Source organism: Candidatus Pelagibacter sp. PS_23 (genome assembly GCF_059417905.1).
Genome location: NZ_CM182071.1, coordinates 685,603 through 743,273, shown reverse-complemented (window position 1 = coordinate 743,273; position 57,671 = coordinate 685,603). Strand labels below are relative to the sequence as shown.

The window sequence follows — 57,671 nt, the reverse complement described above, 5'->3', positions numbered from 1 at the left end:
GTTTGTCATCTTCTATCACCCATAATTTTGCATTAATATCTTTCAGGGATTGAAAAAGTGTATTAAGTTTTTCATCAGATTTAACATTGCTATCTAATTGATTTTTTAAAATACTGTGCTCATCATTAATAAATTTTAATTTTTCAGGATCTTTAATTTTTTCTTGTTTAATCTCTAAAATAGAAATTTTATCTAAAAGTTCACCAACTGATACTTCAACTAGAATTTTATTCATAAAAATTTATACTATGTTAAGTTGTTAGAAATATGTCTAATATTTTAGTTATCAAACATGGTTCTTTAGGAGATATAGCCCAAGCTTGTGGGGCAATTCAAGATATTTCTGAAAACCACCCTGAAGATCAAATACATATCTTAACAACAAAACCTTATTTTGAATTATTTAGGAAAAACCCATTCGTACACAATGTTATTTTAGACAAACGTAAATCAAGATTTAATTTAATTTATCTATATATGTTAATGAGAAACTTGAAAAAGAAGAATTTTAGAAAAGTTTATGATTTACAAAACTCATCTAGAACAAAATTTTATAAAAATATTTTATTTCCAAAAGCAAATTTTAATACTTGGTCTAGCTCAGAAACAACTTTGCCAAGTAATATTTCAAAAGATGAATTTGATAAAGACCCCGTTTTAAATAGATTTGATCATCAACTTAAAACCTCTGGAATTAAAACTGAGCACACCATGAAACCAAATTTTAGCTGGGCTGTGACTAACATCGATAATATTAAACAAGAATTTAAGTTAGACAAATACTTTGTCTTATTTCCATTTTGTTCAGCGCATTTAACTCATAAAAAGTGGCCCCATTATAATGAGCTAATAGAATTAATTAAAAATAAATATAAAGATCAAATTAAAGTTATTGTAGCACCTGGACCCTCTGAAATCGATGATGCAAAAAACATTAATGCCATTTCAATTTTAGATAAAGGTAAAGCTTTAGATATTTCTCAACTTTCAAGCTTGATTAAAGAAAGCTCATTTGTTATTGCAAATGATACAGGCCCAGCTCATATGACTGCTCATCTTGGTGTAAAAGGCTTGACTTTATTTGGTAAACACACCACAGCTTTTAAAGTTAGTATTGAGCGAGAAAACTTTAAAGCAATACAAGTTGATGATTTAGAAAAATTAAGTGCAGCTAAAGTTTTAGAAAAAATATTAATTTAATTTCTTACCAATAATTTTCAATATTACAGGAACAGTGAAGAGTATCATCAGTAATCTAATAATATGATGAAATGCTACAAAGTTAGGGTCTAAATCAAAAGCAATTGCTATAACTGCTACTTCATAAATTCCCCCAGGAGAAAAAGATAAAAGTAGAGTTAAGAAATTGGTATCAACAAAATATGTTGCAACAATTGCAGCTAATAATCCAAGAGCTACAAGTATTACAGTTGCAACTAAACTATGAAATGAATTACCCGCAACTTCTTTTAATGATTTATCTGCAAAACGACAACCCACAGAGGCACCTAAAATAAGCAAACAAAAATTTATACTTTCATCCGGCAGTTTGTAGGAGGCAACTTCCGTTATTTGTAAAATTCCACTTGCAACTAATGTCCCAGATAATAATGCAGCAGGCACACCAATTTTATCAAATAAGAAAATTAATAAAATCGAACCTATTAAGAGAATTAAAAGATGAAAATGGTTTTGATCAAGATAATTAAATTTTTCAATTGTTAGGACTTCATTTGTTGAGTAATTAACAACAAAAAAGGGAATGACAGTTATTATTATAATTAATCTAATTAAATGTGATGTAGCAACTTGCGATAAGTCAGATTTTTCATGCTCTGCTAATATCATTAAAGGTCCTAAAGCGCCTGGTGCTGCTGAAAAAATAGAAGTTTTGACATTATAGCCTGAAAATTTTTGTAAATATTTTGAAACAATTAAAATACTTATTAAAATATAGACAAACATTATTATTGAAGTCCACACCCATTCAGTCATCTGATTGATTAAATTTTGATCGATATAATTTCCAATATGAAGACCAAGAACTATTAAAATTGAACTTAAAGCTAGTTTTGGCATTTTAATTTTTAATCCACTTAATGCTGCAACTGAAACTGCAAGCATAGGACCAAGCATCCACGCTAATGGGATATTAAAATAGTCAGCTACAATTGCACTTGGGATAGAAATTAAAATAACTAATAGAAATTTTTTAGAAAATAATTGTTTTAAAGTATTTTTGTTTAAGTCAAGAGAAGCGTTCATATTATGAAATTTTTTTAAGTTTTTTTTCAATCTTAATTCTTGATAATCTTAAAATATTTAAAAATGATAAACAATTTTTTTTACTAAAATTACTAATGTGTCCTGTAATTGTTAGTGATCCTAAAATTTTGTTTTTAGTTGGTATTACTGGAACAGAAACAGAAGCGATCTCTCTATCTCTTTCACCAAAAGACATCGAATATTGGTTTTTAAGAATAGTTTCTTTATTTTTAATTGGTAAATTATGAAATGATGAAAGAACATGTCCGCTTGAACCTTTGTCTAGAGGTCTTTTTAATCCAGTTTGGATTGTGTGTTTTATGGGTTTATTGGGTTCACTAGTTATCAAACAAGTTCTATAATTTTTTTGTTTTACAAAAAAACTAGCTGTTTCATTTGATTTTGTCATTATGAAATCTAATTCATCTTTTATAAGTTTTTTAAAATTGAAACTATCATCATAAACTTCTATTAGCCTACCAATTGAACTTCCAAGTTTAAATGTACCGTTATCAATTCTTCTTAAAAACCCATAATTTTCTAATGATCTTGATATTCTAGAAACTCTACTTTTATAATCACCTGTAATTTTTGAAATTTCAGTTATGCTTAATGTTTCTTTCTTTAGTGTGAAACAATTTATAATCTCTAGTGCTTTGTTTACCGCCTCAACGCCATCAATTTTTTTTTTTATTTTAATCATATTCTACTAGGTAGAATAGCATGTTCTAACTAATAGAACAACATGCCAGAGTAGTATTGACTATTGATAAAGATTTCAAGTAAATGTCTTATTAACTAATAATAAAGAGGAAATAATGAAAAACATTAAAAAAATAGTTTCAGTACTATTTTCAGCAATTGTATTATTCTCTGCAACAGCAACAAATTCAATCGCAATGGATAAAATCCATTTCGTAATTGGTGGTGGTGCTGGTGGTGGATGGGATGGAACTGCTAGAGGTACTGGAGAAGCTTTAACAAAATCAGGAATGTTAAAAAGTGCATCATTTGAAAATATGTCAGGTGGTGGTGGAGGAAAAGCTTTAGCTTTCATGATTAATACTCAACCTAAAAATACAATTTTAGTACAATCTACGCCGCTAGTTTTAAGATCTATTACTAGACACGAAGGTTATGTTACAGGATCTGGAGTTTTATCTTATAAAGATGTTACACCGATCGCTGGTGTAATTGGTGACTACGGTGCGATTGCAGTTGCAAAAGACTCACCTTACAAAAACTTTAAAGATGTAGTTGATGCATATAAAAAGAATCCAAGCTCTATTAAGATGGCTGGTGGATCAGTAAGAGGAAGTATGGATCATTTAATTGGTGCTTTAGCTTTCCAAGCTGCTGGTGCTAATCCAAATGATGTTGCTTACATTCCTTATGATGCTGGTGGAAAAGCGTTAGCTGGACTTTTATCTGGAGAAACTCAAATTATCTCTACAGGTTTAGGTGAACTTATGGGTGCAAGAGACCAAGTAAGAATTATTGGTATCACTGCTCCTTCAAGAGTAGCTGATGCACCGGATGCACCAACTCTAAAAGAACAAGGATATGATGTTCAGTTCGTAAACTGGAGAGGATTTTTTGGACCTCCAAATATGAGCAATAAAGATAAAAAAGCCTTATCTACAATGTTAGGTAAAGTTATGGAAACTCCTGAATGGGAAGCTGTTAGAAAAAGAAATGCTTGGGTTAATATTTATAACTCAGATAAGGATTTTGTTAAATTCTTAGAAAAGCAAACTGTAGAAATGACAGCTCTTATGAAGAAATTAGGAGTTATATAATCCTTTAGGATTATTTAAAAATTAGAGCAGTGAATATAAATACTACTAAAATTATATCACTGCTCTTTTTTATTTTCTCAGCATTCTATTTATATATTGCGTATCAAATTCAGGTTTTTTCATTTGATGAAAATGCACCTTTTAATGCCAGAACATTTCCAATTTACTTAGGTTATGCAGGTTTATTCTTTTCTGGTTTAAAAATTATTTTACCAGAGCCCAATACCATTAAAGTTAATCATAATAATTTAGAATATAAAAAAACAGCTATACTTGTGCTCATAGCAATTATTTATGGAGTAACTATATTAAAAGTAGGTTATTTTTTAACGACCTCTCTATTTCTAGCGTCTTCTTATTATGCGTTAGGTGAGAGAAGGTGGAAGTTAATATTTTTACTCTCTTTCCCTTTTGTGGGTGCTTTTATGTATCTTTTGCATGGAGTGCTTGAAATTTATTTAAGAGATCCATTTTTAAAAATAATTGGAGTTATGGGATGATTGAAGGCATTTTAATTGGTTTAAAAACAGCTCTTACATTTCAAAACATATTTATGGTTATGATTGGTTGTTTTTTTGGAACCATCATTGGAATGCTACCCGGTCTTGGACCAATGACAGCGATTGCATTAATGATACCTATTACTTATGGTTTTGATCCAGCTACTGGATTAATTTTAATGGCAGGTGTTTATTATGGTGCAGTGTTTGGTGGATCAACTTCATCAATTTTATTAAATGCTCCGGGTGTTCCTGGAACTGTTGCAACATCATTTGATGGATATCCAATGGCTCAACAAGGTAAAGCTGGAAAAGCGTTAGCGATTGCTGCTTGGAGTTCTTTTGCAGGTGGAACCCTTGCTTCAATTTATTTATTATTTCTTGCACCAAGCTTATCTAAAGTAAGTTTATCTTTTAGATCACCAGATTATTTTGCTTTAATGATTTTAGGTTTAACAGCCATTGCAGCTTTTTCATCAAAGGGACAATTTTTAAAAGCAATGATGATGGTTGTTTTAGGTTTAATGTTAGCGTCAGTCGGTCAAGATTCTTTATCTGATATTTCAAGATTTACATTTAATAATATGAATTTATCTGATGGGATAAGTTTCGTTTTAGTTGTAATGGCAACTTTTGCTATGAGTGAAGCCTTAACAATTATTTTAAAACGAAATGATCCATCTGCTGTCGCTAAACAAGTTTCATTAACAGAGCTTGGTTCAATTAAAATTAATAAGGAAGAGAGAACCAAAATGTTAAAAGCTATTCCTCGAAACTCAGTTATTGGTTTTTTAATTGGTGTTTTACCAGGTGCGGGTGCAACTATTGCATCATTTCTAGCCTATGGAATGGAAAGAAATTTTGTTAGTGATGAAGAAAAAGAAAAATTTGGTAAAGGTAGTGTTCATGGTTTAACTGCACCAGAAACTGCAAATAATGCAGCATGCTCTGGAGCTTTTGTGCCTTTATTAACTTTAGGAATACCCGGAAGTGGAACTACTGCGGTAATGCTTGGTGCTTTATTAGGATTTGGAATTCAACCAGGGCCTAGACTTTATATAACAAATCCTGAAATCTTTTGGTCAGTTATTATGTCTATGTATATTGGAATGGTAGTATTGCTTATTCTAAACCTGCCCTTAATACCTTACATAGCAAGAATACTTGCTGTACCTAAAAATTATTTAATTCCACTTATTTTATTTTTTTCAATTACGGGAATTTACGTAATGTCCTTTAATAATTTTGACATTTATTTAATGATTGGAATTGCAGTTGTTGCAACTTTTATGCGCTTATATGATTTTCCAATGCCACCACTCATATTAGCCTTTGTCCTTGGCGGATTAATGGAAGAAAATTTAAGAAGATCTTTATTAATAAGTGATGGTTCTTGGACTTTTTTATGGGACAGACCTCTTACTGCTGCAATAATAGGAATAACAATTCTAATTGTTGGGTGGCAAATTTATAAAACAATTAAGAGTAAAAAGATTTAGTTTAGAATTTTTTTATATTCTTCAATAATAGTACTCCACTTAAATTTAGCAGAATTTTCTTTGGCAGCTTTTCCATACTCTTGGAATTTATTATTTTCTAACATTAAATTAATTGCTGAATAGACTTCATCTAATTCATTACCATCACAAATTAAACCTGTTTTCTCATGTTCTATTGCATCAGCAGCACCTCCATCTTTTCCACCAAGAGAGGGCAATCCATATTGAGCAGCTTCAACATAAGCTATCCCAAATCCTTCAACAGATTTTTTATGAACAATAGATGGCATGACAAAAATATTAGATTTAGCAACTAGTGCATTTTTTAATTCGTTAGAAATATCTTTAAAAAACATCACTTGTGGCTGAAGGCTCAATTCTGCTACTAATTTTTTAATATTTTCCTCTTCATCACCGTAACCAACACAAATATAGACAATACCTGGATAGATTTGTTTTAAATTTCGAAGCGCCATGATTACTTTTTCATGGCTTTTTCTTTTATCAAATCTAGAGACAGTAATTAATCTGGGAGATTTATGTTTTAATAAATTCTCTACTTTATCTAAAGTTTTTTTATCTAATTCTTCAACAGGATCAACACCTGGATTTATAACTACAATTTTATCTTGCTGAACCCCCAATGAAATAGCTAAATTTTTAGTGTACTCAGAATTAGCAACGATGGTTTCAACACTATCTAAAACCTCCAATACTCTTTTATTAAGAGAGGTACCTTTTTCATGATTAATTTCTTTACCATGGATTAAACATATCTTTTTTTTATTAGTTTTAAGAAGTTCTAAACTTTTCCAATGATCAGCAATAATGCCATCAATCTTATTTTCTTTAATAAATTCATTAATCAATTGAGCTTTTCTATATTTTCTAAGAAGTTTTATGCCACCTACACGCTCTATAGAAAAAGAAACTTGCTCATCAAATAATTTATGATTTTCATGATAATCAGCGTATACTTTTATCATGTAGTGTTTTGAAAGTTCGTTTGCTAATCCCCACATTAAATTCTGCATACCTCCAACTTCTGGAGGGAACGTTTTTGTAACTATTAGGTACATTAATTATCTAACCATTTGATACTGCAGCCAACACTTGGAATTTGCGTTTCAGGACCTTTACCGGTCTCAGCTATTTGTTTCATTGCAGTAAATAAATCACTATCTCCAGCTCTTACTGGTTTTAAATTGTCTAACTCTCTTATTCGACCTCTGTATTGTAATTCTAAGTTATTATTGTATCCAAAAAAATCAGGAGTGCATACTGCATCATAACTTTTTGCAACATTTTGAGTTTCATCAAATAAATAAGGGAAACTAAACTGATGTTTTTTTGAAAATTCAATCATATTTTCAAAACTATCTTCAGGATAATTTACTGGATCATTTGCTGAAATAGCCACAGCTTTTACCCCATGTTTTTCTAAATTTTTGCAATCTTCAACAATGTCTTTAATAACTGCTTTTACATAAGGACAGTGGTTACAAATAAACATAACCAAAGTTCCATTTGTCCCTTTAACATCATTTAATTTAATAATTTCGTTATTAGTGGACTTTAATTCAAAGCTTTTAGCTGCTTGTCCGAAATCACATATTGGAGTTTTTAACGGCATGTTATAATAATATATAAGTTATGTTTTATGATTTGGAAGATAAAAAAGTTAAAAATTTAGGTGATAATTGGTCTGCATCTAATGCATCTATTATTGGTGATGTCACGCTAGAAAAAAATACCAGCATTTGGTTTAATGTAACTTTAAGAGGAGATGTTGAAAATATTCATATCGGTGAAGGCTCCAATATTCAAGATGGCAGTGTATTGCATACCGATCCAGGTTACCCATTAAAAATTGGAAAAGATGTAACTATTGGTCATTTGGTTATGCTGCATGGCTGCACGATTGAAGACAATTCTTTAATTGGAATTGGTGCTGTAATTTTAAATGGTGCAAAAATTGGAAAAAATTGCATCATAGGAGCTAATGCATTGATCACAGAAAACAAAGTCATTCCTGACAATTCTTTAGTGGTTGGATCCCCTGGCAAAATTGTAAGACAAGTCTCAACAGAAGAGGCAAAGTCAATTACTGAAAATGCAATTCATTACCAAGATAATTGGAAAAAATATTCTAAATCAGTTTTTTAAGGAATTAACCAGGTATCTTTGTTATTTTCTAAATCGAATTTAGCACGACGGTGACCTTTGGCTGCTAAATAAAGCCATTCCATACTTTTAATTTTACATTGAATAACAGTAAAATTTTTATATCCCACTTCACTTTGCTCCATTGTAAATTCAAAATTATCTAGTTCAGGCTTTAGTCCTGAAGTAGGGGTTTCAGATAATGTTCCTGGTCCGTTATCAACTAAATAACATTTTCTACTCATGTGTCCTGTTTTTAACCAGGACTGTTTTGTAATATCATTTTCATGATTAACGGTGCATTCAACTTTAAGTCTAATTTGGATTTTCTCTTCCTTGTCATAAAATAACATTGCTGCGTTCTTATTTGCTTTTAATTTAGCAATTTTATTAGATCTGATATCGCTATGGTATTGGATAATATTGTTTTCTCTATCTGATTTTCTAAGGACTACAATTCTTCCATCAAAGTCATCTTGACCACCACAAATAAATACAGGAATTCTAAATTGAGACCCTCTATCTTTGATAGCATTATCCAGCATATACCAGATTTTATTTTTGATCTCTTCAAAATCTTCGTAGTACGCTGGTTGCATACGAGATTATTTACTTAGTCTTCTAATTAAACTGGAAGTATCCCAACGGTTTCCACCCATCTCTTGAACTTCACCGTAATATTTATCAACGATTTCAGTTACAGGAAGTTGAGAGCCATTATTTTTAGCTTCATCCATAGCAATTTTTAAATCTTTTCTCATCCAATCAACTGCAAAACCAAATTCAAACTGATCATCAATCATCGTTTTATATCTGTTTTCCATTTGCCAAGATTGAGCAGCACCTTTAGATATAACTTCAATTACATCTTCCATATTTAAACCTGCTTTTTTTCCAAAGTTAATTGCTTCTGATAAACCTTGAACAAGACCTGCAATACAAATTTGATTAACCATTTTTGCTAATTGACCATTACCAGCACCACCTAATAATTTCATCTTTTTGCTGTAACAATCAATAATGTCTTTTGCTTTATCAAAGTTTGCTTGATCTCCACCAATCATAACAGTTAGAGCACCATTTTCAGCACCAGCTTGTCCACCTGATACCGGTGCATCTAAGAAACCAAATTCACTTTTTAATGAATGCTCATAAATTTCTCTAGCAATCGTTGCAGAAGCGGTTGTGTTATCAATGTAAACTGAGCCTTTTTTAATTGTTTTAAAGATACCGTTGTCACCAAAAGTTACTTCTCGTAAATCGTTATCATTACCAACACAGGTAAACACAAAGTCAGCATCCTCAGCAGCTTTTGCAGGAGTATCTGCTTTTGACCCTTTATATTCAGCAACCCATTTATCAGCTTTTGCAGCAGTTCTATTATAAACAGTTACATTGTGACCTGCTTTTGATATATATCCTGCCATTGGATAACCCATGACACCTAAACCTATAAATGCAACATTGCTCATAATTTCTATTTCCTATGTTTAAAAGTTTGAATTTTAAAGTAATTTTATTTGGATTTATATTTACATTTTTTTCAAGCTTTGGACAGAGTTTTTTTCTAGGACTGTTTAATTCAAGCATAAGAGACGCGCTTTCTATCACGCATGGTCAGTTTGGATCAATTTATGCATCTGCTACTCTATTAAGTAGTTTTGTACTTGTTTGGGTTGGTAAAAAAATAGATGACTTTAATATTTTAAAATTTGCATCTTATGTCATTGCGTTACTAGCGATCTCTTGTTTTTTATTTTCTAAAATTTCATCAGTCGCTTTCTTATTTTTATCAATTTTCTTAATGAGATTATCAGGTCAAGGACTAATGTCTCACACTGCAACCACAACAATATCAAGATTTTTTGAAAAGACTAGGGGACGTGCATTAAGCACAACTTGGCTTGGTTTATCGTTAGCTGAATTTATTTTACCCTTATTAATTATTTTTTTATTAACTTTTATTGATTGGAGAAATATTTGGATAGCCATATCAATTTCAGTTATTATCATTTTACCTATTGTCATTGTTACATTAGTTAAAAACGTTAAATTAGATTCAAGAGAAGCATCTAGTGCCACAAATATTAAAACTAAAGATATAAAACAATGGACGAGAGGTGAAGTTTTAAAAGATTATCGCTTTTATATTATATGTTTAAGCATGTTAGCGATGCCTTGGATTGCAACGGGTACATTTGTTTATCAATCTTTTATAGTGTCATCTAAAGGTTGGGGACCTTATGTTATTGCCCAATCCTTTATGGTGTATTCAATTTTATCAGTGATTACTTTATTTTTAACAGGCTTTTTAATTGATAAGTTTAGTAGTCGAAAATTAATAATTTATATGAACATTCCTTTATTAGTTGCAACGTTTGTGCTTTATTATTTTAACTCACCAATTTCATCATTTGTATTTTTAGGTTTAATTGGAATTTCAAATGGACTAGCAAATGTTCTAGGTTCTGCTACTTGGGCTGAGATTTATGGAGTAAGATATATTGGTTCCATTAAAGCATTAACCACAGCGTTAATGGTATTTTCAACTGCATTTGGTACAGCACTCTTTGGAATTTTGATTGATAATAGTCTTTCTATTGAGCAAATTGCTCTTGTTTCAGGATCTTATATTTTAATAGCAATATTGTTGTTATTCCTTGTAAAGAACAAGCTTAATCCTGATTATTTATAGAATTATCCTTGATTTTTTTTTAACTACTGTATAGATACTGCGCATGGCTAGAGTAACAGTAGAAGATTGCATAGATAAAGTAGAAAGTCCTTACGAATTAGTTTTAGTTGCTAAAGAAAGAGCAGTTCAATTAAATTCTGGTTTAGAACCAACTTTAGATAGAGATAATGACAAAAACACAGTTATATCTTTAAGAGAAATTGCAGCAGACACTATTAAAGTTTCAGACTTAACAGATAGCGCTATTCACAAACTTAGAAAACACGTTGAGCAAGTTGACGATGGCACTGATGATGATGAAATTATTGGTGATGATTTTGAAAGTATGTACAAAGGTGAAATTTCTAAAAGTGGAACTCCTATTTTACCATCTAAAAGAGCTAGAAAAATTCCTGAAAAAATTCAAGTATCCTCTGATGATTTAGAAGAATTAACTGCAAAGGCAGAGCCAGAAGTTGACGTTGATGCAGAGTTAGAAGTGGGAGATGAAGAGACAGCAGTTTCTTTAGATCAAATAGCTGAAGCCGAAACAGAAGCTGAAACAACTGAAGAAAACTCTGACGATTCAGAGACTACAAATAGCTAAAAAAATAATATAAAAGTTTAGTATGAACAGGAAAGTATCCGTTGCACCTATGATGGATTGCACTGATCGTCATGAACGTTTTTTTTTAAGACTGATTAGTAAAAATACATTGCTCTATAGTGAGATGGTTGTCTCTGAAGCTATTCATCGAGGGGATAAAAAAAAACTATTAGAATTTAATATAAATGAAAAACCAATAGCCCTTCAAATTGGTGGATCATCTCCAACTTTACTTGCAGAGGCTACTAAAGCAGGTGAAGACTTTGGTTATGATGAGATAAATTTAAACCTTGGTTGCCCTTCAAAAAAAGTTGAGAAAAATAAATTTGGGGCATGCTTGATGAAAGAACCAAATTTAGTTGCAGACTGCTTAAGTAAAATGCAATCGGTTACAAAGTTGCCGGTCACGATTAAAACAAGAATTGGTTACGATGACACTGAGGATTATGAAAATTTACATCATTTTATTTCAACTTTAAAAAGCACTGGTGTTAAAACTTTTATCATTCATGCAAGAAAAGCTATTCTTGGAAAATTTACTCCTAAACAAAATCTAAACATCCCTCCTTTAAAGTATGATTTTGTCTACAGATTAAAAAAAGATTTCCCTAATGAAGAAATTATTATCAACGGTGGAATTACCACAACTGATCAAATGAAAGATCACTTAGATAAAGTTGATGGAGTTATGATTGGACGTGCTGCTTACCATACTCCTTATTTATTAGCTGATATTGAAAGAGATATATTTAATAATGAAAATGTACCAAGTCGACAAGATGTAATTGAACAGTTGCTACCGTACGTTAGAGAAGAAATTAAAAAAGGAACACGTTTAAATCAAATTATGAGACATACGTTAGGATTATTTCATGGTCAAACAGGATCTAGCTTTTGGAAAAGGTATTTAAGCGAAAATATGTGTGTTAGAGATGCCGATGTTAAAAAGATTGATCACATCATGGATAAGATTAAATATAACAATGTCGACACGTCGGTAAGTCAATCTGCTTAGTTCTCTTTTATCTAACGAGTACATATACTTTAGCCTACTAATGGCCTTAACCGCTATTCCTGTGGGATTTGTTGCAGGTTTATTTGGTATTGGCGGTGGATTAATTACAGTTCCATTTTTGTTTTATATTTTTAATTCTTTAGGGATTGATCAACAATATGTCATGCACCTTGCAGTTGGAACATCATTTGCAATCATAATACCAACCTCAACTGTCTCAGTTTTAACTCATCATAAATTTAAAGCAGTGGATTTTGATATAGTTAAAAGTTATGGAATATTTGTAGTACTTGGTGTTATTTTTGGAGCAATTTTTGCAGCAACTCTTAAAACTAAAACCTTAGTTCTTTTCTTTGCAATCGTAATATTTTTATTAAGTATTTATCTTTTATTATTAAAAGAAAAGGAAAAAAATATAACTCTTAAAATTAAGCTTCATTTGAAAATTATTTTAGGATTTTTAGTAGGTTTTATCTCGGCACCCATGGGTATTGGAGGGGCTGTTATGAATGTTCCAATTCTAAAGTTTTTTGGTTACTCAATTAATAGAGCTATAGGTAGCGCTGCAGCTATTGGTTTTTTAATAGCATTATTTGGCGCAATCGGATTTTTGATAACTGGCAGTTATTTAAAAACAAATATTCCATTAAGTATTGGTTTTTTAAATATTCCTGCTTTTTTAATTTTTATACCGATTACAACCTTTATGGCTAGAATTGGTGCAAGAACAGTTCATACAATTGATAAGAATAGAATTAGTAAATATTTTGGAATATTTTTACTTATCATTGCTGCAAAATTTTTATATGAATATTTCAAACTGTAGTTATGGCAAATAAAGTAAGTAAAAGTTTTCTAAAAGATTCTCATTTAATAACTGAATTAAAATTATGCAGTATTCGTTTAATTGATAATGCTAAATTTCCTTGGATCATTTTAATTCCAAAGCGAAAAAATATAACCGATATCTCAGAACTTAATTCAAAAGATCAAATGTTATTAATGAAAGAAATTGTTCATTGCAGCAAGTTAATGAAAAAAATTTTTAAAACAAAAAAACTTAATGTTGAAAAAATTGGCAATATTGTTCCTCAATTACATATTCATATTATTGCAAGATCTACTAAAGACAGTACGTGGCCACTATCGGTTTGGGTTATTAAAGGAAAACCTTATTCAAAAGTTCTATTAACGAAAACTATTTCAAAAATTAAAAAGTATCTTAAGGGTTAAGGACAGAGGTAGTTTTAGTCTCCCGCCACTACCTCTTAATCATTATGTATATGATTCGTCGCAAATTTGTTAACACGTATTAATTGAAACTAGACTTTATCAACTGCTTGCTTTACTAAATAGATAACACACCGACTCATAAATAATTAAAATTTAAATACATTGATTAAAACCACACTCTCATCATTTGCAAAATCTATTGGCTTTAACTCACAAAACTATATTCCAAAAGAAGGGGCATCTTTTTCTTTATTTAGAATTGAAGTTTTATCAGGTTTAACAGTTGCTTTAGCGTTAGTTCCTGAAGCTATTGCCTTTGCTTTTGTTGCAGGTGTTGCACCTTTATCAGGACTTTATGCAGCTTTTATTGTTGGGTTGATTACAGCAGTTTTTGGTGGAAGACCTGGAATGATTTCAGGAGCAACGGGTGCTTTAGCTGTTGTAATGGTGTCCCTTGTTATGGATCACGGTGCGGAATATTTATTTGCAACTGTAGTTTTGATGGGGATTTTACAATTACTAGCGGGTGTCTTTAAACTTGGAAAATTTATTAGAATGGTACCCCAACCGGTAATGCTTGGTTTTGTTAATGGTCTTGCAATCGTTATTGGTATCTCTCAGCTTAGTCAGTTTAAAACCCTTAATGCAATGGGGCAATCAGTATGGATTTCAGGAAATACTTTATATTATTCAATCGGGTTCGTTATTTTAACGATGTTAATTATTTGGTTACTACCAAAGATTACTAAAGCAGTACCAGCAACACTTGCTGCAATTTTAGTTACATCTGTATTAGTTTTAGCATTAAAGATTGATATTCCAAGTGTTGGAGATCTTGCAAGTGTTAAAGGAGGATTACCAATATTTTCAATTCCAAGTGTTCCTTTAAACTTTGAAACTTTAAAAATTATCTTCCCTTATGCATTTATATTGTCAGCCATTGGCTTAATTGAAAGCCTGTTAACCCTTAACTTAGTTGGTGAAATTACTAATAAAAGAGGTGGGGCTAGTCAGGAATGTTTAGCGCAAGGTTTTGCAAATACAGTCACTGGTTTTTTTGGTGGTATGGGTGGATGTGCGATGATTGGTCAATCTATGATTAATGTAAAATCAGGTGGTAGAACAAGAATTGCAGGAATAGCTGCCGCATTATTCTTATTAATTTTTATTTTATATACATCAAACTATATAGAGATGATCCCAATTGCAGCACTTGTTGGTGTAATGTTTATGGTAGTGATTGGAACCTTTGCGTGGAACTCATTAAAGATATTATTTTTTGTACCAAAGAGTGATGCATTAGTTATTGTTCTTGTAACTGTTGTAACTGTTTTGGAAGATTTAGCTGTTGCCGTAATTGTTGGAGTGATTGTATCTGCATTAGTTTTTGCTTGGAAATCTGCATCAAGAATTAGAGCAGTTGAGAGACCATCTATTAGAGAACAAGGTGCTAAAGTTTATGAAATAGAAGGACCACTTTTCTTTAGTTCAACGGATAGTTTTTTAGAATTATTTAAACCAGAAGAAGATCCTGAAGTAATCATTATAGATTTTGCAGGATCAAAAGTAATTGATCAATCAGCATTAAAAGCAATTGAAGACATTGCTGATAAATATAATAGTTTTGGAAAAAAAGTTAAACTTAGACATCTAACTAAAGATTGTCATAGATTATTAAGTAGAGCAGGCCAATTAGTAGTTGATAGTGATGATGATCCTGATTACGGAATTGCAGTTGATTATGATGTTAAATTAGGTATTTTTGGCAGATAACATGAGCAAAGAGATTAAAACAGATGATGTTATTTTCAATTTCTTTAAGCAAGTTTGTGATGAAAAAGATGATGTTAAATGTGTTGAACTTGGTAATGGTTGGATTAGTGCTATGGAAACCAATCTTACTAATATGGAAAAAAATTTAGAAGAAACAGATAAAGTTAAATACCAAGAAAGTATTAATAGTAATAAACAACAGCTTGATAGTCTTAAAGGCAAAACTGCTAGTGAATGGCGTGAATATGCAACCCAGTGTATGATCGAGATCTTAGATCATAAAACTAAATCGTGAATTTCTTTAAAAGATTATTTTCAAGTAGCAATTTAGAACTAGAAATCAATGATGGAGGCAGAGCTGCTGCTGGATATAAAGGTAAAGCTGGAGACTGTGTAGTTAGATCTATAGCAATTGTATCAGGCCTTCCTTATCAAAAAATTTATGATGATCTTTATAAGGCAAATGAAGAATTTAGAACTACATCAAGAACAAGGCTTGCAAGAAGTTTAAAACAAAAAAATGACAGCCCAAGATCAGGTACCCATAGAGTGGTGGTTAAGAAATACCTTGAAAAACTAGGTTGGCAGTGGACGCCGACTATGTTTATTGGTCAAGGCTGTAAAGTTCACTTAAAAAAAGATGAACTTCCAAGTGGGACGTTAATTGTATCTTGCTCAAAGCACATAACGGTTGTTAAAGATGGTATCTTGCATGATACTTATGATTGTTCAAGACGGGGCACACGTTGTGTTTATGGTTATTGGAAAAAAATAAATTAAAGATATAATAATTATTAATGAGCTTTAAAGATAACGTTAATTTACATGTAGATAAATCAGCTAAATTACTAAACTTTAGTGATGACTTACTTGAGCATTTAAAATCTACTCACTCATTAATTAAAGTAAATGTGGGTGTTGTCTTAGATGGCAAAATTAATAACTTTACTGGATGGAGAGCGGTTCATTCAGAACATATTCTTCCAACTAAAGGTGGGCTAAGATATTCAGAAACGGTTGATCAAGACGACACAGAAGCTTTGGCATCTTTAATGACTTACAAATGTGCAATAGTTAATATTCCTTTTGGAGGTGCTAAAGGCGGTTTAAAGATTAGCCCTAAGAATTACACCATGCCCCAACTTAGAGAAATTACTAAAGCCTTTGCTAGTAAACTAATTAATAAAGGTTTTATTTCTCCAGCATTAAATGTACCAGCTCCAGATGTTGGAACTTCTCAACGAGAAATGGAATGGATTTTAGAGACTTATAAAACACTTAAACCAGATGATATAAATTATAGAGGTTGTGTAACAGGTAAACCCTTACACAGAGGAGGTATTGCTGGCAGAACTGAGGCTACCGGTAGAGGTATTGAAGAAGTAGTTAGAGAAATATTTAGACACGAAGACGTCGTTAAAGAAGCTGGTTTAAAAAATGAATTAAAAGATAATGAAATTATAGTTCAAGGCTTTGGTAATGTTGGAAGTAATTTAGTCAAACATTTATATAATAGAGATAATGCAAAGATTATAGCCATAGGTGAGTTTGATGGTTATTTATATAATAAAAAAGGCATTGATATAAATGCACTAATTGAATTTTATAAAACAAATAAAAGTATCAATAATCCTAAACTTGGAGAATTTAAAGATAATCCAAGTGAACTTTTAGAATTAGATTGTGATATTTTAATTCCAGCTGCATTAGAAAATGCAATCACCATTGATAATGTAGATAAAATTAAAACAAAATTAATAATTGAGGCTGCAAATGGACCCATTTCATTTGAGGCGGATCAAAAATTATTTGAAAAAGGCGTTATGATTATTCCTGATATCTATGTCAATGCAGGGGGTGTTGTAGTTTCTTATTTTGAGTGGGTAAAAGATATTTCTCATATACGTTTTGGTAGAGTTGAAAAAAGATTTCAAGAACAAAAAATATTAGACATTATTGATTTGATAGATAAAAAAACTAATACTAAAACAGATTTTGACACCATTAAAAAAATTATTCATGGTGCTGATGAAGAAGACTTGGCTTTTTCAGGCTTAGAAGACAGTATGAGAAATGCATTTATTGAAATTTATAATGCTAAAAAACAAATAAAAAAATCCTTTAGAGAAAGTGCTTATTACGTGTCTCTAAAAAAGATAAGAAACTTCTATACCGTAGAAGGCTTCCCTAAACGATAAATAGTGGCTTAATTTTACCTATAATTAAATTAATAGAAGACTCTCGATCTATGATTTGTTAGCATTTGATATGTTAAAATTAATAAGAGCAGGCTTTATGAGCAAGCTTTTTGCTATTTTAGTTTTAAGCTTATTATTAACTAGTGGTGCTAAAGCTGGTTGTGATGATGCTCCAACTGATGGAGTGGATTATTCTAATTGTCAATTCTCAGAAGGCCAAGATTTAAGTAGAGCCTATATACCAAATTCTAATCTTTCTTTTATTAGCTTTATTAAAGTGACCTTTGATAAAGGGGTGATGATGAATGCAACATTATCTAATGGCAATTTTGTAGAATCTTCTTTTATTAGAACTAATTTATATGAAGCAAATCTTGAAGGGGGCATCTTTGAAAAAGCCAACTTTTCAAGTGCCAATTTAACAAGAGTAAATTTCAAAGGTTCATCATTAATTGAGACCAATTTTACTAACAGCAATCTTTTTGAAGCAGATTTAACGGGTGCTAATATTTTAAATGCTACCTTTGAAGGTGCCAATTTAAATAATGCAACTTGGATTGATGGAACTAAATGTTTACTAGGTTCTATTGGTAAATGTAATAAATAAAGAAATCTTAGAAATTATTTTATTGGTTTAATTTTTTGATTAATAACGAGTACTGCACCAATTATTAAAATAGGTAAACCTATTATTAAATCTTGTTGCCATTCTAAGTTTTCAAATATTGTTGAGATTAATAAAGCAAGTACAGGCATCACAACCCCAACATAACCCGCTCGGCCAGCTCCAACTTTTTCTAATAATCTTAAATAAAATATAAAAGCAAATATCGAGCCAATTATTGATAGATAAGCAAGGGACGCAATATAACTGAAGCTATACTCGAATAATAATTCAGTACCTTTTATTTGAGTGATTAATAGTGTGACCAGTGAACCATAAAGCATTGAATACGCAAGTGTTGGTATTAAGGAAAAGTTATTATTTAAGTTTCTTTGGTGAACCATATTTCCTGTTGATGCAGAAAATGTACCAAGTAAGGCTAAAAATAATCCAACATGGGTTCCATTCGCAAAGCTAAAATTGAAAATTTCATCATTAAAGATGATTATAATTCCAATCATCCCAATACTTGCTCCAAGTAAAGTTTTTAAAGAAGGTTTCTTTTTAAAGTAAAAGCCTTCTCCTAAAATATTCATAATAACTACCGTTGAAAAGACAACTGCTGGAAATGCGCTTATTAAATAAGTGTTTGATAGATAAAAGAAAACATAGTTTAGTGAGTAGAGACAAACACCAAAGAGTAAAAACCAAAGATGCTGATTTAAAGAAAACTTAAGATTTTTCTTCTTATAAATTAGATAAACAAAAATAACTATTGCAGCTATCAAAAATCTATAAAACACCGATACTAATGGATCAACGTAACCTAATTGAAACTTGATGACATACCAAGTAGGGGACCAGCAAAAAAGTGTGACAATAAATAAGAAAAAATTGTTCATTATTAAGGACTATAATCAATCAATCTTAAAAAAATATAAGATTAATCTAACAATTTTTAATATATAAAATTATAAGTTATGAAAAAAATACTTCTAATTTCAACTCTACTTATATCATTAAGTAGCATTTCTTATTCTGATAATCATTATCCAATCACAAGAGATTCTCAATTAATGATTGCTAGAGGTAAAATTGCCTACCAAAATAATTGTGTAAGCTGTCATCAAGTTAATTTGTCAGGTGCTGAAAATTGGAAGGGTGTTGATGAAGACGGCCATAGAAAAGCGCCGCCTTTAAATGGTACAGGTCACACTTGGCACCATGATGATGAGACATTACATAAAATTATTAAATATGGTTTAGTTGGAATAATTAGTGACTATGAAGGAAAAATGGGTGCCTTTGGAGATAAATTAAATGACAAAGATATAGATTCAGTTTTAGCCTACATTAAAAGTTTTTGGCCAGATGATTATTACAAACATCAAATAAATTTAAGTAAATAAATTAAATGGCAACAGACACATTTCATTGGTCGTGTAAACACACGTGGAGAAAAAGTGCTAAGAATACGATGTGGTGTGTTATCGGCTGTGCAATTGGTGACTTTGGAACCATACTATTTTTTCAATTAAGTAAAATTCCTTTTCCAGTATTGGGCATTATGACTTTAGCAATCATAAATGGTTTATTAACCAGCATTATGCTTGAAACTTTTATTTTAATGAGACAAAATTTTAAATTAATTAATGCTTTAAAGACTGCCTGTGGAATGAGTTTCATCTCAATGGTTAGTATGGAAATTTCTATGAACGCTACAGATTATTTTTTAACTGGTGGAGCGATGCTAACTTGGTGGGTGGTACCTATTATGTTAACTGTGGGATTTTTAACACCTTGGCCTTATAATTACTGGAGACTTAAAAAATTCAATCAAGCCTGTCATTAAATATTAAATGGTTACAACTTCTGAAATCATATTAGCAATTATTATCGTTGCCTTATCTGTTGTTATGCCTATCTATTATTATTACCAAAGGAAGAAAAACCCCAAACAAGATAATAAAGCTCAAGATAAACCTGAGATAAAAAATTATATTGATAGAATTAATCAAATTACCCGTAATAAACATAAATGAAGAAACGTTTATCAGGGTGCAGTGAGTGTGGAGATGATACAGCCATCTTAACACAAGTAAGCTCAGGACCAGAGGTGATCCTACTTTGCACAGATTGTTATAATCTGAAACATTCAAACGAAACACAAAACCAAATCAGTTATGAAGAAGAAAAAAGCTAAAAAATTAAAGACTAAAAAATCTGCACCTAATTTCTATGGTCTTGGTAAATTTAACTATTTGATCTTTAAGTTTCTCTGTTCACGGTTTAAGCTTAAATAATTAATACTTGAAACTATTTTGCTTAAATTGTTAAGCCCTAAGCAATAAATTAAATGCTTAGAGCTAATAATTAAATGTTAATTGTCTTAAAACTTAAAACCAATTATTTGGAATTATGATGTAGTGAATTGCAAGTACAATTCCAACTGACACACTTAATCCGAATATCATTTTAAGAAAGTCTTTACCAATTAGTGGAAACACATATTTGAACTTATAGTCTTTATTCATTGATGCGATTGCTAACTCTCTTCCACATAATAGACCAACAAATACCCAAGTTGTTGACATCGGTAAATCATTAAGCTCTTTAAAGTAGTAAAGTACAGCTGCATAAATAATATTGATTATAGTTGCTGATCTTGCATATCTTGTTCCAGTTTTCTCTAAGACAACCTTTTGAATAGTTCCACCATGAATGTAGAAGATATAAAAAAGTAGCGCTGTAAAGTAACCCAGAACAATTAATAAAAGAGAAACATCTAATTGTCTTGGAAGGTATACAGCAATGTTTGCTACATCATGAGATAACCAAACCCACCATAACCAGCCTGAAGTTATCCAAACCGAGTTACGCCAAAAGGAAATCCATTTGTCATTAACTTCATCTAATTTTTCATTAATAAATTTAGAGATAACGATCCAGCAAATATAAGCAGCAGCTGCAGCTAAACCATAGCCGACAACACTTTTCATAAGCATCTTTTCAAGTACTACCGTTGATGCAAAAGCTGATAAAACTAAGAAGGTTGTTGAAACAGGTATACCTACTCTTGTTAATACTAGAAGTATTCCTGGTGCCACTGCGTGATACCATTGTATTTCTTGGAAAGGTATTCTTGTTAGTCTGCCGTAAGAGATATCTCCATCATTACTGTACCAGCCCCAAGTAATAGCAAGTATCATTACAAATGATGCTGCACTAGCAAGAGTGTACCATTTAAACCATTTTTGTTTTGACGCGATAAAAGTTCCCAATGTTTGAATTGAGTCATTTGCAATAACACTGTACCCCGCTAAAGCAAAGCCTACTATCGTATATATTAAGGTCATTTCCATTTTTCTATTTTCCTATTTTATGTTTTTTTTATTGTTTTTCATTTCGAACGATTCTTAGTCTTAAGGTCGATTTAATAGGTTGGTAAAAATATATCTATAGATAAGTTTATTAGTTTACTTTGAGGAGAGTTGATTCATCAATTTTTATATTATTCGAAGTTAAAATCTAGCTAGAGAATTTAATAATAAGTTTTAAGAGGAGTTGATTCATCATCATTTATATTAATTAATGATTTTGTCTAGTTGAATAATGACTTAAATTTCATTTAATACAGGATTATAATTAACATAAGTATAACACTTAATGAGTTATATGAATTTATTGATAAAAGTATTTAAAAGATTCTCTATTACAAAAATTCTTAACCAATCTTATTATTTCATTAAGTAATAATCGTCCTAGATATAGACACCCGATTTAGGACTTGTTAAGGTCTGATTATGAAAGGTTATAGATTTATTACAAGTGACGACACTTCAGAATTTTGCCATCGTGTAACGGAGGCCATATCCAATGGATGGAAATTGTATGGTGAACCCAAAATGACTTTTGATAAAAAAAGAAGTGTCATGCGTTGTGCTCAAGCTGTTATAAAAAATTCACCTCAGAAAAAGTATTCCAAAAAGATGAAGCTATCATCGATATAAATGGCAGATCAGATAATACCCTTTGTTTATATGCTAGGGATACTCTTATTAGTACTCCCAGCTTTTCTACAATCTAATTCTAAATTAAAGCAGTTTTTAACTAATCTTAGTATTTGGATTGTTATTATTCTCATAATTTTAACTATTATTTATATATTTAGATAATAATGAAAAATATTTATCATTCAGATATTTATCAATTTAACACCCCAGTTAGTAGTTATTGGGAAGATCAATCAAATGAAAATTTAAATCTAGAAAAACTTAATAAAGATGTCAGCTCAGAAATTGTTGTAATAGGTGGAGGGTACACTGGTTTATCCTGTGCAATTAATCTAATAGAAAATCATAATTTAGATGTCATTTTGGTTGAAGCTGGAAAAATAGGTTGGGGGGCTTCATCTCGTAATGCAGGTTTCTGTTGTCTGCCGCCAAGTAAGATGTCTTTTAAAAAAATGCAATCTATTTACGGCAATGATGAAACTAAAAAGTTCTTTAAAAACTCTGTTGAAGGCTCAAATTATACAAAAGATATTATACAAGAATATAATATTGATTGTGATGTAACGGGGGATAGTAATTACGTAGTCGCCCATCATCCAAATAAGTTTAAAGATATTCAAGAGCAAGCCAAAGCTTACAGAGAAGAGTTTGGCATTGAAACTGAGATTTATTCAAAAGAAGACTTTGATAAAATTGGCCATGGTGGCACAGAGCAATTTGGAGCTTTTTCTTATAAACCTGGTTTTGCAATCAATCCTCTTAAATTTGTTAATGGCATTGCAAAATATGCTTTATCTAAACAATTAAAAATCTTCGAGCACACTAAAGTGGATAAAATTGATAAAGAGAATGGTGTTTATATTTTAAGGACGAAAGAAGGATCTATTCGATCAAAAAAAATAGTTGTTGCAACAAACGGGTTCTATCAAGAAGGCTTAATCCCAGAGATGAATTCAAGAATTTTACCAGTAATTTCAAATATTATTGTGACCAGACCCTTATCAGATAAAGAAATTGTCCAACATAATTTTAAAACATTTTCTCCAATAGCTAATACTAAAAATCTTTTATATTACTATCGAAAGTTACCTGACAACCGAATTTTATTTGGTACCAGAGGGGATTTAAGTGGCAGTGATCAATCAAATTTAAATATGTCTAAGAAAATGGAAAAGTTTTTAAAAGATATTTTTCCTAAATGGAAAGATATTAATATTGATTACAATTGGCGTGGATTAATTGCTTTATCTCAAAAATTAACTCCCTCCATTGGTAAAATTGATAATGAAGAGATTTATTATGGATTTGGTTATAATGGGGTTGGAGTGAGTGCTGCTCCTTGGACTGGAAAACAATTGTCTAAGTTAGTATTATCAAACAGTAAAGAGCTGAATATTTCAAAAATTTATAAAGGATTACCTAAGAAATTTATCTTCCCTCAATTAAGAACATTTTATTTTAGATTAGCGGTGTGGTTTTATGCAATTAAAGACAGATTTAATATTTAAGAAAATATATGATAAAAACTAATTTATGAATGTATTTATAATTTTATCAGTATTGGTAATTGTTGTTGGGGTTATTTTACTAGTTGCATCACCTGCTGCGTTATTTACTTTGAACTGGAAAGAAAAGTCAGGAAAAGACAAATTTCTAATGTTCTTATTTTATGGTATTTTAGTTTATATAATAAATATCATTTTTTGGATTATTAAATAACAATATTACCCATTCTCAGGATCTCTTTATCCTTATTTAGTGTTAGCTAGTTCCATCACCTAGACACCTGATTTAAATGCTCGTTTTGGGCATATGAAGTATTTATAGGGTTACCCTTTATTGTTAATAACTAATTATGAAAAAACTTTTAGGTGTCTTAATTTTGGGTTTGTTGTTGAGTGGGAATGCTTATGCTGAGATGGCTGATCCCTTTAAAAAGTTTTTATCAAATAAAAGAGATATAAAATTTTACAAGGGTTGGATTCCTGAAGAAAACGTCAAACCAAATTATGATACATTAGTTTATGAGCTTTATAGATTTATTGAACAACAAGTAAAAAGAAATCAAAAATATGAAGTCGATCCATCTCCTAATCCTTATGAGTTTAGTTCAGAACTAATAGAAGACAAATATATTGATAAGCAATTAGAAAAAACTGCACTGCTTAGTTATTTACGCTTTGAAGATGGTCAAATTACTGTTGATAAAATTAGTCCTAATGATCGATTTGGCAAATTTATTAAAGAAGATACAAAATTAAGATCAATGTCAGTTGGAAGAAGTATGGCTTCATATACATTGGCTCATGCAATATGTGAGGGATATATTGATAGCTTTGACACAAGATTAAATGATTGGCCATTACTTGAAAATACCCTTTACTATAATCAAAAACTTTCTGACATATTAAATATGAACTCAGGAGATCACAACTATATTGAAAGTAGTGAATTTATTAATAGTAAAGAGTTGGACGAAAAATTCAGAGGATCTCTAGATGACAACTCTGTTAGTTTGAAGCAATATATTTCTCATCTTAAAAATACCAAACCATCAATAAAAAAAAGACCAAGATTTAATTATAACAGTATTAATTCATCAATAGTTTTGAACTATATTTTATTTAAAACAGGAAATGATTTTGAAAAAATTTTAGAAAAAACTTTTAAAGAAAAAGCCAAAATAAAAAATAGTGTTTTTTTCTTTAAGACTAATAATTCGACAACAGAAAGCGGCAATGTGAATATTCAGTTCTATGCAACAAGACATGATTATTTAAGAATTGCAAAAGCAATGCTGGACGATTGGCAGAATGATACTTGTGAAGGTAAATACTTAAAAAATATATTTGAAAATAGTATAAGTAAAGATACTAAAAGAATACACGCACAAGGGAAAACAGTTGCCTGGCCTTTTGCAAGACGTTATGCCGGTCAATTTCAAACTCATCCCAAAGGAATAAATAAAGATAGAGCGATAATGATAATGCATGGTTATGGTGGACAACATGTAGTAATTGATATGGAAAGATCTAGAATTGTTGTCACTAACGCAATACATGAGAATTTTAATTATAAAAAAATAGTTTATTCAGTAATTAAAAAAGGTAAGTAAAATTTTAGATTATGAAAAAACTTTTAGGGATCATAGTTCTGGGTTTGTTGTGGTGCAATATTAGTTTTGCAGAAGACCCTAAAATTAAAACTTACGGTGGAAGGTCAGAAATTCCAGAGGACGCAAAACCTAATGACGAAACATTAAAATATTATCTTAACAGATATTTAAATAGAAATTGGAATACTCACCGAACATATAGCAACATTAAAGCTTCAGATAATCCATATCAATTTCAATTTGATTTAAGAGAAGATAAATATGTTAAAAAACAAATGCAAAAGACTGCTCTTCTCAGCTATTTATTATATGAAGATGGAAAAATTGTAATTGATGAAATTACACCCAAAGAAAAATATGGGGATGTATTTAATAATTCTACCAAGTATCACTCACAATCGGTTGGAAAAAGTATTGCTTCATATATTTTGGGGCATGCAATATGCAAAGGTTATATAGAAAGTGTTGATACTAAAATAAGTGATTGGCCTGCTCTTAAAGATACTCTTTATCAAGATCAAAAAATAATTGATTTAATCAACATGAGTGCTGGTGATCAAAAATATTTAAATTCAAACAGATTTTTAAACTCCAAAAGAGCAGTAACAAATCCAACCATTAAAAGTGCTATGGAAAATGAGTTAAAAAATTCAAAAATATCAAAAAAACAATGGAACTATAATAATTTATTACCGCACATCATTTTAAATTATATTATTTTCAAAACTGGTGAAGACAAATTTCAAGACTTATTAGACGAAGTTTTTAGAGAAAAAGCTAAAACAGAGCATGATGCTCATTTTGTAGAAACTGAAATTTCTACTCAAATTGACAGAAGTATCACCAATACTTTAATGGCAACTAGATATGATTATTTAAGAATTGCAAAAGCAATGATGGATGATTGGCAAAATGATACATGTGAAGGAAAATATCTAAAATCGTTGTATGAAAGAAAAGTAAAAAAAAATAGAGATTACCGTGACAAACAAGAAGCCTATAGTATTACCAAATCATATGGTGGTTTTTTTCACTTAGACCCATCTGGAATGAAAAATAGACATATATTTATTATGGATGGTTATGGAGGGCAAACATTAACAATAGATTTTGATAGAAAAAAAATAGTTACCACAATGGCTGTTCATAGAGATTTCAATTGGATGAAGATTGCTCACTCTGCCATTAAAAAAGGGAAATGAAAAAACTTTTAGGGATTGTGGTTCTGGGTTAATTAAACATCAAATGCCTATATATTTAAATCAAATCAAAGCTCTTAAAAAAATTAATAAATCTATCGTTACTAATAATAAGTTTTTAATTAATAAAGAAGGCAATATTAAAATTTACTATGCACCTTTTGACTATATAAATTCAAAAGCCAAAATAATGATTGTAGGCATTACCCCCGGACTTCAACAAATGTTGCAGAGTTTTCAAGTAATAAATGATGGCAAATCACTAAAAGAAGTCAAAGATCTATCTAGCTTTAAAGGTAGTATGAGAACCACCCTAATTAAATACTTGGACGAATTAAAAGTAAATAAGAAATTAAAAATTAAATCTTGTGAGAGTCTATTTAATAAAAACAACAAACATCTCCATACTACGTCTTTAGTTAAATACCCTGTATTTGATAAAGGAAAAAATTATTCAGGCTCAAATATCTTAAAGAAGAAAATACTTGTAGAGTTTATTGAGAAAAACTTTTTAAAAGAGTTAAAGACCTTAAAAAAAGCCATTATCATTCCTTTAGGTAATACAGTTTCATCTACAATTGAATATTTAAATAACAAATACAATCTTAAATTAGCTTGTTTTTTAAAAGGGTTTCCTCATCCTTCAGGAGCAAATGCTAGAAAGAATATTCAATTTAAAGAAAACAAGAGAAATATGAAATTATTATTGAGGAACAGGTGAACAGAGACTCTTACTTAAATTTTTTAGAAAATTTTAATATTTCTAATGAAGATTTTATTGAATATGGATTAAATGACATAATCTTTGTCCCAAATGATAAAGTTATAAGTGAATGGGAGATTTTAAAAAATAAAGTTTATTCCAATCAAGAAGTATATATTAGAGGTATGGGCAGGGATGCCGCCAGTACAAAATATATGTTTGAGATACACAAAAGTCTCTTTGGTAATTCAAATATAAAAAAAGACGCTTCAAACAATACACATCCAACAAAAATTTTAGAAAATTTAACTGGGTTTTCAAAAAGAAAATCAAAAAACAATAATCTAATTAGCAATTATCAAGTATCTCATATTTTCGGTCATACTAAAAATGCACTTATGTTTATGGCACCATGGAATATCGTTTATATTCCAAAACTATTTGACCCATTTTCAGGTCACGAGTCTAAAGGTGAATTAACTCAAATATTTTCTACTAGATTAAAAGAAATTACTTATGAAAAATTTAAAGTACAAATTGATGATTATAATAGTATCGTAAATAATTCAAAATTTATCAGTAGTTTAAATTCATCAATTGAAAATTTAAAATCTAATAACAGTGAAGTATCGGATAAATTATTAAATTCTATTAAGGATGAATTTTCTGAGGTAAAAATATAATGATGAAACACTATGCACTTAATACAACTAAAGCTTATGATACTTTAATGGAAAGGTTAGGTGAAATATATGATTAATAAAAATAGCCCTAATATACTAAATGAATATATTAATGAGTGTAATGAACTTACTAAAAGTTACTTAAAAATAAATAAATTAAAACAATTTCATTTTGATAAGTTTCACATAAGTCGTTCTTTACCCTATTTAAAAGAGTTAGTTGAAATATTAACTAAATGCGTTAGAGAAAAAAGACTAATGACTAAAGAGGAAAGAGAAGAATTTTACCCCGTTGATTTAAATATGGATGAGGTAGATATATAAAAAACAAAAGAATTTATATTTGTTTATAAGTGTAAATTCATTAATAAATATAACAAGAGCCGTGCTGCTAAAAAATAAATGAAAAAAAAAGAATCCATATTTTATGAGGCTAATTCCTTCCCATCACCAGGACCAGATATTCTAGAACTTAAAGTAGATAATAAAGGAAGCGTTATGGAGGGTTGTTTTCAAGGGCTTGAAGATCAATTAACTGAAAGAAAGATTAAAAACTTTTGGAAAAAGATGGATGAACTAAATGTTTGGAATTGGCAAAAAAAATATGACCCAGCTGGTAGAATTTGTGACGGTCATATGTGGAAATTATACTTAAGAAATAGAGAGGGAAGATCAATGGTTGCTAATGGTCATCAAGAATACCCTTATAATTTTAAAAAAGTGCTTAATGCTTTGAATAATCTATTTGGCTCTAAAGTTGGAAAAGGAGAAAGTTTCAAAATAGAAAATGAAGTTATTGAATTAAGTGCCGAGTATTACAAGGGACATCAATATATATCCTTAGAAAATAATGTCGGTTTGGTTGATGAACTTGGAAATACTACCAAAGTTAAAATAGATGAATTTAAAAAGCAAAACTTCTGGAAAAAAATTGATGAATTGGGTGTTTGGAATTGGCACAGTAAATATCCCCATAAACAACCAAAATATGAAGCCCCAACATGCCAAGTTAATTGGTCTTTAAAAATAATTAATCATGATAAAGCAAAGTATTGTTCTGGTTACTATTTTTTTCCACGAAACTTTAAAAAGTTTGTTAAAGAACTTAGTATTTTAATGGGTGTAGAAATTAAGATTAATGATTAATCATGTTAGGACTAGAATCATGTTTTCATAAAGGTACTAATATTTTATGATAAACACGATTTAATTATGAAAAAAAGATATTGATTTAAATAATGTTAAATAGTGAATTACGAAATCAGGTAGACAAAGTTTGGAATGAGTTTTGGTCTGGAGGTATGTCAAATCCTTTAGAAATTATTGAACAAATTACATATTTATTGTTTCTCAAAAGATTAGATGATCTCCAAACTCTTGAAGATAACAAAAGTGTTCGGCTAAAAAAACCTGTAGAGCGTAAAATTTTTCCAGCTGGAAAAGATAATAAAAACTGTAGTTATGAAGATATGCGATGGAGCAAGTTAAAAAATATGACTCCAGAAAAAACTTTCAGTATTATTAGTGAAAATGTTTTCCCCTTCATGCGAGATCTAGGCGGTGATGGCAGCACTTACTCTAAGCATATGGAAGGTGCACGTTTTACTATTCCTACACCTAAATTATTAACTAAAGCAATAGATTTGCTAGATCAGATACCAATGGAAGATCGTGACACCAAAGGTGACCTTTATGAATACATGTTAGGTAAACTACAGAGTGCTGGGCAAAATGGTCAGTTTAGAACTCCAAGGCATATTATTAGATTAATGGTGGAGCTTACTGCTCCAACAAGTAAGGACACTATTTGTGATCCTGCTAGTGGCACATGCGGATTTTTAGTTAATGCAAGTGAATACTTGAGGGATACGTATCCTGAAATGTTATCTAATAAAAAAGATCGTGATCATTTTCATAACACAATGTTTTCTGGTTATGATTTTGATAACACTATGCTTAGAATTGGAAGTATGAATATGCTTTTACATGGTGTTGAAAATCCTGATATTAATTACAGAGACTCTTTAAGCCAAGATTTTGCTTTGGAAGAAGAAAAATATAGCCTCATATTAGCCAATCCGCCCTTTGCTGGGAGTATAGATATTGATAGTGCTGCAAAAGATTTACTAGCTGTTGTTGATACAAAAAGTACAGAACTACTTTTCTTAGCACTACTTTTAAAGTTATTAAAACCAGGAGGACGTGCTGCAGTAATTGTTCCTGATGGGGTCTTGTTTAAGGGTAGCAAAGCAAATAAAGAAATTCGTCGTATACTGGTTGAAGATCAAAAGCTTAATGCTGTTATACAATTACCACGTGGTGTTTTTAGTCCTTATTCAGGTGTAAGTACTGCAATATTATTATTTACCAAAACAAATAGTGGCGGCACTGATAATGTTTGGTTTTATGACATGAAAGCAGACGGGTTTAGTTTAGATGACAAAAGAGAGCCACTATTAAGTTTGAATAAATTAGGGACACACCCTTCGCTACTATTGACTAACAAAGAGCATGTAAAAAATAACTTACCAGACCTAATAAAGCGATGGAATAATCGTGAGAGTAGCGAAAAAAAACAAGTAAGAACAGAACAAAGTTTTTTTGTTAGTAGTGAGGAAATTAAATCATCAAACTATGATCTAAGTATAAATAGATACAAAGAAATTAAACACGAGCACATTGATCATATTCCCCCATTAAAGATTATTAATGAGTTAAACACTTTTGAGGATGAAATTAAAATCAATCTTAAAAAGTTAAAACATATGCTTAAATGATTTATTTTCTTTCAGATCTTTTTAAATTTATTAGAAATGGATTGAGTGTAAAACACAAACTAGATAGTGAAGGCTTACCCGTCACGCGTATCGAAACTATTGCATCTGCAAAGATAAATCTTAAAAAAGTTGGGTATGCAGGTGTTGATATTAATAATGCTAGGGATTATTTATTAGAAGATGGAGATATCTTGTTTAGTCACATCAATAGCGTCCCACATATTGGTAAATGCGCAATATATAAAAAAAGCATGGGAGAACTTGTACATGGTATGAATTTGCTGTGTTTTAGAGTGGATACTTCTAAATTATTACCAAAATATGCTCTCTATTTATTACGAAGTAAACCATTTAAAAATCAATTAGCAAAATCAATAAAGAAATCAGTTAATCAAGCGAGCGTAACTACAAGTGATATAAAAAAAATCAAACTAGAAATTCCCTCACTTATAAAGCAAAAACACATAAGCAACTTATTGGATACTGCCCACAAGATAATAAGCAAACGGGAGCTGGCAATTAAAAAGTTAGATCAGCTAGCACAAAGTGCTTTTACAGATATTTTTGGTGATCCTGTTAAAAATGATAAAAATTTTAAAGAAGAAAAGCTAGGAAATGTTTGTCAGTTTTATGGAGGAAGCACATTACCAACACCAGAAGAATATCAAATTAAAAAACAAGGGGTACACTTAATGAAAGTGTCAGATATGAATTCAGAAGGTAATAAAAAATTTATAAAGAAATGTAGGGAGTGGAGCTCACATAAACATTCTAAATCATCAGTATGTCCTATTGATACTTTAATCATTCCAAAAAGAGGTGGTGCAATTGGAACTAATAAAAAAAGATTAACATTAATACCTGTTTTGCTAGATCCTAATTTGATGGGAATTAAAGCTAATGAAAAGTATTTAAATACACAATATTTATACCAATGGTTTCTTCAGTTTGATTTAAGCACTATAGCTAGTGGAAGTTCTGTTCCCCAATTAAATAAAAAAGATTTATTTGATATTTCTATTCAAATTCCAAAATTAAATTTACAAAGTAAATTCTCTGAAATTGCAAATCAAATTCAAAAAACGAGAGAGTCATATAATAAACTATTTGTTTTTAAAAAAAATTTAATCTCTTCAATTGAAAATAAAACATTTTCTAAAACTTAATATGAAAACATTTACTGAAGACCAAACAAGAATAAAACTTATAGATCCTTTGTTAAAAGAAGTTGGCTTTCATTTAAATAAAGAAAAAGACCGCGAGTATGAAGTTAGTGGAATGCCCAACGAGAAAGGTATTGGTTTTGTTGATTATGTTTTGTGGGGTGACGATGGTCTTCCTCTTGCGGTAGTAGAGGCTAAAAAAACGATAAAAGATCCAAGAGTAGGACAACAACAAGCAAAATTGTATGCTGATTGCTTGGAAAGTGAGTTTAAGCGTAGACCTTTAATTTATTATACCAATGGCTACGAACATTGGTTTTGGGATAATTTAAATTATCCACCAAGACGTGTTCAAGGTTTTCATAAAAAAGACGAGTTAGAATTAATGATGCAGAGACGAGCTGATCGTTTACCTTTAGCTGGAGAAAAAATTAACAAAGAAATAGCTGGACGCCCATATCAAGAGCAGGCCATTAGAAGTGTTACTGAAAGTATGGAAAAAGAAAAGCGTAGGCGAAATCTACTTGTTATGGCAACTGGAACTGGAAAGACTAGAGTAGCAATTGCGCTGTCTGATTTATTGATGAAATGTAATTGGGCTAAAAGAGTTTTATTTTTAGCAGATAGGCGACCTCTTGTTAAACAAGCTACTACTGCATTTGCAAAGCATCTTCCAAATGTTGGTGTTGTTAATTTACTAACAAATCCAGACTCGCAAGGAAGACTTTATGTGAGTACTTATCAAACTATATTAAATCAAATCAATAAAACTGATGGTGAAAAAAGAAAATTTGGAATTGGGCATTTTGATTTAGTAATCATAGATGAGGCACATAGAAGTGTTTATAATCGATACCGTTCAATATTTAGTTATTTTGATAGTTATTTATTAGGGTTAACCGCAACACCTAGAGATGAAATTGATAGAAATACCTATAGCCTTTTCCAAACAGAAACAGGAATGCCTACGTATGCCTTCGGTTTAGAAGAAGCTATAAGTCAGGGATTTTTAGCTCCACCACGAGCAGTTTCAGTGCCACTCAAATGTCAACGTGAAGGAATAAAATATGAAGACCTTACCGAAGATGAAAAAGAAGAGTGGGATGAGCTTGAATGGGGAGAAGACGGTCCTCCTGAAGAGGTAGATGCCATAGCAATAAATAGTTGGTTATTCAATCAAGACACAGTTGATAAAGTTTTAAGAGACTTGATGACCAATGGTCAAAAGGTTGCTAGCGGAGATCGTATCGGTAAAACAATTATTTTTGCAAAAAATGTTTTGCATGCAGAATACATTGCAGAAAGATTTGATATTAATTATCCTAATCACAATGGGGACCTTGCAAGAGTTATTACTCATGATGCTAGTTATGCACAGGATTTACTTGATAAGTTTTCAATTAAAGAAAAATCTCCTCATATAGCAATTAGTGTTGATATGTTGGATACAGGTATTGATGTGCCAGAAATTGTTAATTTGGTTTTTTTTAAAATAGTTCGAAGTAAAACTAAATTTTGGCAAATGATAGGACGTGGAACTAGACTTTGTGAAAATTTATACTCACCCCAAAAAGATAAAAAATTCTTTTATGTTTTTGATTATTGTCAAAACTTAGAATATTTTGCAGCAAATCTAGATTCTACAGATGGTTCGAATAATGAAAGTTTAGGAACAAAAATTTTTAAAAAAAGAATTGAAATTCTTGAAGCACTACAATCTAAAAAAAATCCAATTACAACAGATGAAAAGGAGCTTCAAAAAAATATGACTAGCGAACTTCATGAGTTGGTATCTAATATGACTGTAGACAATGTTATTGTTAGAGCAAAAAGGAGATTTGTTGAAAAGTATAAGGATATATCAAGTTGGAGCGAAACGGGGTTAACAAAGTATGACGAAATTTCTAGAGAATTATCAAATCTACCTTCACAAAAAATGGATCCAGATGAAGAAGCTAAACATTTTGATTTTATAATATATAAAATTCAACTTTGCTTATTAAATAATGAAAAAAAAGGATTTATTAAGCTTCAAAACAATGTTCGAAAAATTGTTAGCGCCCTAGAACTTAAAGATTCTATTCCGGCTGTCCGATCCAAAATGCCTCTTATTCAAGAGATAGCTACAGATTTATGGTGGGAAAATATAAATATTGGAAATTTAGAACATATAAGAAAACAACTACGTTCGTTAATTAGATTAATTGATAAGACAGAGAAAAATATTATTTACACAAATTTTGAAGACACTTTAGGTGAAAGTGAAGAGATTAATTTAAATTTAAATGTAGGAACTTTAGACTTTGAAGAGTTCAAGAAAAAAACTAGAGTTTTCCTTAATGAGCATAAAGATAAATTAGTAATTAATAAACTTTGTAGAAATACACCAGTGACGGAAACTGATCTAAAAGAATTGGAAAAAATTTTACTACAACTCGCAGATGATAATGTTGAATTAATAAATAGAGCTAAAGACAACTCTGAAGGACTTGGTCTTTTTGTTCGTTCACTTGTAGGTCTTGAACGAATTTCTGCAATAGAGGCTCTAAGTGAATTTCTTAATGATAAAACTGCCACTTCATCACAAATTAATTTTTTGAATTTAATAGTTGAAGAGCTTACTAAAAATGGTGCTATAAAAGATGATCGTTTATATGAGAGTCCTTTTGTTGATGTAACACCAACAGGACCTGAGAGTATTTTTGATCAAGACCAAGTTAATAAATTATTTATAAAAATAGAAGAAATAAGACTTCGAGCTATTGCTTAAATGATATAATTGATCGTCACTACAATATCACTACAACGAGTTCTACTTTCTTCCTTTGTATAGTCTTTGTTCTACTATTTTTTCTAACTGATTCTTTTCTAAAGACTCAAAAAGTGAAATAAGTAAATGATTGTGTGGTGCCCCCGCACGGAGTCGAACCGCGGACCTATTGATTACAAATCAATAAGCTTAATAAAATTTTCTTTCATAGCTAAAGATGGAGGTTTCTACTAAAAATAAAGACGGTACATGAAGTTAACAGAGACAACTGTTAGAACAATTACGAGTAAGTAAAGAGAGATATAGTCTTTTGGAGTTAACATGGTTTATGAATACTAGACTTACTAAGAACTTGCTAGCTTCTTTTTAGGATCATAGAAAGGTTTTTCAACAACTTTTGCTTTAATGATTTTGTCATTCATTTTAACCTCAAGCACTGTTCCAATCTCTGAATTATTAATTGATACCATTGCAAGGGCAATGTTTTTTTTTAGTCTTGGTGAATAAACGGCAGATGTAATTTTACCAACAACTTCATTGTTTTTTTTGATTTCCCAAAAAGTAGTGTTAGGTCCAGTTAAAGGATCACAATCTAAGATCATTCCAACTTGTTTTCTCTTAATGCCATCCTTGTTTATTTTTTGTAAAGCATCTTTTCCAATAAAATTTATATCAGTATCAACGTTAACTAATCTTCCTAAATTCAGTTCATAAGGGTTCGTATTTATATCAGCATCAGCATGGTACGATAACATTCCACCTTCAATACGTCTAATCGATGATGTATGACCTGGTTTTAATCCGTGAGGTTTACCAGCTGCCATTATTTTTTCCCAAAGTTTGTTCCCCATAGAGCCATCTCTTAAATATAATTCATAACCAAGCTCGCTTGACCAACCGGTACGGGACACAATTAAAGGAATGCCATCTAAATCTAATTCACGTAACCAATAATATTTAAGATCATTAATACTCTCACCAAATAAAGCCTCCATAATTTTTCCAGAGTTTGGTCCTTGTAATTGAAGAGGGGAGACATCGGGTTCGATAATTTTAACATTAAGACCTGAATTGATTGCAACCCCTTGTGCCCATAATAAAATATCACTATCTGCAAGAGACAACCAATAATGGTTTTCTTTTAATCTTAATAAAACTGGATCATTTAAAATTCCACCATCATTATTAACTATTAAAACATATTTACATTGACCAACTGCAAGCTTTGATAAATCTCGAGGGGTTAATAGTTGAATAAATTTAGTAGCATCGGGTCCTGTAATTTCTACTTGTCGCTCCACTGCAACATCACATAAAATTGCTTCATTGACTAAATTCCAAAAGTTTTGTTCAGGAGATCCAAAGTCACGAGGAATATACATGTGATTGTAAACTGAAAAGCCCGTTGCACCCCATTTAACAGTTGAATTAAAGTAAGGGGACTTTCTAATCTGTGTTCCAAAACCGAAGTTTTTTTTATCTTCCATTTTCAAAACCTATTAATTATTTGATTATTTGAAAAGCTTTAATTATTATTTTTCACAATCCTCTGTCGCAAATGCAGTTAGCTCCATGATCTCTTCAGGTGTTTTACTAAAGACTTCATCGATTTGTTTGTCATTGAATTTAGCGCTTAATTTATCAATTGTGCACTGACAGTATACTTTAGCATTTTCGTTACCCAAATATTGCTTAGAGTTAGTGTAACATCCTATATATAATTCCTTCTCATATTGAGGGCTTAGTGCATGACTTTTAGAGGTAAAAAGAAGGATAAAGATTAATAAATATTTATATTTTTTGATCATATTCGCCAACTTTGCCAGTTTTTTGTAAAAGATCATCAATAAAATCAAAGATCTTTTTCTTTCTCTCATTCGATGTTGGACTTTCAGTAACAATTACAAGAGATGGTTTATTAGATGAGGCTCTAATTAATCCCCATGATCCATCTTTAAAAGAAAATCTGATACCATTAACGGTTAAGACTTCACTTATTTCTTGGTCATCAATTTTAGTTTTATTATCTTTTAATTCATTTACTTGTTTAACTAACTCTTCAACTACTTGATATTTTTCTTCATCTTTACAAAATGGAGCCATTGTTGGTGTTTGAAAAGTATTAGGCAGTTCTTTTATAATCTCATTCATCGATTTGTTTTCGTTATCTAATAAATGACACACTTGAATTGCAGAATTTATTCCATCATCATAACCAAAACCTAAAGGTTGATTAAAGAAAAAGTGCCCACTTTTCTCAAATCCAGCTAAAGCTTTTTCAGTATTAACTTTTCTTTTAATGTGTGAGTGACCTGTTTTCCAATAAATGGTTTCACAGTTATTCTCAATTAAAACTCTGTCAGTTGCGTACAATCCAGTTGATTTAACATCAACTATAAACTTAGAATTTTTATGAGTTTTAGATAAGTTTCTTGCAATTAATAATCCAATTTTATCTGAAAATATTTCATCTCCAGTATTATCAATTATACCAACTCTATCGCCATCACCATCAAAGCCAAAACCAATATCTGCGTTATTATCTTTTACCGCTTTTGCAATTGCATGTAACATTTCTAAATCTTCTGGATTTGGATTATATTTTGGAAAAGTCCAATCAAGATCACAATCAAGTTCAATTACCTCACAACCAATTCCTCTTAAAATTTCAGGGGCAAATATTCCAGCTGTCCCATTACCACAAGCAACAACTGCTTTAATTTTTTTTGTGATTTTATTTTTAGTTATTAAATCATCTTTATAAATTTGTTGAAAACCTTCTATTTGTTTTTCAACTCCTTCACCTTTTGTAAAATTTTCATTTAAAGTTATCTCTTTTAATTCTTTCATCTCTTCAGGTGCATGGGTTAAACCTTTTTTGATACCCATTTTAACTCCAGTCCAACCATTTTCATTGTGACTAGCAGTAACCATTGCAACAGCATCCGCATCTAAATTAAATTGTGCAAAATAAACAGTAGGGGATAGGGATAAACCGATGTCTTCAACATTGCATCCTGTTGAAAGTAGACCTTTTTTAAGTGCTGATTTTATTTCTTCACTATAAGATCTATAATCATGACCGACAATTACTCTTGGATTCGCTTTTTTTGTATGTTTAACAATTTGAGTGCCTAAACCTTTACCTAGATTCTCTATTCCGATTCTGTTTATATCCTTCTCATACAACCACCTCGCGTCATACTCCCTGAAGCCATATGGATCTATTTTTAATTCTGTTGTCATTGCTTATGTTTCTACAATTAATTTAATTTTTTTATTGATATTTTTTTTCTATGTTCTATAAACGTTCTGTTGAATAATGATTTATATGGTGTATCAATGCTTTCAGCATACAACATATAGTTGTTTTGTAAAAAAAACTAAAATAAACTTAAAATATGAACAAAATTCTATCACAGGCACTCAAGAAAGCTGTCTCCGAATATAGCCCAGATAATAGCGAACTTTCAAAAAATAAAGGACCAGATTTATTTTCACTTAGCAATGACACTGAACTTTTTCAAAATGAAAAAGGTATCATTATTAAAATTGATAGATCAAGAGATAGTAAATTAACAGACTTTGGTAAAGCAACTTTAAAAGATCGTTACTTAGGTCATAACGAATCTTTTCAAGATTTATTCGCTCGTGTTGCAAGTTCATACGCCGATGACAATTTACATGCACAAAGAATTTATAACTACATTAGTAATTTATGGTTCATGCCAGCAACTCCAGTTTTATCAAACGGGGGAACTAAAAGAGGTTTACCCATTTCATGTTTTTTAAATGAAGCATCAGATAGTTTAAATGGAATACTTGATCTATGGAGTGAGAACGTTTGGTTAGCTGCTAAAGGTGGTGGGATCGGAAGTTACTGGGGTAACCTTAGATCTATTGGAGAAAAAATTGGTAAAGTTGGAAAGACATCAGGAATAATTCCTTTCATTAAAGTAATGGACTCGTTAACGATGGCAATTAGCCAAGGTTCATTAAGAAGAGGATCGGCTGCTTGTTATCTTCCAATTGAACATCCAGAAATTGAAGAGTTTATTGAAATGAGAAGACCAACGGGTGGAGATCCAAATAGAAAAGCATTAAACCTTCATCATGGTGTTTTAGTATCAGACGCATTTATGAGAGCGGTTGAAACAGATGGGCAGTGGGCACTAAAAAGTCCTGCTGATGGAACTGTACAACAAACGATCTCTGCAAGAAATTTATGGATTAGATTATTAACTGCAAGAATTGAAACGGGTGAACCTTATATTATCTATATCGATACAGTTAACAGACAAATTCCACAACACCATAAGTTAGCAAATCTAACTGTTAAAACTTCTAACCTTTGTAGTGAGATTACATTACCTACAGGAATAGATAAAAATGGCAGAGATAGAACTGCTGTATGTTGTTTATCATCTTTAAACTTAGAAAAGTATGATGAGTGGAAAGACGATAACGTTATGATCAATGATGTTATGAGATTTTTAGATAACGTATTAACTGATTTTATTGAAAGAGCTCCAGAGCAATTTGATGATGCAAAATATTCTGCTGAAAAAGAAAGAAGTGTTGGCCTAGGTGTTATGGGTTTCCATTCTTATTTGCAAAAGCATAGTATTCCACTTGAATCTGTGATGAGTAAAGCTTGGAATAAAAAGATATTCAAACATATTCAAGAACATGTTGATCAAGCCTCAAAAGATTTAGCTGATGAAAGAGGAGCTTGTCCAGATGCTGCTGACTATGGTTATAATGAAAGATTTTCTAACAAAACAGCAATTGCACCAACAGCTTCTATTTCTATTATCTGTGGTGGAGCATCCCCTGGAGTAGAGCCAGTTGCAGCAAATAGTTATACGCACAAAACACTTTCAGGTTCATTTAATGTTAGAAACAGATACTTAGTAGAATTATTAGAAAAACATGGGAAAAATACTGATGATGTTTGGTCTGGTATTACAACAAATCAAGGGTCCGTTTCTCATTTAGATTTTTTAACTGATTTAGAAAAAGATGTTTTCAAAACTGCTTTTGAGTTGGATCAAAAATGGATTATTGAGTTAAGTGGAGATAGAACGCCGTATATTTCTCAAGCTCAATCAATTAACTTATTCGTGCCAGCTGATATTCACAAAAGAGAATTACATAAAATTCATTTTGATGCTTGGAAAAAAGGTTTAAAGAGCCTTTATTACTGTAGATCAAAATCAATTCAACGTGCGGAAAATGTCAATGACACTAAAGCAACAGATGTTAACGCAAATGTTTACAAATCAAAACCACAAACAACTGAACAACCAGAATACGAGGAGTGCCTATCATGTCAGTAGAAAAAATGAATACTAAAATTATTCAACCAACAAAAGAGGAAATAGTAAAACCCCAAAAAATGGGACTACTAGTTGAAAACCCAGTTTACAAACCTTTTAGATATCCATGGTGTTATGATGCTTGGTTAACTCAACAAAGAATTCATTGGTTACCGGAGGAAGTGCCACTTGGTGATGATGTTAGAGATTGGCAGAAAAACCTAACTCAGTCTGAAAAAAACTTATTAACACAAATTTTTAGATTTTTTACTCAAGCCGATGTTGAAGTACAAAATTGTTATTTAAGACATTATACAACTGTGTTTAAACCTACAGAAGTTTTAATGATGATGACTGCTTTTGCTTCAATGGAAACAGTTCACATTGCTGCTTACTCTCATTTACTTGATACCATTGGAATGCCTGAGTCAGAATATTCTGCATTCATGAAATATAAAGAGATGAAAGATAAATACGACTACATGCAAAATTTTGACATGAGTTCAAAAAAAGATATTGCATTAACAGTAGCTGTATTTAGTGCGTTCACTGAAGGCTTACAATTATTTGCAAGTTTTGCAATCTTACTTAACTTCCCAAGACATAATAAAATGAAAGGGATGGGCCAAATTGTTACTTGGTCAGTAAGAGATGAAACGTTGCACTGTAATTCTATGATTAGATTGTTTAAAGAGTTTATTCATGAGAACCCAGAAATCTGGACTCCCGAATTAAAAGCAGAACTTTACAAAGCATGTAGAACAATCATTGAGCATGAAGATGCTTTCATTGATTTAGCTTTTGAAATGGGTCCTATGCAAGGTCTTACGGCGCAAGATGTAAAACTTTATATAAGATTTATTGCTAATAGAAGATTATCTCAGCTTGGATTAGAGCCAATTTATGATGTGGATAAAAACCCACTTACTTGGTTAGATTCTATGTTGAATGCAGTTGAACACATGAACTTCTTCGAAGGTCGTTCTACTGAATATTCTAAAGCAGCAACTCAAGGAACTTGGACAGAAGCTTTTAGTTAATCTAAGTGAGTAACTTTGGTTTAGTTGTTATTGGAGCACATTCTGGTGTTTGGTTAAAATCATTATTAGATGAATATCAAAATCAAAATATTCTTTTAGTTGAACCTGTGCCTTACAATATTGCTCTATTAAAAGAAAATACCGCTAAATACAAAAATATTAATATTGAGACTTCAGCTGTATCTGAGAATAATGAAATAAAGAAGTTTTATTATGTAAAACCTGATGCGGTTAAAAGATTAGGTAAACACTGGGCCAGTGGTATTGGATCTTTTAATAAACAGCACATATTAAATCATAAATATAAAAGGTTTAAGGTAAGCGATTCTGACATTGAACAGATTGATATTCAATATTTATCCTTTTCAAACTTGATGGAAAAATACTCAGTTAGCTCCATTGACCTTCTTCAAATTGATGTGGAAGGTGCAGAGTTTGACATATTAAACTCAATTAATTTTGAAAAAATTGAAATAAAAAAAATTATTTTTGAATTTAAACATTTTGATGGAACCTTTGAAGAGGGGCCCAAACTCAAATCAATTAAAGAAAAGCTAATTAAATTTAATTACCAATTAAAAGAAATCGATAAAGAGAATATTTTAGCTGAAAAAAATTAATTATCTTTGGTTAAGCTGTATTACCTTTCTGTGCTTACTGCCTTTATAACTTGCAAGCGGTCTAATTAATTTATTAGCAGCATGTTGTTCCATAATATGAGCTGACCAACCTGTAATTCTTGAAATCACAAATATTGGAGTAAAGAAATCAGTATCAAAACCCATTAAATGGTAAGTAGGTCCTGTCGGGTAATCAACATTTGGATAAATATTTTTTTCTTTAATCATTACCTTTTCAACAATGTCATAAATTTTTTCAAATGTTTTATCTTTTTTAATAATAGCTACTCTTTTAAAATATTCTCTCATGGTTGGAACTCTTGAGTCTCCACTTTTATAAACTCTATGACCAAATCCCATCACCACATCTTTGTTTTTAAGAGCATTGTTAATCCATTTTAAAGCGTTTTCAGGCTTTTTAATTTTTTTCATCATGTGCATTACTTCTTCATTAGCACCACCATGAAGAGGACCTTTTAAACTAGCGATCGCACCTGTGATTGCTCCATGAATATCAGATAAGCTACTGGTAATAGTTCTTGCTGTAAATGTGGATACGTTAAAACTATGCTCAGCGTATAAAATCAATGATACATCGAAAGCCTTAACAATTTCTTTTTCAGGAACTTTTCCAAAACACATATGGAAAAAGTTTTCAGAAAAAGTAAGATTTTTCTTTGGAGCTATAATTTTTTTTCCTTTTCGAAGTCTGTAAAAGGCAGCTAAGGCAGTAGGTGTTTTTGCAAGAATTCTAATCGCCTTTCTTAAATTTGCTTTTGGTGAGCTATCTTTAGTTTCTTTGTCTTCAAGACCCATGATGCTAACAGCTGTTCTTGCAACATCCATTGGATGAGATTTTTTAGGTATTTTTTTTAAAATACTTAATAAATTTTTAGATAAAGTTATTTCTTTAGATAATTCTTTCTTAAATTCTTTTAATTGTTTTTTATTGGGTAATTCTTTATTTAAAATTAAGTAAGCAACTTCTTCAAAATCACATCTTGCACATAAATCTTGAGCTGCATAACCTCTATAAGTTAGAGAGTTGATTTCTGGCATAACTTTTGAAATTTCTGTTTCATCAACAACTATCCCTAGTAAACCTTTTTTAATATCATTACTCATTATTCATGTCCTTCCGTACTAAAGTTATAAATTTTTTCATCTAACGAATTATACTTTTCATATTCTACTAATTCGTAAAGTCTTTTTCTAGTTTGCATTTTATCAATAATGTTGTTCTGATGTCCATTCACAAAAATGTCTCTAAGACCATCTTCTACATTTTTCATAGCTAATCTTTGTGTGGTTACTGGATAAATCACAATATTATACCCAAAATTTTCTAATTCTTTGTAATTGAATAACTTAGATTTTCCAAATTCTGTCATATTCGCTAACAAGTAACAGGATAGTTCTTTTCTAACTTTTTCAAAATCTTTTTCATCCTGTAAAGCTTCTGGGAAAATAATTTCTGCTCCAGCATCAATATATGCCTTACATCTATCAATCATCTTATCTATTCCCTCAACTCCTTTAGCGTCAGATCTTGCTATAATTTTAAAATTTTCATCTTGTTTTGCAGCAACGCATTCTTTAATTTTCTTAACCATTGCTTCAGTTGAAATTAATTCTTTGTTATCTAAGTGCCCACATCTTTTTCGTTCTACTTGATCTTCTAAGTGAACCGCTGACACCCCAAATTCTTCAAAAGTTTTAATAGTTTCTTCACAAGACTTAAAACCAGTGTCGATATCAACGATGGTAGGCAAACTTGTAACTCTAGATATTAAATAAGATCTAGTACTAACATCTTGCAGGGTAGTTAAACCTATATCTGGAAATCCTAAGTCATTAGCCATAACCCCACCCGATACGTAAACTGCGTCATACCCAATTTCTTCAATTAGTTTTGCAGTTAATGGATTATAAGCACCAGGAACTCTTAAAATTTTATTTGATTTTAGTTTACTAACAAAGTCAGCTCTTTTTTGACTGGGCTCTTTTTCTACAAAATGCATTAAAAAATTCCTTGTTTCGTATTTTTCTTTATCTGACTTCTTTTAACCTGGATGTTTAATTTATTTAACTCTCCAGCTTTCAGGTTTTTAAGATTTTGAACAACTTTTAAGAAACGTGCACTCTCTTTTTTATCTAAGATACCGTCTGTTAACGTTAAAAACTTATTTATATAATTTTGTCTTTTAAACGGACGTGCTCCATATGGATGAGCATCTGCTCTATCTAATTGTTCTATAATTTTTTTACCATTATTTAAAGTAACTACAACTCTTGCACCAAATGATTTATTTTTTGGATTAGGATCGTGATATTTTTTAGTCCATTTTTTATCTTCAAACGTCGTAATTGATTTCCAAATTTTTATAGTGCTTTTTCTATTAGCTCTTTGTTTGGTATATGATTTAACATGGTGCCAATCAGCATCCTCAAGTGCTACTGCAAAAATGTACATAATAGAGTGATCAAGTGTTTCTCTACTTGCATTTGGATCCATTTTTTGTGGATCATTTGCACCAGTTCCAATTACGTAATGAGTGTGATGACTTGTGTGAATATCAATTTTTTTTATTTGATTTAAATTAGGAATTTTCTTATTAAGTTTTTTAGCAATATCTATTAGTGCTTGAGACTGGTATTCAGCTGAATATTCTTTCGTATAGGTCTCAAGTATTGCTTTCTTAGATTCTTTTTTCTTAGGTAGAGGCACATTATATAAAGCTTTCTTGCCATCTAATATTCTAGCTATAACACTGTCTTCTCCTTCATAAATAGGACTTGGCGCACCTTCACCACGCATTGCTCTATCAACTGCTTCAATTGCAAGTTTACCAGCATGAGCAGGAGCGTAAGCTTTCCAACTAGAGATTTCACCTTTTCTAGATTGTCTTGTTGAAACTGTTGTATGCAGAGCTTGTTGAACTGCTTGATAAATTGTTTCAGTGTTTAGTTTTAACATTGTACCCAAACCTGCAGCAACACTTGGTCCTAAGTGTGCTATGTGATCTATTTTATGTTTATGCAAACAAATTCCTTTAACTAAATTAACTTGAACTTCATAACCAGTGATAATTCCTCTTAACAAATCTAGTCCACTTTTTTTAGTTTGTTGTGCAACACTTAAGATGGGTGGAATGTTATCTCCAGGGTGACTGTAATCTTCTGCTAAAAAAGTATCATGAAAATCAAGCTCTCTAACAGCTGTTCCATTGGACCAAGCAGCCCATTCACAATCAAATTTTAATTTTGAATCAATACCAAACAAATTCGCACCATTTTTTCTAGGATGCTTTAGGGCCATTTCTCTTGAAGAGATAACCGCTTTTCTATTTAAAGAAGCAATGGCAACTGAAGCATTATCAATTATTCTATTAATAACCATCTCAATGGCGGCTTTATCTAACTTTGCATTATCAGAGGCTATTTCAGCAATTTTCCATGCTAATTGATTTTTTTTAGGTAAATCAATTTTGGATGGGTAAACTTTAACTTTATGTGAAATCATTAGGCCTCCTTAATTGTACAAACCTATTAATAGTAAGAAAAAAAATTAAATCAATCTTTTAAGTAAGTTGAAACTATTTTTTCAACACCAATAAAGTCTTTTATTAAATGATTATGGTAAATTTCATTAGAATTTTTTTCTGTATAACCATTTTCTAATAAAATAATAGGAACAGAGGCAGCCTTTGCTGCATTTGCATCAGTTTCACTATCCCCAAACATTAAAGATTTTTTTACATCACCCCCGATGATTTCAATAATACTTGTTATATGTCTAGGATCGGGTTTGCAATAATCAAAAGTATCTGAACCAGCAACGTACTCAAAGTAATCATAAATTCCAATTTTTTTTAAAAGATCAATTGCTAAGTGTTCTTGTTTATTAGTACAAACTGCCATTGAAATTTCTTTTTCTTTACACCATTTTAGAAATTCTTTTACCCCGTTGATAAGTGTGCTTTCTTTAATGATATTTTTTCCATAAAAATTAACAAAATCTTTAACCATTTCAGTTTTAATTTTTTGATCATCAATTTTACCAAACTCTTTTTTTGCTTGTCCCCATATAGATCTACCAATCATCGCACCAGCGCCTTGACCTACTAAATTTCTAATGTCAGCAGTAGATTTGGTAGGGTAACCATATTTTCTCATTACATGATTATGAGCATTCATTAAATCAGGAGCGGTATCGACTAATGTTCCATCCAGGTCAAATAATATTGAGTATTTTTGAGTCATTAATAAAGTATTTTTAAGAAATAAATTGTGAATTAAGCTATCTATACACTTAATATAAAAATATTTCCAGATGAAACAAATAAATTCTAATACTGAACAAGAAAAACTTCGTAAATTTTTTATAAAGTCTGGAGTAAAAATGATTGGTCCTGAAACTATTTTTTTTTCAAAAGATACAAAGGTTGGAAAAAACGTTACTATTAATCCATATGTTGTCATTGGGCCAAAAGTTAAAATTGGAAATAATGTAACTATCAATTCATTTTCACATTTAGAAGATTGTAAAATAAAAAATAAAGTTGAAGTTGGACCTTATGCACGATTAAGACCAGGAACTATTCTTGAAGAAGGATCAAAAATTGGAAATTTTGTAGAAGTTAAGAAAAGTACAGTTGGAAAAAAATCAAAAATAAATCATTTATCGTACGTTGGAGATAGTGAATTGGGTAAAGGTGTTAATGTTGGAGCTGGTACAATTACTTGCAATTATGATGGTGTTAAAAAAAGTAAAACAAAAATTAAAGACAATGTATTTATAGGTTCTAACTCATCATTAGTTGCACCAATTACTCTTGAAAAAAATAGTATTGTTGGGGCAGGATCAGTTATTACAAAGAAAGTTAAAAAAAATTCATTAGCTTTAACTAGAAGTGCTCAAACAGAAGTTAAAAACTACAAAAGAAGAACAAAATAAAATGTGTGGAATAATAGGTATAGCTAGTAATAAACCGGTTTCATCTACAATTATTAATTCTCTTAGAAAATTAGAATATAGAGGATACGACTCCGCAGGAATTGCCACATTATCAAATGGAATTGTAAGTGAAGCAAAATCAGAAGGTAGAGTTGATATTTTAGAAAAAAATCTTGCAGTTAAGAATATGTCGGGCCCTATTGGAATTGGACATGTTAGATGGGCAACGCACGGTATTCCAAACACTATTAATGCACATCCTCATTCTTCAGAGAGTGTGTCGGTTGTACATAATGGGATTATTGAAAATTCTACACTTTTAAAAAAGCATTTAATAAACAAGGGTCATGTATTTAAATCTCAAACAGATACTGAGGTAATTGTTCATTTAATAACAGAATATTTAAAAGAACTAAATTTAAAAGAAGCAATTATTAAAACTCTTAAACAATTACATGGAAGTTTTGCTTTAGGTATAATTTTTAAAGATCAACCAGATCTTATAGTAGGTGCTAGAAGAGGGTCTCCACTTGCAGTTGGTTATGGTCCTAATGAAAATTATTTAGGTTCAGATTCTTACGCTTTAAAATCTATGACTAATAAAATTTCATATTTAAATGATGGAGAGTTTTGCATTATAAAAAAAGACCAAGTTGAGTTTTTTGATGAAGAAGGTTTAAAGGTTAATAAAAAAGTTTTAGAATTATCTTCAAAAGAACAGGATTATGACAAAGGTGATTTTAAACACTTTATGGCTAAAGAGATTGAAGAACAGCCCACAACATTAAAGAACTGTATAAATGAGTATGTTGATAAAATTAACAATGACATCAACATCTATAATTTTCCATGGAATATTAAGGAAATTTCTTCAGTTACTTTAATTGGTTGTGGTACAGCTTATCACTCTTGTTTAATGGCAAAATATTGGTTTGAAGAAAATACTACACTTGATGTAACAATTGATATTGCATCCGAGTTTAGATACCGAAAAAATAGATTTAAGGATGACAATTTATATATTTTTGTTTCTCAGTCTGGCGAAACAGCGGACACTTATGCTGCTCTAGATTTATGCAATAAAAATAACATGAAAACTTGCAGTGTAGTTAATGTTATAGAAAGCTCTATTGCAAGGGATTCTAACTTTGTTTTACCCATTCATTGTGGGCAAGAAATTGGTGTTGCATCCACAAAAGCTTTTATGGGTCAAATGTTGGTTTTATATATTTTGGTATTAAAATTAGGAATTTTAAGAAAAGACTTGGATAAAGATTTATATTTAAACAAAATTAAAGATTTAAAATTATTACCCAAGTTAGTTGAGCAAACTTTACTTACAGAGAGTAAAATCCAGACAGTTTCAAGTTCATTTACCGATGCAAAAGGTTCGATGTTTTTAGGGAGAGGTTTTTCTTACCCAATTGCATTAGAAGGGGCGTTAAAATTAAAAGAATTAGCTTACGTTCATGCTGAAGGGTACCCTGCAGGTGAGATGAAACATGGTCCATTAGCCTTAATTGAAGATGGAATGCCAGTTGTTGTCTTAGCTCCAAGAGATAATTATTATAAAAAAACAATTTCCAATATGCAGGAAGTAATAGCAAGAGGGGCTAAAGTTTTATTGATTACTAACAAGAGCAAAGACGAAGTTTTTTCAGAAAATATTTGGGAAACGGTATTAGTTGAAAGTGCCAATGATGACTTATTACCTTTTTTATTAACTGTTCCATTGCAAAAATTAGCTTATTATTCAGCTCTTAAAAAAGGGTATGACATTGATAAACCTAGAAATTTAGCAAAATCAGTCACAGTTGAATAATAATTAAACTCTGCTACAACACCCCTAGGTTGAACATGAAAAATTGGAAAATAAATAGCTGGAGAAATTATCCTGTAAAACACATTCCTGAATATCCTGATCAAAAAGAATTGGATGGTGTTTTAAGTAAAATTAAAGATTTCCCACCATTAGTTTTTGCTGGTGAGACAAGGCATTTAAAAGAACAATTAGCTGATGTTGTCGATGGAAAAGCTTTTTTATTACAAGGTGGAGATTGTGCAGAAAGTTTTGCAGAATTTCATCCTGATAACATTAGAGATACATTTAAACTGATACTGCAAATGTCTTTAGTGCTTACTTATTCGGCATCATTACCAGTAATTAAACTTGGAAGAATTGCTGGACAGTTTTCAAAACCAAGAAGTTCTCCTGTTGAAAATATTGATGGTGTTGAACTGCCTAGTTACCTTGGAGATAATATTAATGGAATGGAATTTAATGAAAAATCAAGAGTTCCTGATCCAAAAAGACTTTTTAAAGCTTATTCTCAATCTGCATCAACGCTTAACCTTATAAGAGCCTTCTCTCATGGAGGTTTTGCTGATCTTAAAAAAGTACATACTTGGAACTTAGGGTTTATTAAAAACTCTCCAGCTGCAAAAAAATTTAAAGATTTAGAAGATAGAATTGCAGATGCCTTAGCATTTATGGATGCTTGTGGAATTAATTCTGACTTTAATAGAAGATTAAAAACAGTAAACTTTTGGACTTCACATGAGGCTTTATTACTTCCTTTTGAACAAGCAATGACAAGAGTAGATTCTACTACAGGTGAATATCACGATACCTCAGCTCACTTTGTTTGGATAGGAGATAGAACAAGACAACTAGATGGTGGACATGTTGAGTTTTGTAGAGGAATTGAAAATCCAATTGGAATTAAATGTGGACCAACATTAAAAGCTGAAGACTTGATAAACCTTTGTAATAAAATTAATCCAACAAATGAAAAAGGTAAAATAACTTTAATTTCTAGATTTGGTCATGAAAATGTTTCTAAATTTTTACCAAAATTAATTAGAGCAATTAAAAAAGAAGGTTTAAATGTAATATGGTCATGTGATCCTTGTCATGGAAATACAATTAAAGCTACAACTGGATTTAAAACAAGACCATTTAATAGTGTTGTCAAAGAAGTAAAAAATGTTTTTGAATGTCACCAAAGTGAAGGAAGTTATGCAGGTGGATTACACATTGAAATGACCGGTCAAGACGTTACTGAATGCACAGGGGGTGCTCAGAAAATATCTGACCAAGATTTATCTAGCCGTTACCACACTCATTGCGATCCAAGACTTAATGCTAACCAAGCGTTAGAGTTAGCTTTTTTAATTTCTGATGAGATTAAAAAAAATGCTGCTTATTCTAAAAAAAATATTAAAGCGGCATCTTAAAGCATTGTATTGAATACAATTTCGTTTAAATTTTAGGAAATGAAACCATTAGAAAAAGCACAATTTATAAGTAATTGGATTAAAGATTATGTGAACAAGATGCCAAGTAAGGCTCAATCTTTAATCATTGGAATTTCTGGGGGAATAGATTCTTCTGTATCAAGTACATTGAGCGCAATGACAGGTATTAAAACAATTGTTTTATCAATGCCCATTAAACAAAAATCATCACAACATGACTTAAGCTTAAAACATCAAGAATGGCTTGTTAAAAACTTTGATAATGTTGAAGCGCACACAATAAATTTAGATAAATTATTTGAAACCTTTGAGAGTACGTTATCAAATTTTGATAGTGAACTTGGAATGGCAAATTCTAGAGCAAGAATTAGAATGACCACTCTTTATCAAGTAGCAGCTGCAAACAAAGGTATTGTAGTTGGTACTGGAAATAAAGTTGAGGATTTTGGAGTAGGGTTTTATACAAAATATGGAGATGGTGGAGTTGATATATCTCCTATTGCGGATTGTAATAAATCTGAAGTATGGGAAATAGGTAAATCTATTAATATTCTTCAAGAGATAATTGATGCTGCTCCAACAGATGGATTATGGGATGATGGTAGAACTGATGAAGGTCAGTTAGGTCTTAAATACGAGGAATTAGAAGAAGCTATGAACAATGTTAATTCAATAAATCGTGAAAAATACGAAAAAATAAGAAAGATGAACTTGCATAAAATGGAACCAATCCCAGTTTGCAAGATTCCCAACTAATCTTATAGATTCACAAATCTATAATTAAAGTATAATTCTAAGATAATGAACATGGATATTTTTTTAACAAACAATCTAAATAATAAAAAAGAAAAATTTGTTCCAATAAATAGAGAAAACATTGGAATGTATGTTTGTGGTCCAACTGTTTATGACAACCCACACATAGGTAATGCTAGACCTCTTGTTATTTTTGATATTTTGTTCAAAGTTTTAAAATCAAAATATGGTCATGATAAAATAAATTATATAAGAAATATTACAGATGTTGATGATAAAATAATTAAATCAGCAAAAGAAAAAAATCTTTCAATATCTGAATTAACAAACAATGTTATTAAAGATTTTAATGATGATTGTAATTACTTAAATTTAGATAATCCAACCCAACAGCCAAAAGCTACAGATCATATTGATCTCATGATTAAAATGATATCAACTTTAATAGAAAAAAATTTTGCCTATGAGGCAAAGAACCATGTTTATTTTGAAGTTAGCAAATTTGATGATTATGGAAAGCTATCGAATAAAAAATTAGAAGATTTAATTGCAGGATCTAGAGTTGAAGTTTCAGAGAATAAAAAAAAATCAGAAGACTTTGTATTATGGAAACCCTCTAAGGATGATGAACCTTCTTGGGATTCTCCTTGGGGTAAAGGAAGACCTGGTTGGCATTTAGAATGTTCTGCAATGTCTAAAAAATATCTAGGTAACGTATTCGATATTCACGGAGGTGGAATTGATTTAATTTTTCCACATCACGAAAATGAAATTGCACAATCAAGATGTGCGAATGATAGTAAAGTTTTTGCAAATTATTGGATCCATAACGCATTTATTACTATGTCAAATGAAAAAATGGCTAAATCAACTGGCAACATACTTAAGATTAAAGATTTTAAAGATAATGTTGACGGACAAGTTTTAAAACTTGCTCTTATGAGTGCTCACTACAAACAACCATTAGACTGGAACGAAAAGCTCTTAGAAGATTGCAAAAATACTATTGATAAATGGTATGAAGTTTATTTACCCCCAAAAGACAAAATAGTTTTAGATGAAGATATTTTGTCTCCATTATACGATGATTTGAATACACCTGGCTACATTGCAAAGTTACATCAACTTTATGATAAGGCCTTAATAGGAGGAAATGAAGAGAAAAGTTTATTTGTATTAGCTTGTAATTTTATTGGTATTTTAAATAAAACAAAAGAAGAGTGGATTGAATTTAAAAAGAAAAAATCATCCATTAGTGAAGATGATATTTTAGAAATGATTTCACTTAGAAACAAAGCAAGAGAAGATAAAAATTATAAAGAAGCTGATATCATTAGAGATAAGCTTTTAGATAAAGGGGTTTTAATAGAAGACAAAGATGGTAAAACAATTTGGAAACTAAAATGAGCAAACAACAACTTTTTATATTTGATACAACACTAAGAGATGGTGCACAAACACAAGGTGTAGACTTTTCTGTAGATGATAAATTAAAAATTGCCTCAGCTTTAGATAATTTAGGTGTTGATTATATTGAGGGTGGGTGGCCAGGAGCCAACCCTACGGATACTGAATTTTTTCAAAAAAAACATTCATTTAATAATGCTAAACTAACTTCTTTTGGTATGACCAAAAGAACTGGTCGAAGTGCCGATAATGATCCTGGACTATCAGCACTTTTAAACTCAAACACACTGGCAGTTTGTATTGTAGGAAAATCTTGGGATTTTCATGTTGATATAGCACTTGGGATTTCTAATGAAGAAAACTTAGAAAACATTAAAGAGACAGCAAAACACTTTGTTAAAATGAATAAAGAATTCATGTTTGATGCAGAACATTTCTTTGATGGATACAAAGCCAATCCAAATTATGCTTTATCATGTCTTAAAGCAGCATTTGATGAGGGAGCAAGGTGGATTGTTTTATGTGACACTAATGGTGGAACCTTACCTCATGAAATTACAAAAATAGTTACAGAAGTTTCTAAAACTATACCTGGAAAAAATTTAGGGATACATGCACACAATGATACGGGTAATGCAGTTGCGAATTCTTTAGCTGCAGTTTGGGCTGGAGTTAGACAGGTGCAAGGAACCATTAATGGTTTAGGTGAAAGGTGTGGTAATGCTAATTTAATGTCACTAATCCCTACTTTTTTTTTAAAAGAAGATTTTGCAACTAATTTTCAATTAAAAATTAAACCAGACAATATTAAGAAATTAACAGAATGCTCTAGATTGTTAGATGAGATTTTAAATAGAAAACCTAACAAACATCTTCCATACGTTGGTGCTGCTGCTTTTTCTCATAAAGGTGGCCTTCATGTATCCGCGGTTCAAAAAGATCCAAAAACTTATGAACATATTGATCCAGTAGAAGTTGGAAATTCTCGAAACATAGTAGTTTCAGATCAATCTGGAAAATCCAATATAATCTCAAGATTAAAAACTATTGGTATAGAAATAGAAGAGAGCGACCCTAAAATTAAAAAACTTTTAGACGAAGTAAAAGATAGAGAATTTATAGGCTATAGTTATGATGGTGCTGACGCATCGTTTGAATTATTAGCTAGAAGAATTATCAGCAAAATACCAAGGTATATATTGATTAAAGAATACGATGTCTCTGTTAAAAAAGATTCGTCAGGAGCAATTGTTTCTTCTGCAAAAGCTCAGCTTGAAGTTGATGGTGAAAAAATTATGTGTACGGGTGAGGGAAATGGTCCTGTTAATGCACTAGATAATGCTATTAGACAAAATGTAGATCGATTAAACAAATACTCTAAATATTTAAAAGATTTGAAATTAGTTGATTACAAAGTTAGAATTTTAAATACAGGTACGGAAGCAATCACTAGAGTTTCAATAGAAAGCACAGACTCAAAAGGTAAGAACTGGTTCACTATTGGTGTCTCAGCAAATATAATTGATGCTTCATTTAAAGCATTGGTTGATAGTTTAGATTATAAATTATTTAAAGATAAAGCTCCAGCAAGTCTTTAATGTCTTTTAATAATATCTCATTTATTTTACATCAACCTCAATTATCTGAAAATATTGGAGCTTGTGCGAGAGCTCTTAAAAACTTTAATTTTAAAAAGCTAGTTATTGTTAAACCAAAACCAATTTTTCCAAATGATAAAATTTTAGCAACCTCAGTTGGTGCTAAAGACCTAATTATTAATGCTAAAGTTCATGAAACTTTAGAATCTGCTGTAAAAAAGGTAGATTATGTTATTGCAACATCTGCAAGGTTTAGAAATAAAAATATTAAACATATTAATTTAGACGATTTAAAAAAAATTGATTTTAATAAAAAGATAGCTTTTTTATTTGGTTCTGAAGCGTCTGGCTTATCTAATAATGAGATTAGTTATGCTAATTACACTATGCAAATCCCAACTAACCCTGATTTTAAATCTTTAAATCTGTCACATAGTGTTATTATTATTGCTCATACAGTAGCAAGCATTATTAATTTAAAGGGTGTAAAATATTCTAAATCAAAAAAAGTAACCTTAGCTAGCAAAAGTGACATTCAAGCTATGACTAACTTATGCATCAAAAAACTAGAGGAAAAACACTTTTTTAAACCCTTGGAGAAGAGACCTATTATGCTTGAAAACTTAAGAAGCATTTTTTCTAAAATGGAGCTTTCTGAGAAGGAAACGCGTATTTTATCCAGTGTATTTGCAAGTTTGTCCAAAAAAGGTTGATTGACAAAATAATGAGTAAGTTTATAACCCCACCTATCAAATGACAAAAAGAATAAGCGCTAAACATAAAATAGATAGAAGGTTAAAAATTAACCTATGGGGTAGACCTAAAAGTCCTTTTAATAAAAGGGATTATGGTCCAGGACAACACGGACAAGGTAGAAAAGGAAAACCTTCTGATTACGGAATTCAGCTACAAGCTAAGCAAAAATTAAAAGGTTACTACGGTAACATTAACGAAAGACAATTCAGAAATATTTATAAAAAAGCTACCATGTTAAAAGGGGATACGGGTGAAAATTTAATTGGTTTGCTTGAAAGAAGATTAGATTCTGTTGTTTATAGAGCAAGATTTTCAACAACAGTATTTTCAGCGAGACAACTTATTAACCATGGTCACGTAAGAGTTAACGGTAAAAAAGTTAACATTGGAAGTTACGTTGTTAAAGAAGAAGATATAATTGAAATTAGAGATAAATCTAAACAGTTGGCTATAATTGATATTGCTCTAGCTAGTAAAGAAAGAGAAACTCCTGAATACATTAATTTAGATGAAAAAAATAAAAAAGTTACTTTTGTTAGAACACCTAAGTTTGACGAAGTTCCTTATCCAGTAATAATGGAACCTAATTTGGTTATTGAATATTATTCAAGATAAAAATTCTTGATGAGCAAAATCAACTATGATGGTTTTGAGCTTGATACCTTTGATGCTGCAAAAAAATTTAGAAATTATCAAATTTATTATCTTAAAAGTTATATTAAAGATCCATTTTTAGAGGTCGGTGCAGGAAAAGGTGGTTTAACAAATTTATATGAAAAATTTACAAAAGATATAACGTTATTAGAACCTGATAATAAACTTTTCCAAATATTAAAAAAGAAATTTAAAAAAAAAAAAATTAAAATTAAAAATCAGACCATAGATAAGATAAAGTTTAAATATCAAACAATAATTTATTTTGATGTTCTTGAACATATTAAAGATGATTTAAAAGAAGTAAAAGTAGCCTCTAAAAAATTAAAAAAAAGTGGAAACTTAATTTTTAATGTTCCAGCCCATCAATTATTTTATAATGAATTTGATAAAGCAGTTGGTCATTTTAAAAGATATAATAAAAAAGATTTTCAAGATATTGAAAAGAAAACTGATTTAAAAATTGAAAAATTAATTTATTACGATTCTATTGGTTTATTATTTTTAATATTAAATAAGATATTTAGGTTAAAAAAAACTAATTTAAAAAATAAAATCTATTTTTGGAATATACTAATACCACTATCAAAAATAATTGATAAACTTACCTTTAATAAATTTGGCAAATCTCTTCTTTGTGTATTTAAAAAATGATAGATACAAAAAATCATTTATTTAGAATTTTTTTTATTTTATATCTATTTATCGGTATCTACTTGAGCTTAACTACTGGTATATCTCATGATGAATACCACGAGCAGTTAAATTGGGAAAAAAATGTCGAAGGTATAATTAGTTTTTTAAGCACTGGTAAATACCAAAATTTGATTAATTATATTGATAAATATCATGGAATTGGTTTTCATTATATTTCCATACCATTTCAAAAGTTATTTAATGGAATTGTTTATAATTTTAATGATATTTCTCAATATGGAGCTTTACTTGTAGCAAAACATTCAGCTATTTTTTTTGTATTTACAATTTCAGGTTATTTTTATTTTTTAATTAACTTTAAAATATCCCAAGATTTATTGTTTTCAAAAATATCTACAATTATATATTTATTGTATCCCTATCTTTTTGGTCACGCACAGTTTAATCTTAAGGATATTCCTTTTTTATCATTTTGGATAATATGTTCTTATTTTTTTTTAAATATTATTGAAGATTTTTACTTAGATAAAAAAATTAAATTAAAATCACTTTTCTTTCTTTCTTTTTTAACTGCATTTTTAATTAGTATAAGAATTTCAGGATTAATAATTTTTATCCAATATTTTATTGGATTAATTACGCTATTTAATTTTAAAAAATTTAATTTAAATAATATAATTTTAAAAAATGTATCAAATATTTTTATTTCTATATTTTCATTTTTGATTTTTGTTTATATTCTTAATCCTATTACATGGCACAATCCCTTTGAGATTATAAATTCATTAGAATGGATGAGTAAATATTACCATAATACCTGCACCCTTACACTTGGTGAATGCATGAAAGCTTTAAATTTACCTTCAAGCTATTACTTCATCTGGTTATTTTTTAAGTTACCTTTAATTATAATTTTGGGTATTTTTTTATTTCCTATTTGTGAAAATAAAATTTTTAATAATAAAAATATTTTGACACGAATTTATTATCTAATTTTTTTAATCACACCTTTAATAATAATTTTAATCTTTATACTCAAAAGTGTTGCAATTTATGATGAGATTAGACATGTCATGTTTTTAGTGCCATTAATTTTTATAACCTCATTGTTTAATATATATATTTTTAATAAAAAATTATTTTACTCTCTTTCTTTTTTGACATTAATTTTTTTTATTTTAGAAAATATAGCTTTAAAACCATATCAATATACTTGGTTAAATTCTTTTGCCAAATTTACAAATATAGAAAAAAATTTTGAAATTGATTATTGGGGTATAAGTAATAAAAAATTACAAAAAGAAATAATTAAAGATTTTAATACAAGAGACTTAGATGAAAATATTTGTATCTTTGGTGATGCTTATACTAAAGAATTTTTAAGTAATACAAATTTTAACTGCTTTAAAATCTATTCAGAAACTGATGCTGAAACAAATAGACCTTTTTATGCATATAAAAATGTTAGAAATGTTAAACGATCTGATCCTAAAGATTGTGAGTTAATTTTTAATGAAGGGTATAAATATACTTTTCTTAAAAAAAAAATTAGTACAGGGACTTTATGGTTCTGTGATTAGTTTTGATTAGCTTCTTCTAATTCTTTTTTGATCTTATTTAAAAAAGTATTAATTAATTTGGCATCTTCTTTTGAAAGGTATCTTTCTTTCTTAATGCCTTTATTTATTTCTTCTCTAATTTTATTAACACCTTCTTTACGTCCCTCTTTAGAAGTGAAAGCGCTTATTTGATTTGAGTATTTACTTATTTGTTTTCCTATAGTGAACTCATAAATAAGTATTACTGCTATTACAGAAATTATTATTTTGTATATAAACGATTTCACTTAGTCTTTTTTCTTAAAATTAATTCCTTTTAATTCAAATGTTTTTTGAAG

The 57,671-nt window shown here is 30.2% G+C and carries 61 protein-coding genes (2 of these 61 only partly in view); 43 read left to right on the top strand and 18 right to left on the bottom strand.

The genetic code is table 11. The features are described 5' to 3' along the window. A protein-coding gene (locus tag AC5SLY_RS04010; RefSeq protein ID WP_006996683.1) for a DUF6165 family protein crosses the window boundary here: on the bottom strand, positions 1–235 show its 5' portion. Its footprint begins 155 nt before the window's first position; only the first 235 of its 390 coding nucleotides appear in the window; it begins with the start codon at positions 233–235; its stop codon lies off the left edge, out of view. Between the two features lie 32 nt (positions 236–267). Between AC5SLY_RS04010 and AC5SLY_RS04005 the strand changes: the two genes are divergently transcribed. Next, entirely contained in the window at positions 268–1,200 is a 933-nt protein-coding gene (locus tag AC5SLY_RS04005) for a glycosyltransferase family 9 protein (RefSeq protein ID WP_494598601.1), read from the top strand. Here AC5SLY_RS04005 and AC5SLY_RS04000 read toward each other — a convergent pair. Then, the gene (locus AC5SLY_RS04000) at positions 1,192–2,265 is read right to left on the bottom strand and encodes an AbrB family transcriptional regulator (protein WP_494598600.1); all 1,074 of its coding nucleotides are present in this window, start codon (positions 2,263–2,265) and stop codon (positions 1,192–1,194) included. The genes AC5SLY_RS04005 and AC5SLY_RS04000 overlap by 9 nt on opposite strands. 1 nt (position 2,266) lies before the next feature. Next, the gene (locus tag AC5SLY_RS03995) at positions 2,267–2,968 is read right to left on the bottom strand and encodes an IclR family transcriptional regulator (RefSeq protein ID WP_494598599.1); all 702 of its coding nucleotides are present in this window, start codon (positions 2,966–2,968) and stop codon (positions 2,267–2,269) included. A 115-nt stretch (positions 2,969–3,083) separates the two neighbouring features. On the opposite strand from AC5SLY_RS03995, the gene AC5SLY_RS03990 reads away from it, so the two are divergent. The 3 genes from AC5SLY_RS03990 to AC5SLY_RS03980 are packed head-to-tail and all read left to right on the top strand — an operon-like array spanning position 3,084 to position 6,063. After that, entirely contained in the window at positions 3,084–4,064 is a 981-nt protein-coding gene (locus AC5SLY_RS03990; RefSeq protein WP_006996687.1) for a tripartite tricarboxylate transporter substrate binding protein, read from the top strand. A 29-nt stretch (positions 4,065–4,093) separates the two neighbouring features. After that, the gene (locus AC5SLY_RS03985) at positions 4,094–4,564 is read left to right on the top strand and encodes a tripartite tricarboxylate transporter TctB family protein (protein WP_006996688.1); all 471 of its coding nucleotides are present in this window, start codon (positions 4,094–4,096) and stop codon (positions 4,562–4,564) included. Then, a complete protein-coding gene (locus AC5SLY_RS03980) occupies positions 4,561–6,063 on the top strand; it encodes a tripartite tricarboxylate transporter permease (protein ID WP_006996689.1) in 1,503 nt (500 codons plus the stop codon). Before AC5SLY_RS03985 ends, AC5SLY_RS03980 begins: the two co-directional genes overlap by 4 nt. Here AC5SLY_RS03980 and AC5SLY_RS03975 read toward each other — a convergent pair. Both AC5SLY_RS03975 and AC5SLY_RS03970 read right to left on the bottom strand, forming a co-directional pair. Next, entirely contained in the window at positions 6,060–7,142 is a 1,083-nt protein-coding gene (locus AC5SLY_RS03975) for a glycosyltransferase family 4 protein (protein ID WP_494598598.1), read from the bottom strand. The genes AC5SLY_RS03980 and AC5SLY_RS03975 overlap by 4 nt on opposite strands. Then, on the bottom strand, positions 7,142–7,696 hold the full coding sequence (locus AC5SLY_RS03970; RefSeq protein ID WP_494598597.1) for a thioredoxin family protein: 555 nt from the start codon (positions 7,694–7,696) through the stop codon (positions 7,142–7,144). Before AC5SLY_RS03970 ends, AC5SLY_RS03975 begins: the two co-directional genes overlap by 1 nt. Positions 7,697–7,716: 20 nt before the next feature. On the opposite strand from AC5SLY_RS03970, the gene AC5SLY_RS03965 reads away from it, so the two are divergent. Then, complete coding sequence (locus AC5SLY_RS03965; protein WP_494593877.1) at positions 7,717–8,229, top strand: gamma carbonic anhydrase family protein; 513 nt, start codon at positions 7,717–7,719, stop codon at positions 8,227–8,229. On the opposite strand, the gene AC5SLY_RS03960 is transcribed toward AC5SLY_RS03965, so the two are convergent. Beyond that, a complete protein-coding gene (locus tag AC5SLY_RS03960; RefSeq protein ID WP_494598596.1) occupies positions 8,226–8,825 on the bottom strand; it encodes a flavin-binding protein in 600 nt (199 codons plus the stop codon). The two genes, AC5SLY_RS03965 and AC5SLY_RS03960, sit on opposite strands and share 4 nt — an antisense overlap. Positions 8,826–8,831: 6 nt before the next feature. Next, complete coding sequence (locus AC5SLY_RS03955; RefSeq protein WP_011282212.1) at positions 8,832–9,698, bottom strand: NAD(P)-dependent oxidoreductase; 867 nt, start codon at positions 9,696–9,698, stop codon at positions 8,832–8,834. A gap of 14 nt (positions 9,699–9,712) precedes the next feature. Here AC5SLY_RS03955 and AC5SLY_RS03950 point away from each other — a divergent pair, with 14 nt between their 5' ends. The 10 genes from AC5SLY_RS03950 to AC5SLY_RS03905 all read left to right on the top strand — a co-directional run bounded on the left by AC5SLY_RS03950 (position 9,713) and on the right by AC5SLY_RS03905 (position 18,333). Further along, complete coding sequence (locus tag AC5SLY_RS03950; RefSeq protein ID WP_494598595.1) at positions 9,713–10,921, top strand: MFS transporter; 1,209 nt, start codon at positions 9,713–9,715, stop codon at positions 10,919–10,921. A 43-nt stretch (positions 10,922–10,964) separates the two neighbouring features. Then, positions 10,965–11,507: a DNA-directed RNA polymerase subunit omega gene (rpoZ, locus tag AC5SLY_RS03945; protein ID WP_006996696.1), complete on the top strand. Its 543-nt coding sequence runs from the start codon at positions 10,965–10,967 to the stop codon at positions 11,505–11,507. A gap of 22 nt (positions 11,508–11,529) precedes the next feature. Next, positions 11,530–12,522: a tRNA dihydrouridine(20/20a) synthase DusA gene (gene dusA, locus AC5SLY_RS03940; protein WP_018414250.1), complete on the top strand. Its 993-nt coding sequence runs from the start codon at positions 11,530–11,532 to the stop codon at positions 12,520–12,522. A gap of 40 nt (positions 12,523–12,562) precedes the next feature. After that, on the top strand, positions 12,563–13,348 hold the full coding sequence (locus AC5SLY_RS03935) for a sulfite exporter TauE/SafE family protein (RefSeq protein WP_494573835.1): 786 nt from the start codon (positions 12,563–12,565) through the stop codon (positions 13,346–13,348). 2 nt (positions 13,349–13,350) lie between these two features. Then, entirely contained in the window at positions 13,351–13,755 is a 405-nt protein-coding gene (locus AC5SLY_RS03930; RefSeq protein WP_006996699.1) for an HIT domain-containing protein, read from the top strand. A 162-nt stretch (positions 13,756–13,917) separates the two neighbouring features. Beyond that, on the top strand, positions 13,918–15,528 hold the full coding sequence (locus AC5SLY_RS03925; RefSeq protein ID WP_494598594.1) for a SulP family inorganic anion transporter: 1,611 nt from the start codon (positions 13,918–13,920) through the stop codon (positions 15,526–15,528). Position 15,529: 1 nt separating this feature from the next. After that, positions 15,530–15,823, top strand: a complete 294-nt coding sequence (locus AC5SLY_RS03920; protein ID WP_494598593.1) for a hypothetical protein — start codon at positions 15,530–15,532, stop codon at positions 15,821–15,823. After that, on the top strand, positions 15,820–16,308 hold the full coding sequence (locus tag AC5SLY_RS03915; RefSeq protein WP_494598592.1) for a hypothetical protein: 489 nt from the start codon (positions 15,820–15,822) through the stop codon (positions 16,306–16,308). The genes AC5SLY_RS03920 and AC5SLY_RS03915 overlap by 4 nt, the downstream gene beginning before the upstream one ends. Before the next feature lie 17 nt (positions 16,309–16,325). Further along, on the top strand, positions 16,326–17,726 hold the full coding sequence (locus tag AC5SLY_RS03910; protein ID WP_494598591.1) for a Glu/Leu/Phe/Val family dehydrogenase: 1,401 nt from the start codon (positions 16,326–16,328) through the stop codon (positions 17,724–17,726). A gap of 70 nt (positions 17,727–17,796) precedes the next feature. Then, a complete protein-coding gene (locus tag AC5SLY_RS03905) occupies positions 17,797–18,333 on the top strand; it encodes a pentapeptide repeat-containing protein (protein WP_494598590.1) in 537 nt (178 codons plus the stop codon). A gap of 14 nt (positions 18,334–18,347) precedes the next feature. Here AC5SLY_RS03905 and AC5SLY_RS03900 read toward each other — a convergent pair whose 3' ends face one another. Next, positions 18,348–19,232, bottom strand: coding sequence for a DMT family transporter (locus tag AC5SLY_RS03900; RefSeq protein ID WP_494598589.1), 885 nt, complete (start codon positions 19,230–19,232; stop codon positions 18,348–18,350). A 78-nt stretch (positions 19,233–19,310) separates the two neighbouring features. Between AC5SLY_RS03900 and AC5SLY_RS03895 the strand changes: the two genes are divergently transcribed. From AC5SLY_RS03895 to AC5SLY_RS03885, 3 genes are read left to right on the top strand one after another with little or no spacing between them, the layout of a single operon-like run. Further along, complete coding sequence (locus AC5SLY_RS03895; RefSeq protein WP_011282201.1) at positions 19,311–19,739, top strand: c-type cytochrome; 429 nt, start codon at positions 19,311–19,313, stop codon at positions 19,737–19,739. Between the two features lie 5 nt (positions 19,740–19,744). Then, positions 19,745–20,182, top strand: a complete 438-nt coding sequence (locus AC5SLY_RS03890) for a DUF4396 domain-containing protein (protein ID WP_080515804.1) — start codon at positions 19,745–19,747, stop codon at positions 20,180–20,182. A 7-nt stretch (positions 20,183–20,189) separates the two neighbouring features. Next, the gene (locus AC5SLY_RS03885; RefSeq protein ID WP_018414243.1) at positions 20,190–20,372 is read left to right on the top strand and encodes a hypothetical protein; all 183 of its coding nucleotides are present in this window, start codon (positions 20,190–20,192) and stop codon (positions 20,370–20,372) included. Between the two features lie 354 nt (positions 20,373–20,726). Here the strand turns inward: AC5SLY_RS03885 and AC5SLY_RS03880 are convergent, their stop codons facing one another. Next, on the bottom strand, positions 20,727–21,692 hold the full coding sequence (locus tag AC5SLY_RS03880; RefSeq protein ID WP_271615703.1) for a hypothetical protein: 966 nt from the start codon (positions 21,690–21,692) through the stop codon (positions 20,727–20,729). A gap of 441 nt (positions 21,693–22,133) precedes the next feature. Between AC5SLY_RS03880 and AC5SLY_RS03875 the strand changes: the two genes are divergently transcribed. From AC5SLY_RS03875 to AC5SLY_RS03820, 12 genes are all read left to right on the top strand, one after another. After that, positions 22,134–22,340 carry a DUF1737 domain-containing protein gene (locus tag AC5SLY_RS03875; RefSeq protein ID WP_494598588.1) on the top strand — a complete coding sequence of 69 codons (207 nt, stop codon included), beginning with the start codon at positions 22,134–22,136 and terminating at the stop codon, positions 22,338–22,340. Positions 22,341–22,507: 167 nt separating this feature from the next. Then, on the top strand, positions 22,508–23,851 hold the full coding sequence (locus tag AC5SLY_RS03870; RefSeq protein ID WP_494598587.1) for an NAD(P)/FAD-dependent oxidoreductase: 1,344 nt from the start codon (positions 22,508–22,510) through the stop codon (positions 23,849–23,851). Positions 23,852–23,876: 25 nt separating this feature from the next. Continuing rightward, positions 23,877–24,062 carry a hypothetical protein gene (locus tag AC5SLY_RS03865; protein WP_006996719.1) on the top strand — a complete coding sequence of 62 codons (186 nt, stop codon included), beginning with the start codon at positions 23,877–23,879 and terminating at the stop codon, positions 24,060–24,062. A 136-nt stretch (positions 24,063–24,198) separates the two neighbouring features. Beyond that, the gene (locus AC5SLY_RS03860) at positions 24,199–25,458 is read left to right on the top strand and encodes a hypothetical protein (RefSeq protein WP_494598586.1); all 1,260 of its coding nucleotides are present in this window, start codon (positions 24,199–24,201) and stop codon (positions 25,456–25,458) included. An 11-nt stretch (positions 25,459–25,469) separates the two neighbouring features. Beyond that, positions 25,470–26,660: a hypothetical protein gene (locus AC5SLY_RS03855; protein ID WP_494598585.1), complete on the top strand. Its 1,191-nt coding sequence runs from the start codon at positions 25,470–25,472 to the stop codon at positions 26,658–26,660. A gap of 43 nt (positions 26,661–26,703) precedes the next feature. After that, a complete protein-coding gene (locus AC5SLY_RS03850; RefSeq protein ID WP_494598584.1) occupies positions 26,704–27,378 on the top strand; it encodes a uracil-DNA glycosylase family protein in 675 nt (224 codons plus the stop codon). Continuing rightward, positions 27,375–28,043 carry a hypothetical protein gene (locus AC5SLY_RS03845; protein ID WP_494598583.1) on the top strand — a complete coding sequence of 223 codons (669 nt, stop codon included), beginning with the start codon at positions 27,375–27,377 and terminating at the stop codon, positions 28,041–28,043. The genes AC5SLY_RS03850 and AC5SLY_RS03845 overlap by 4 nt, the downstream gene beginning before the upstream one ends. 69 nt (positions 28,044–28,112) lie before the next feature. Further along, entirely contained in the window at positions 28,113–28,367 is a 255-nt protein-coding gene (locus AC5SLY_RS03840) for a hypothetical protein (RefSeq protein WP_494598582.1), read from the top strand. A gap of 78 nt (positions 28,368–28,445) precedes the next feature. Then, the gene (locus AC5SLY_RS03835; protein ID WP_494598581.1) at positions 28,446–29,189 is read left to right on the top strand and encodes a hypothetical protein; all 744 of its coding nucleotides are present in this window, start codon (positions 28,446–28,448) and stop codon (positions 29,187–29,189) included. Between the two features lie 92 nt (positions 29,190–29,281). Then, positions 29,282–30,820 (top strand): type I restriction-modification system subunit M, encoded by a 1,539-nt coding sequence (locus tag AC5SLY_RS03830; RefSeq protein ID WP_494598580.1) that lies wholly within the window; start codon positions 29,282–29,284, stop codon positions 30,818–30,820. Further along, a complete protein-coding gene (locus AC5SLY_RS03825; protein ID WP_494598579.1) occupies positions 30,817–31,986 on the top strand; it encodes a restriction endonuclease subunit S in 1,170 nt (389 codons plus the stop codon). The genes AC5SLY_RS03830 and AC5SLY_RS03825 overlap by 4 nt, the downstream gene beginning before the upstream one ends. Position 31,987: 1 nt before the next feature. Next, positions 31,988–34,753 (top strand): type I restriction endonuclease subunit R, encoded by a 2,766-nt coding sequence (locus AC5SLY_RS03820; protein WP_494598578.1) that lies wholly within the window; start codon positions 31,988–31,990, stop codon positions 34,751–34,753. A 344-nt stretch (positions 34,754–35,097) separates the two neighbouring features. Here AC5SLY_RS03820 and AC5SLY_RS03815 read toward each other — a convergent pair whose 3' ends face one another. From AC5SLY_RS03815 to AC5SLY_RS03805, 3 genes are read right to left on the bottom strand one after another with little or no spacing between them, the layout of a single operon-like run. Further along, positions 35,098–36,240 carry a glycine cleavage T C-terminal barrel domain-containing protein gene (locus AC5SLY_RS03815; RefSeq protein ID WP_494598577.1) on the bottom strand — a complete coding sequence of 381 codons (1,143 nt, stop codon included), beginning with the start codon at positions 36,238–36,240 and terminating at the stop codon, positions 35,098–35,100. Between the two features lie 45 nt (positions 36,241–36,285). Beyond that, positions 36,286–36,561 carry a hypothetical protein gene (locus tag AC5SLY_RS03810; RefSeq protein ID WP_494598576.1) on the bottom strand — a complete coding sequence of 92 codons (276 nt, stop codon included), beginning with the start codon at positions 36,559–36,561 and terminating at the stop codon, positions 36,286–36,288. Beyond that, positions 36,545–37,999, bottom strand: coding sequence for a phosphomannomutase/phosphoglucomutase (locus AC5SLY_RS03805; RefSeq protein WP_494598575.1), 1,455 nt, complete (start codon positions 37,997–37,999; stop codon positions 36,545–36,547). The genes AC5SLY_RS03810 and AC5SLY_RS03805 overlap by 17 nt, the downstream gene beginning before the upstream one ends. Before the next feature lie 155 nt (positions 38,000–38,154). Here AC5SLY_RS03805 and AC5SLY_RS03800 point away from each other — a divergent pair, with 155 nt between their 5' ends. Genes AC5SLY_RS03800 through AC5SLY_RS03790 form a run of 3 tightly spaced genes read left to right on the top strand, consistent with a single transcriptional unit; the run spans position 38,155 to position 41,731 of the window. Beyond that, positions 38,155–40,092 (top strand): ribonucleoside-diphosphate reductase subunit alpha, encoded by a 1,938-nt coding sequence (locus tag AC5SLY_RS03800; RefSeq protein ID WP_271741275.1) that lies wholly within the window; start codon positions 38,155–38,157, stop codon positions 40,090–40,092. A gap of 5 nt (positions 40,093–40,097) precedes the next feature. Then, positions 40,098–41,111, top strand: coding sequence for a ribonucleotide-diphosphate reductase subunit beta (locus AC5SLY_RS03795; protein ID WP_494599124.1), 1,014 nt, complete (start codon positions 40,098–40,100; stop codon positions 41,109–41,111). A 5-nt stretch (positions 41,112–41,116) separates the two neighbouring features. Continuing rightward, positions 41,117–41,731, top strand: coding sequence for an FkbM family methyltransferase (locus AC5SLY_RS03790; RefSeq protein ID WP_494598574.1), 615 nt, complete (start codon positions 41,117–41,119; stop codon positions 41,729–41,731). On the opposite strand, the gene AC5SLY_RS03785 is transcribed toward AC5SLY_RS03790, so the two are convergent. The 4 genes from AC5SLY_RS03785 to AC5SLY_RS03770 are packed head-to-tail and all read right to left on the bottom strand — an operon-like array spanning position 41,732 to position 45,994. Continuing rightward, positions 41,732–42,856, bottom strand: a complete 1,125-nt coding sequence (locus AC5SLY_RS03785; protein ID WP_494598573.1) for a bifunctional 2-methylcitrate synthase/citrate synthase — start codon at positions 42,854–42,856, stop codon at positions 41,732–41,734. It abuts the gene before it with no gap. Next, entirely contained in the window at positions 42,856–43,752 is an 897-nt protein-coding gene (prpB, locus tag AC5SLY_RS03780; protein ID WP_006996772.1) for a methylisocitrate lyase, read from the bottom strand. Before prpB ends, AC5SLY_RS03785 begins: the two co-directional genes overlap by 1 nt. Then, on the bottom strand, positions 43,752–45,254 hold the full coding sequence (locus AC5SLY_RS03775; protein WP_494598572.1) for an MmgE/PrpD family protein: 1,503 nt from the start codon (positions 45,252–45,254) through the stop codon (positions 43,752–43,754). The genes prpB and AC5SLY_RS03775 overlap by 1 nt, the downstream gene beginning before the upstream one ends. 50 nt (positions 45,255–45,304) lie before the next feature. Continuing rightward, entirely contained in the window at positions 45,305–45,994 is a 690-nt protein-coding gene (locus tag AC5SLY_RS03770) for an HAD-IA family hydrolase (RefSeq protein WP_494598571.1), read from the bottom strand. 70 nt (positions 45,995–46,064) lie between these two features. Between AC5SLY_RS03770 and AC5SLY_RS03765 the strand changes: the two genes are divergently transcribed. Genes AC5SLY_RS03765 through AC5SLY_RS03720 form a run of 10 tightly spaced genes read left to right on the top strand, consistent with a single transcriptional unit; the run spans position 46,065 to position 57,354 of the window. After that, positions 46,065–46,688, top strand: a complete 624-nt coding sequence (locus tag AC5SLY_RS03765) for a DapH/DapD/GlmU-related protein (RefSeq protein WP_011282169.1) — start codon at positions 46,065–46,067, stop codon at positions 46,686–46,688. Between the two features lies 1 nt (position 46,689). Then, positions 46,690–48,510, top strand: a complete 1,821-nt coding sequence (gene glmS, locus AC5SLY_RS03760; RefSeq protein ID WP_494599123.1) for a glutamine--fructose-6-phosphate transaminase (isomerizing) — start codon at positions 46,690–46,692, stop codon at positions 48,508–48,510. Positions 48,511–48,545: 35 nt separating this feature from the next. Then, positions 48,546–49,925, top strand: coding sequence for a class II 3-deoxy-7-phosphoheptulonate synthase (locus tag AC5SLY_RS03755; protein ID WP_006996777.1), 1,380 nt, complete (start codon positions 48,546–48,548; stop codon positions 49,923–49,925). Between the two features lie 39 nt (positions 49,926–49,964). Continuing rightward, a complete protein-coding gene (nadE, locus tag AC5SLY_RS03750; protein ID WP_006996778.1) occupies positions 49,965–50,702 on the top strand; it encodes an NAD(+) synthase in 738 nt (245 codons plus the stop codon). 45 nt (positions 50,703–50,747) lie between these two features. After that, positions 50,748–52,109 carry a cysteine--tRNA ligase gene (cysS, locus tag AC5SLY_RS03745; protein ID WP_494598570.1) on the top strand — a complete coding sequence of 454 codons (1,362 nt, stop codon included), beginning with the start codon at positions 50,748–50,750 and terminating at the stop codon, positions 52,107–52,109. Further along, positions 52,106–53,707 (top strand): citramalate synthase, encoded by a 1,602-nt coding sequence (cimA, locus tag AC5SLY_RS03740; RefSeq protein WP_494598569.1) that lies wholly within the window; start codon positions 52,106–52,108, stop codon positions 53,705–53,707. The genes cysS and cimA overlap by 4 nt, the downstream gene beginning before the upstream one ends. Further along, positions 53,707–54,420, top strand: coding sequence for an RNA methyltransferase (locus AC5SLY_RS03735; protein ID WP_494598568.1), 714 nt, complete (start codon positions 53,707–53,709; stop codon positions 54,418–54,420). Before cimA ends, AC5SLY_RS03735 begins: the two co-directional genes overlap by 1 nt. Before the next feature lie 40 nt (positions 54,421–54,460). After that, entirely contained in the window at positions 54,461–55,078 is a 618-nt protein-coding gene (rpsD, locus tag AC5SLY_RS03730; protein WP_006996782.1) for a 30S ribosomal protein S4, read from the top strand. Positions 55,079–55,087: 9 nt separating this feature from the next. Continuing rightward, complete coding sequence (locus AC5SLY_RS03725; RefSeq protein WP_494598567.1) at positions 55,088–55,771, top strand: methyltransferase domain-containing protein; 684 nt, start codon at positions 55,088–55,090, stop codon at positions 55,769–55,771. Continuing rightward, positions 55,768–57,354, top strand: coding sequence for a hypothetical protein (locus AC5SLY_RS03720; protein ID WP_494598566.1), 1,587 nt, complete (start codon positions 55,768–55,770; stop codon positions 57,352–57,354). The genes AC5SLY_RS03725 and AC5SLY_RS03720 overlap by 4 nt, the downstream gene beginning before the upstream one ends. On the opposite strand, the gene AC5SLY_RS03715 is transcribed toward AC5SLY_RS03720, so the two are convergent. Beyond that, entirely contained in the window at positions 57,351–57,620 is a 270-nt protein-coding gene (locus AC5SLY_RS03715) for a hypothetical protein (protein WP_494598565.1), read from the bottom strand. The genes AC5SLY_RS03720 and AC5SLY_RS03715 overlap by 4 nt on opposite strands. Beyond that, positions 57,621–57,671 carry the 3' portion of a Grx4 family monothiol glutaredoxin gene (gene grxD / locus AC5SLY_RS03710; RefSeq protein ID WP_494598564.1) on the bottom strand. Its footprint extends 288 nt past the window's final position, so only the last 51 of its 339 coding nucleotides appear in the window; the start codon falls outside the window, past its right edge — the gene reads right to left on this strand; its stop codon occupies positions 57,621–57,623.

Coding starts and splice junctions, on each gene's coding strand:
- AC5SLY_RS04000 (WP_494598600.1), bottom strand. CDS start 2,265: ATGAACGCTTCTCTTGACTTAAACAAAAATACTTTAAAACAATTATTT.
- AC5SLY_RS03965 (WP_494593877.1), top strand. CDS start 7,717: ATGTTTTATGATTTGGAAGATAAAAAAGTTAAAAATTTAGGTGATAAT.
- cimA (WP_494598569.1), top strand. CDS start 52,106: ATGAGCAAACAACAACTTTTTATATTTGATACAACACTAAGAGATGGT.
- AC5SLY_RS03910 (WP_494598591.1), top strand. CDS start 16,326: ATGAGCTTTAAAGATAACGTTAATTTACATGTAGATAAATCAGCTAAA.
- AC5SLY_RS03860 (WP_494598586.1), top strand. CDS start 24,199: ATGAAAAAACTTTTAGGTGTCTTAATTTTGGGTTTGTTGTTGAGTGGG.
- AC5SLY_RS03935 (WP_494573835.1), top strand. CDS start 12,563: ATGGCCTTAACCGCTATTCCTGTGGGATTTGTTGCAGGTTTATTTGGT.
- dusA (WP_018414250.1), top strand. CDS start 11,530: ATGAACAGGAAAGTATCCGTTGCACCTATGATGGATTGCACTGATCGT.
- AC5SLY_RS03785 (WP_494598573.1), bottom strand. CDS start 42,856: ATGAGTAATGATATTAAAAAAGGTTTACTAGGGATAGTTGTTGATGAA.
- cysS (WP_494598570.1), top strand. CDS start 50,748: ATGAACATGGATATTTTTTTAACAAACAATCTAAATAATAAAAAAGAA.
- AC5SLY_RS03980 (WP_006996689.1), top strand. CDS start 4,561: ATGATTGAAGGCATTTTAATTGGTTTAAAAACAGCTCTTACATTTCAA.
- AC5SLY_RS03795 (WP_494599124.1), top strand. CDS start 40,098: ATGAATACTAAAATTATTCAACCAACAAAAGAGGAAATAGTAAAACCC.
- AC5SLY_RS03970 (WP_494598597.1), bottom strand. CDS start 7,696: ATGCCGTTAAAAACTCCAATATGTGATTTCGGACAAGCAGCTAAAAGC.
- AC5SLY_RS03755 (WP_006996777.1), top strand. CDS start 48,546: ATGAAAAATTGGAAAATAAATAGCTGGAGAAATTATCCTGTAAAACAC.
- AC5SLY_RS03975 (WP_494598598.1), bottom strand. CDS start 7,142: ATGTACCTAATAGTTACAAAAACGTTCCCTCCAGAAGTTGGAGGTATG.
- glmS (WP_494599123.1), top strand. CDS start 46,690: ATGTGTGGAATAATAGGTATAGCTAGTAATAAACCGGTTTCATCTACA.
- AC5SLY_RS03735 (WP_494598568.1), top strand. CDS start 53,707: ATGTCTTTTAATAATATCTCATTTATTTTACATCAACCTCAATTATCT.
- AC5SLY_RS03930 (WP_006996699.1), top strand. CDS start 13,351: ATGGCAAATAAAGTAAGTAAAAGTTTTCTAAAAGATTCTCATTTAATA.
- AC5SLY_RS03920 (WP_494598593.1), top strand. CDS start 15,530: ATGAGCAAAGAGATTAAAACAGATGATGTTATTTTCAATTTCTTTAAG.
- AC5SLY_RS03770 (WP_494598571.1), bottom strand. CDS start 45,994: ATGACTCAAAAATACTCAATATTATTTGACCTGGATGGAACATTAGTC.
- AC5SLY_RS03990 (WP_006996687.1), top strand. CDS start 3,084: ATGAAAAACATTAAAAAAATAGTTTCAGTACTATTTTCAGCAATTGTA.
- AC5SLY_RS03825 (WP_494598579.1), top strand. CDS start 30,817: ATGATTTATTTTCTTTCAGATCTTTTTAAATTTATTAGAAATGGATTG.
- AC5SLY_RS03830 (WP_494598580.1), top strand. CDS start 29,282: ATGTTAAATAGTGAATTACGAAATCAGGTAGACAAAGTTTGGAATGAG.
- AC5SLY_RS03960 (WP_494598596.1), bottom strand. CDS start 8,825: ATGCAACCAGCGTACTACGAAGATTTTGAAGAGATCAAAAATAAAATC.
- AC5SLY_RS03955 (WP_011282212.1), bottom strand. CDS start 9,698: ATGAGCAATGTTGCATTTATAGGTTTAGGTGTCATGGGTTATCCAATG.
- AC5SLY_RS04005 (WP_494598601.1), top strand. CDS start 268: ATGTCTAATATTTTAGTTATCAAACATGGTTCTTTAGGAGATATAGCC.
- AC5SLY_RS03850 (WP_494598584.1), top strand. CDS start 26,704: ATGCCTATATATTTAAATCAAATCAAAGCTCTTAAAAAAATTAATAAA.
- AC5SLY_RS03720 (WP_494598566.1), top strand. CDS start 55,768: ATGATAGATACAAAAAATCATTTATTTAGAATTTTTTTTATTTTATAT.
- AC5SLY_RS03905 (WP_494598590.1), top strand. CDS start 17,797: ATGTTAAAATTAATAAGAGCAGGCTTTATGAGCAAGCTTTTTGCTATT.
- prpB (WP_006996772.1), bottom strand. CDS start 43,752: ATGCATTTTGTAGAAAAAGAGCCCAGTCAAAAAAGAGCTGACTTTGTT.
- AC5SLY_RS03900 (WP_494598589.1), bottom strand. CDS start 19,232: ATGAACAATTTTTTCTTATTTATTGTCACACTTTTTTGCTGGTCCCCT.
- AC5SLY_RS03820 (WP_494598578.1), top strand. CDS start 31,988: ATGAAAACATTTACTGAAGACCAAACAAGAATAAAACTTATAGATCCT.
- AC5SLY_RS03775 (WP_494598572.1), bottom strand. CDS start 45,254: ATGATTTCACATAAAGTTAAAGTTTACCCATCCAAAATTGATTTACCT.
- AC5SLY_RS03840 (WP_494598582.1), top strand. CDS start 28,113: ATGATTAATAAAAATAGCCCTAATATACTAAATGAATATATTAATGAG.
- AC5SLY_RS03805 (WP_494598575.1), bottom strand. CDS start 37,999: ATGACAACAGAATTAAAAATAGATCCATATGGCTTCAGGGAGTATGAC.
- AC5SLY_RS03835 (WP_494598581.1), top strand. CDS start 28,446: ATGAAAAAAAAAGAATCCATATTTTATGAGGCTAATTCCTTCCCATCA.
- AC5SLY_RS03895 (WP_011282201.1), top strand. CDS start 19,311: ATGAAAAAAATACTTCTAATTTCAACTCTACTTATATCATTAAGTAGC.
- AC5SLY_RS03870 (WP_494598587.1), top strand. CDS start 22,508: ATGAAAAATATTTATCATTCAGATATTTATCAATTTAACACCCCAGTT.
- rpoZ (WP_006996696.1), top strand. CDS start 10,965: ATGGCTAGAGTAACAGTAGAAGATTGCATAGATAAAGTAGAAAGTCCT.
- rpsD (WP_006996782.1), top strand. CDS start 54,461: ATGACAAAAAGAATAAGCGCTAAACATAAAATAGATAGAAGGTTAAAA.
- AC5SLY_RS03890 (WP_080515804.1), top strand. CDS start 19,745: ATGGCAACAGACACATTTCATTGGTCGTGTAAACACACGTGGAGAAAA.
- AC5SLY_RS03855 (WP_494598585.1), top strand. CDS start 25,470: ATGAAAAAACTTTTAGGGATCATAGTTCTGGGTTTGTTGTGGTGCAAT.
- AC5SLY_RS03950 (WP_494598595.1), top strand. CDS start 9,713: ATGTTTAAAAGTTTGAATTTTAAAGTAATTTTATTTGGATTTATATTT.
- AC5SLY_RS03725 (WP_494598567.1), top strand. CDS start 55,088: ATGAGCAAAATCAACTATGATGGTTTTGAGCTTGATACCTTTGATGCT.
- AC5SLY_RS03765 (WP_011282169.1), top strand. CDS start 46,065: ATGAAACAAATAAATTCTAATACTGAACAAGAAAAACTTCGTAAATTT.
- AC5SLY_RS03800 (WP_271741275.1), top strand. CDS start 38,155: ATGAACAAAATTCTATCACAGGCACTCAAGAAAGCTGTCTCCGAATAT.
- AC5SLY_RS03865 (WP_006996719.1), top strand. CDS start 23,877: ATGAATGTATTTATAATTTTATCAGTATTGGTAATTGTTGTTGGGGTT.
- AC5SLY_RS03995 (WP_494598599.1), bottom strand. CDS start 2,968: ATGATTAAAATAAAAAAAAAAATTGATGGCGTTGAGGCGGTAAACAAA.
- AC5SLY_RS03810 (WP_494598576.1), bottom strand. CDS start 36,561: ATGATCAAAAAATATAAATATTTATTAATCTTTATCCTTCTTTTTACC.
- nadE (WP_006996778.1), top strand. CDS start 49,965: ATGAAACCATTAGAAAAAGCACAATTTATAAGTAATTGGATTAAAGAT.
- AC5SLY_RS03875 (WP_494598588.1), top strand. CDS start 22,134: ATGAAAGGTTATAGATTTATTACAAGTGACGACACTTCAGAATTTTGC.
- AC5SLY_RS03885 (WP_018414243.1), top strand. CDS start 20,190: ATGGTTACAACTTCTGAAATCATATTAGCAATTATTATCGTTGCCTTA.
- AC5SLY_RS03815 (WP_494598577.1), bottom strand. CDS start 36,240: ATGGAAGATAAAAAAAACTTCGGTTTTGGAACACAGATTAGAAAGTCC.
- AC5SLY_RS03880 (WP_271615703.1), bottom strand. CDS start 21,692: ATGGAAATGACCTTAATATATACGATAGTAGGCTTTGCTTTAGCGGGG.